The sequence below is a fragment of the Microbacterium sp. BWR-S6Y genome (assembly GCF_041379845.1).
Classification (GTDB): Bacteria; Actinomycetota; Actinomycetes; order Actinomycetales; family Microbacteriaceae; genus Microbacterium; species Microbacterium hydrothermale.
Genome location: NZ_JBFECV010000004.1, coordinates 393273 through 450097 on the forward strand (window position 1 = coordinate 393273; position 56825 = coordinate 450097).

The 56825-nt window shown below is 70.3% G+C and carries 51 protein-coding genes and 1 riboswitch (2 of these 52 cut by a window edge); of the genes, 33 read left to right on the forward strand and 18 right to left on the reverse strand.

What is annotated here, in order from left to right; translation table 11 throughout:
• Positions 1–106 carry the 3' portion of a GNAT family N-acetyltransferase gene (locus tag AB1K56_RS11400; protein WP_371205726.1) on the forward strand. 437 nt of this gene lie to the left of the window's left edge, so the window shows 106 of its 543 coding nt (coding positions 438–543); the start codon falls outside the window, past its left edge; it ends in the stop codon at positions 104–106.
• A 133-nt stretch (positions 107–239) separates the two neighbouring features.
• Here AB1K56_RS11400 and AB1K56_RS11405 read toward each other — a convergent pair whose 3' ends face one another.
• Complete coding sequence (locus tag AB1K56_RS11405; RefSeq protein ID WP_371205727.1) at positions 240–668, reverse strand: ImmA/IrrE family metallo-endopeptidase; 429 nt, start codon at positions 666–668, stop codon at positions 240–242.
• An 8-nt stretch (positions 669–676) separates the two neighbouring features.
• Entirely contained in the window at positions 677–1099 is a 423-nt protein-coding gene (locus AB1K56_RS11410) for a helix-turn-helix domain-containing protein (RefSeq protein ID WP_371205728.1), read from the reverse strand.
• 382 nt (positions 1100–1481) lie between these two features.
• Here AB1K56_RS11410 and AB1K56_RS11415 point away from each other — a divergent pair, with 382 nt between their 5' ends.
• The 9 genes from AB1K56_RS11415 to AB1K56_RS11455 all read left to right on the forward strand — a co-directional run bounded on the left by AB1K56_RS11415 (position 1482) and on the right by AB1K56_RS11455 (position 11135).
• Entirely contained in the window at positions 1482–2381 is a 900-nt protein-coding gene (locus tag AB1K56_RS11415; protein ID WP_371205729.1) for an ABC transporter ATP-binding protein, read from the forward strand.
• Positions 2378–3256 (forward strand): ABC transporter permease, encoded by an 879-nt coding sequence (locus AB1K56_RS11420; RefSeq protein ID WP_371205730.1) that lies wholly within the window; start codon positions 2378–2380, stop codon positions 3254–3256. The genes AB1K56_RS11415 and AB1K56_RS11420 overlap by 4 nt, the downstream gene beginning before the upstream one ends.
• Complete coding sequence (locus tag AB1K56_RS11425) at positions 3256–4164, forward strand: ACP S-malonyltransferase (protein ID WP_371205731.1); 909 nt, start codon at positions 3256–3258, stop codon at positions 4162–4164. Before AB1K56_RS11420 ends, AB1K56_RS11425 begins: the two co-directional genes overlap by 1 nt.
• A complete protein-coding gene (gene fabG / locus AB1K56_RS11430; RefSeq protein WP_371205732.1) occupies positions 4154–4891 on the forward strand; it encodes a 3-oxoacyl-ACP reductase FabG in 738 nt (245 codons plus the stop codon). The genes AB1K56_RS11425 and fabG overlap by 11 nt, the downstream gene beginning before the upstream one ends.
• A gap of 22 nt (positions 4892–4913) precedes the next feature.
• A complete protein-coding gene (locus AB1K56_RS11435) occupies positions 4914–5198 on the forward strand; it encodes an acyl carrier protein (RefSeq protein ID WP_371205733.1) in 285 nt (94 codons plus the stop codon).
• Positions 5195–5641, forward strand: a complete 447-nt coding sequence (gene fabZ / locus AB1K56_RS11440; protein ID WP_371205734.1) for a 3-hydroxyacyl-ACP dehydratase FabZ — start codon at positions 5195–5197, stop codon at positions 5639–5641. Before AB1K56_RS11435 ends, fabZ begins: the two co-directional genes overlap by 4 nt.
• Before the next feature lie 105 nt (positions 5642–5746).
• The gene (locus AB1K56_RS11445) at positions 5747–7696 is read left to right on the forward strand and encodes a GNAT family N-acetyltransferase (RefSeq protein ID WP_371205735.1); all 1950 of its coding nucleotides are present in this window, start codon (positions 5747–5749) and stop codon (positions 7694–7696) included.
• 59 nt (positions 7697–7755) lie between these two features.
• Entirely contained in the window at positions 7756–8736 is a 981-nt protein-coding gene (locus AB1K56_RS11450; RefSeq protein ID WP_371205736.1) for an aminomethyl transferase family protein, read from the forward strand.
• Positions 8733–11135, forward strand: coding sequence for a beta-ketoacyl-[acyl-carrier-protein] synthase family protein (locus tag AB1K56_RS11455; protein ID WP_371205737.1), 2403 nt, complete (start codon positions 8733–8735; stop codon positions 11133–11135). Before AB1K56_RS11450 ends, AB1K56_RS11455 begins: the two co-directional genes overlap by 4 nt.
• An 816-nt stretch (positions 11136–11951) precedes the next feature.
• On the opposite strand, the gene AB1K56_RS11460 is transcribed toward AB1K56_RS11455, so the two are convergent.
• Entirely contained in the window at positions 11952–12446 is a 495-nt protein-coding gene (locus AB1K56_RS11460; RefSeq protein ID WP_371205738.1) for a hypothetical protein, read from the reverse strand.
• A gap of 154 nt (positions 12447–12600) precedes the next feature.
• Positions 12601–13002: a hypothetical protein gene (locus AB1K56_RS11465; RefSeq protein WP_371205739.1), complete on the reverse strand. Its 402-nt coding sequence runs from the start codon at positions 13000–13002 to the stop codon at positions 12601–12603.
• 304 nt (positions 13003–13306) lie between these two features.
• Here AB1K56_RS11465 and sucC point away from each other — a divergent pair, with 304 nt between their 5' ends.
• Together sucC and sucD are read left to right on the forward strand one after the other, a co-directional pair.
• Complete coding sequence (sucC, locus tag AB1K56_RS11470) at positions 13307–14470, forward strand: ADP-forming succinate--CoA ligase subunit beta (RefSeq protein WP_076674037.1); 1164 nt, start codon at positions 13307–13309, stop codon at positions 14468–14470.
• A 19-nt stretch (positions 14471–14489) separates the two neighbouring features.
• Entirely contained in the window at positions 14490–15392 is a 903-nt protein-coding gene (sucD, locus tag AB1K56_RS11475) for a succinate--CoA ligase subunit alpha (RefSeq protein WP_136587116.1), read from the forward strand.
• Positions 15393–15674: 282 nt separating this feature from the next.
• On the opposite strand, the gene AB1K56_RS11480 is transcribed toward sucD, so the two are convergent.
• Positions 15675–17126 (reverse strand): NCS2 family permease, encoded by a 1452-nt coding sequence (locus tag AB1K56_RS11480; protein WP_371205740.1) that lies wholly within the window; start codon positions 17124–17126, stop codon positions 15675–15677.
• 67 nt (positions 17127–17193) lie between these two features.
• Between AB1K56_RS11480 and AB1K56_RS11485 the strand changes: the two genes are divergently transcribed.
• From AB1K56_RS11485 to purH, 4 genes are all read left to right on the forward strand, one after another.
• Positions 17194–17631, forward strand: coding sequence for a nitroreductase family deazaflavin-dependent oxidoreductase (locus AB1K56_RS11485; RefSeq protein ID WP_136587114.1), 438 nt, complete (start codon positions 17194–17196; stop codon positions 17629–17631).
• A gap of 214 nt (positions 17632–17845) precedes the next feature.
• Positions 17846–19378 (forward strand): DUF6350 family protein, encoded by a 1533-nt coding sequence (locus tag AB1K56_RS11490; RefSeq protein WP_371205741.1) that lies wholly within the window; start codon positions 17846–17848, stop codon positions 19376–19378.
• Between the two features lie 117 nt (positions 19379–19495).
• Positions 19496–20095 (forward strand): phosphoribosylglycinamide formyltransferase, encoded by a 600-nt coding sequence (gene purN / locus AB1K56_RS11495; RefSeq protein ID WP_371205742.1) that lies wholly within the window; start codon positions 19496–19498, stop codon positions 20093–20095.
• A 65-nt stretch (positions 20096–20160) separates the two neighbouring features.
• Complete coding sequence (gene purH / locus AB1K56_RS11500; protein WP_264630158.1) at positions 20161–21771, forward strand: bifunctional phosphoribosylaminoimidazolecarboxamide formyltransferase/IMP cyclohydrolase; 1611 nt, start codon at positions 20161–20163, stop codon at positions 21769–21771.
• Between the two features lie 243 nt (positions 21772–22014).
• On the opposite strand, the gene AB1K56_RS11505 is transcribed toward purH, so the two are convergent.
• Entirely contained in the window at positions 22015–22533 is a 519-nt protein-coding gene (locus AB1K56_RS11505) for a DUF1697 domain-containing protein (RefSeq protein WP_371205743.1), read from the reverse strand.
• A gap of 100 nt (positions 22534–22633) precedes the next feature.
• Positions 22634–24061 carry an NAD(P)/FAD-dependent oxidoreductase gene (locus AB1K56_RS11510; protein WP_371205744.1) on the reverse strand — a complete coding sequence of 476 codons (1428 nt, stop codon included), beginning with the start codon at positions 24059–24061 and terminating at the stop codon, positions 22634–22636.
• Positions 24062–24310: 249 nt separating this feature from the next.
• On the opposite strand from AB1K56_RS11510, the gene AB1K56_RS11515 reads away from it, so the two are divergent.
• The 11 genes from AB1K56_RS11515 (at position 24311) to AB1K56_RS11565 (ending at position 37951) form a co-directional block, all read left to right on the forward strand.
• On the forward strand, positions 24311–25336 hold the full coding sequence (locus AB1K56_RS11515) for a LacI family DNA-binding transcriptional regulator (protein ID WP_371205745.1): 1026 nt from the start codon (positions 24311–24313) through the stop codon (positions 25334–25336).
• Positions 25337–25374: 38 nt separating this feature from the next.
• On the forward strand, positions 25375–26658 hold the full coding sequence (locus AB1K56_RS11520; protein ID WP_371205746.1) for an extracellular solute-binding protein: 1284 nt from the start codon (positions 25375–25377) through the stop codon (positions 26656–26658).
• A gap of 1 nt (position 26659) precedes the next feature.
• On the forward strand, positions 26660–27634 hold the full coding sequence (locus AB1K56_RS11525) for a carbohydrate ABC transporter permease (RefSeq protein ID WP_371205747.1): 975 nt from the start codon (positions 26660–26662) through the stop codon (positions 27632–27634).
• Positions 27631–28458, forward strand: a complete 828-nt coding sequence (locus AB1K56_RS11530) for a carbohydrate ABC transporter permease (RefSeq protein WP_371205748.1) — start codon at positions 27631–27633, stop codon at positions 28456–28458. The genes AB1K56_RS11525 and AB1K56_RS11530 overlap by 4 nt, the downstream gene beginning before the upstream one ends.
• Positions 28459–28460: 2 nt before the next feature.
• Positions 28461–29528: a glycosidase gene (locus AB1K56_RS11535; protein ID WP_371205749.1), complete on the forward strand. Its 1068-nt coding sequence runs from the start codon at positions 28461–28463 to the stop codon at positions 29526–29528.
• A gap of 88 nt (positions 29529–29616) precedes the next feature.
• The gene (locus AB1K56_RS11540) at positions 29617–31422 is read left to right on the forward strand and encodes a hypothetical protein (RefSeq protein WP_371205750.1); all 1806 of its coding nucleotides are present in this window, start codon (positions 29617–29619) and stop codon (positions 31420–31422) included.
• Positions 31423–31434: 12 nt separating this feature from the next.
• On the forward strand, positions 31435–31632 hold the full coding sequence (locus AB1K56_RS11545; protein WP_371205751.1) for a hypothetical protein: 198 nt from the start codon (positions 31435–31437) through the stop codon (positions 31630–31632).
• A 151-nt stretch (positions 31633–31783) separates the two neighbouring features.
• Positions 31784–33421 carry an AlkA N-terminal domain-containing protein gene (locus AB1K56_RS11550; RefSeq protein ID WP_371205752.1) on the forward strand — a complete coding sequence of 546 codons (1638 nt, stop codon included), beginning with the start codon at positions 31784–31786 and terminating at the stop codon, positions 33419–33421.
• Positions 33418–33915 carry a methylated-DNA--[protein]-cysteine S-methyltransferase gene (locus AB1K56_RS11555; protein WP_371205753.1) on the forward strand — a complete coding sequence of 166 codons (498 nt, stop codon included), beginning with the start codon at positions 33418–33420 and terminating at the stop codon, positions 33913–33915. Before AB1K56_RS11550 ends, AB1K56_RS11555 begins: the two co-directional genes overlap by 4 nt.
• 287 nt (positions 33916–34202) lie before the next feature.
• Positions 34203–36137, forward strand: coding sequence for an ABC transporter ATP-binding protein (locus AB1K56_RS11560; protein WP_371205754.1), 1935 nt, complete (start codon positions 34203–34205; stop codon positions 36135–36137).
• Entirely contained in the window at positions 36134–37951 is a 1818-nt protein-coding gene (locus AB1K56_RS11565; RefSeq protein ID WP_371205755.1) for an ABC transporter ATP-binding protein, read from the forward strand. Before AB1K56_RS11560 ends, AB1K56_RS11565 begins: the two co-directional genes overlap by 4 nt.
• Before the next feature lie 50 nt (positions 37952–38001).
• Here the strand turns inward: AB1K56_RS11565 and AB1K56_RS11570 are convergent, their stop codons facing one another.
• A complete protein-coding gene (locus tag AB1K56_RS11570; protein WP_371205756.1) occupies positions 38002–38187 on the reverse strand; it encodes a hypothetical protein in 186 nt (61 codons plus the stop codon).
• 78 nt (positions 38188–38265) lie between these two features.
• Positions 38266–38718, reverse strand: a complete 453-nt coding sequence (locus tag AB1K56_RS11575) for a GNAT family N-acetyltransferase (RefSeq protein WP_371205757.1) — start codon at positions 38716–38718, stop codon at positions 38266–38268.
• A gap of 91 nt (positions 38719–38809) precedes the next feature.
• Here AB1K56_RS11575 and AB1K56_RS11580 point away from each other — a divergent pair, with 91 nt between their 5' ends.
• Positions 38810–39355, forward strand: coding sequence for a hypothetical protein (locus tag AB1K56_RS11580; RefSeq protein ID WP_371205758.1), 546 nt, complete (start codon positions 38810–38812; stop codon positions 39353–39355).
• Positions 39356–39469: 114 nt separating this feature from the next.
• Positions 39470–41689 carry an NADP-dependent isocitrate dehydrogenase gene (locus tag AB1K56_RS11585; protein WP_371205759.1) on the forward strand — a complete coding sequence of 740 codons (2220 nt, stop codon included), beginning with the start codon at positions 39470–39472 and terminating at the stop codon, positions 41687–41689.
• 275 nt (positions 41690–41964) lie between these two features.
• Here AB1K56_RS11585 and AB1K56_RS11590 read toward each other — a convergent pair whose 3' ends face one another.
• The 3 genes from AB1K56_RS11590 to AB1K56_RS11600 all read right to left on the reverse strand — a co-directional run bounded on the left by AB1K56_RS11590 (position 41965) and on the right by AB1K56_RS11600 (position 45235).
• Positions 41965–43365 (reverse strand): L,D-transpeptidase family protein, encoded by a 1401-nt coding sequence (locus tag AB1K56_RS11590; protein ID WP_371205760.1) that lies wholly within the window; start codon positions 43363–43365, stop codon positions 41965–41967.
• A 122-nt stretch (positions 43366–43487) separates the two neighbouring features.
• Positions 43488–44852, reverse strand: coding sequence for an FAD-binding oxidoreductase (locus tag AB1K56_RS11595; protein WP_371205761.1), 1365 nt, complete (start codon positions 44850–44852; stop codon positions 43488–43490).
• On the reverse strand, positions 44849–45235 hold the full coding sequence (locus tag AB1K56_RS11600) for a YrdB family protein (protein ID WP_371205762.1): 387 nt from the start codon (positions 45233–45235) through the stop codon (positions 44849–44851). The genes AB1K56_RS11595 and AB1K56_RS11600 overlap by 4 nt, the downstream gene beginning before the upstream one ends.
• Before the next feature lie 160 nt (positions 45236–45395).
• Positions 45396–45481, forward strand: a riboswitch (ZMP/ZTP riboswitch).
• Between the two features lie 57 nt (positions 45482–45538).
• Here AB1K56_RS11600 and glyA point away from each other — a divergent pair.
• The 3 genes from glyA to AB1K56_RS11615 all read left to right on the forward strand — a co-directional run bounded on the left by glyA (position 45539) and on the right by AB1K56_RS11615 (position 48699).
• On the forward strand, positions 45539–46813 hold the full coding sequence (gene glyA, locus AB1K56_RS11605; protein WP_371205763.1) for a serine hydroxymethyltransferase: 1275 nt from the start codon (positions 45539–45541) through the stop codon (positions 46811–46813).
• A 257-nt stretch (positions 46814–47070) separates the two neighbouring features.
• Entirely contained in the window at positions 47071–47952 is an 882-nt protein-coding gene (locus tag AB1K56_RS11610) for a bifunctional methylenetetrahydrofolate dehydrogenase/methenyltetrahydrofolate cyclohydrolase (protein WP_371205764.1), read from the forward strand.
• Between the two features lie 261 nt (positions 47953–48213).
• Positions 48214–48699, forward strand: a complete 486-nt coding sequence (locus AB1K56_RS11615) for a cytochrome C5 (RefSeq protein WP_136587095.1) — start codon at positions 48214–48216, stop codon at positions 48697–48699.
• Between the two features lie 99 nt (positions 48700–48798).
• On the opposite strand, the gene AB1K56_RS11620 is transcribed toward AB1K56_RS11615, so the two are convergent.
• From AB1K56_RS11620 to AB1K56_RS11645, 6 genes are all read right to left on the reverse strand, one after another.
• Positions 48799–49599, reverse strand: a complete 801-nt coding sequence (locus AB1K56_RS11620) for an HpcH/HpaI aldolase/citrate lyase family protein (protein ID WP_371205765.1) — start codon at positions 49597–49599, stop codon at positions 48799–48801.
• Positions 49584–50369: a fumarylacetoacetate hydrolase family protein gene (locus tag AB1K56_RS11625; RefSeq protein WP_136587093.1), complete on the reverse strand. Its 786-nt coding sequence runs from the start codon at positions 50367–50369 to the stop codon at positions 49584–49586. The genes AB1K56_RS11620 and AB1K56_RS11625 overlap by 16 nt, the downstream gene beginning before the upstream one ends.
• 259 nt (positions 50370–50628) lie before the next feature.
• Positions 50629–51807 carry a 3,4-dihydroxyphenylacetate 2,3-dioxygenase gene (hpaD, locus tag AB1K56_RS11630; protein WP_371205766.1) on the reverse strand — a complete coding sequence of 393 codons (1179 nt, stop codon included), beginning with the start codon at positions 51805–51807 and terminating at the stop codon, positions 50629–50631.
• 174 nt (positions 51808–51981) lie between these two features.
• A complete protein-coding gene (gene hpaE, locus AB1K56_RS11635; RefSeq protein WP_371205767.1) occupies positions 51982–53502 on the reverse strand; it encodes a 5-carboxymethyl-2-hydroxymuconate semialdehyde dehydrogenase in 1521 nt (506 codons plus the stop codon).
• 41 nt (positions 53503–53543) lie between these two features.
• Complete coding sequence (locus tag AB1K56_RS11640; protein ID WP_136587090.1) at positions 53544–54230, reverse strand: GntR family transcriptional regulator; 687 nt, start codon at positions 54228–54230, stop codon at positions 53544–53546.
• Positions 54227–55753: a fumarylacetoacetate hydrolase family protein gene (locus AB1K56_RS11645; protein ID WP_371205768.1), complete on the reverse strand. Its 1527-nt coding sequence runs from the start codon at positions 55751–55753 to the stop codon at positions 54227–54229. The genes AB1K56_RS11640 and AB1K56_RS11645 overlap by 4 nt, the downstream gene beginning before the upstream one ends.
• A gap of 117 nt (positions 55754–55870) precedes the next feature.
• Here AB1K56_RS11645 and AB1K56_RS11650 point away from each other — a divergent pair, with 117 nt between their 5' ends.
• Positions 55871–56825, forward strand: partial view of an MFS transporter gene (locus AB1K56_RS11650; RefSeq protein WP_371205769.1) — the 5' portion only. It continues 428 nt past the right edge of the window; 955 of the gene's 1383 nt are visible here — the first part of the coding sequence; it begins with the start codon at positions 55871–55873; its stop codon lies off the right edge, out of view.

Here is a 56825-nt window from a genome sequence, read left to right on the forward strand (position 1 = left end):
ATTGGTCGACGTCGAGCGTCGACTCGGGCTCGATGCTCATGGTCGGCGGGTGCAGATGGCGGTTGATCTGACGCGGCGGCCGCGGTTCCGCGCAGCAGTGAGCTGACTCGTGGTCACGCGCCCGGCGCATCGCCCCCTTCGGACCCCCCGCGTGATAGGTGGGCCGGACACGGCAGAGACGGCGAAACCCTTCTCGCGGCCGACCCCCGGACGGCCGACCGGCCCCGAGGCCGAGCCGCTCACCGGGCGGCGTGCAGGAACTGCTCCTGCCCCAGCCGCGGACGCGAGGAGGCGATGCCCCGCATACGCGTGACGTGACTCTCCGCGAAGACGCGGAGCAGCTTGACGCTGACGCCGAGCTCCTCGGCGAGTTCGGCTCCGCTCAGTCCGATGGCCTCGAGCTGAGCGAGACGCCCGGGGTCGATGAGGATCCGGGCGGCGAAGACGTCGGCGGCGGCCTCGGCTTCGAGGTCGTCGGCTCCGCGATGATCGTAGAAGGCGTGTCCGAGTTCGTGCGCGATCACGCATGAACGTTCGACGGGAGTGAGTCGGGCGTCGTAGACGACTCGGCGTCGTTCGTGGTCGTAGAAGCCCCGGTACGGCTCGGGCAGGTGGGCTTCGCAGACGCTCACGCCCAGCTGACGTGCGATGCGCAGGAGTTCCGTCACCGTTCCCCTCAATCCGTCGCGGCGATCCGATCGTCGGTGTTGGCGGCGTCGCGTCGACCGGGAGCGACGTGGCCGAGATAGATCACGGCGTCCGCTTCGTCGAGGGTACGAGGGGGTTCCGACACCGACGCGAGGAGCTTCTGCAGACCGTCCTGTGGACTGCTCGGACCCGTCCGTCCGTCCGCGCCGTAGTCCTGCAGGGCCATGTCGACGATGTCCCGCGCGGAGACCCGGAGGGCGGCGGCGATGCGCTCGAGCTCGGAGACCGTCGTCTCGTTCACCCCGTCTTCGCGTCGTTTCAGGTTGGACAGAGGGATGCCGGTGCGGGCGGCGAGCGTCTCCCTGTTGAGATCGCGTCGCGCCCGCGCACTCCGGATCGCCGCACCCAGATGCTTATCGAACGGGTGCGGCGTCTTTCTCGTGCGAGCCATGTGCTCAGCGTAGGGGAGTGGCTCGTGGCGATGAGCGGGTGAAATGGCTTGAGGAAGTCAAAAATGACTAGCTAGCATTCACACATGCGCACAAATGGGCAATCAGACGCCTCGTTCGAGCACGGTTACGCCGAGGCCGGGCGAGGGGCCGACGCCGAACTCCGAACGGCGGACATGCCCGTCCGGGAGTTCCTCGCGGAGGGGGCGCGGAGGGGGCTGACCACCGATCGGATGTTCCCCAGCCAGGGCACGTGCGCCACCGCCGTCCCCCGCCGGGATGCGTGCCCGACCTCGCGAGGCGACTGATGCCGGTGCCCTCGCGCGCGGCGCGACCGCCGGTCCTCGGTCTCTTGTCACACCTCATAGCGAGCGGGAGCTCTTCATGTCCATTCAGGTGAAACACCTCCGCAAGAGCTACGGCACGTTCGAGGCCGTTCGAGATCTGTCCTTCGATGTACCCACGGGATCGCTTTTCGCGTTCCTCGGAGCGAACGGTGCGGGCAAGAGCACCACGATCGGCTGCATCACGACGGTCCTGCGTCCGACCTCCGGCACGATCCAGGTGCGAGACCGTGACGCGGTGGAAGACCCGTACGGGGTCCGCGAGGTGATCGGCGCCGTCTTCCAGCAATCGCTCCTGGACCCGATGTTGTCCGTCCGAGAGAACCTGGCGATCAGAGCGGGCTTCTACGGGCTACGGCGGCGCGAGGCCTCGGCGAGGATCGGCGAGCTGGCGGAGCTCGTCGGCCTCGAAGACTTCCTGGATCGTCGATACGGCGTGCTCTCGGGCGGACAGAAGCGCCGAGCCGACATCGCGCGCGCAATCGTCCATCGCCCGAGCGTCGTCTTCCTCGACGAGCCCACCGCGGGCCTCGACCCCCAGTCGCGCGAGCAGATCTGGTCGGCGATCGGCCAGCTGCGCACAGACCACTCGACGACCGTCTTTCTGACGACCCACTACATGGAAGAGACCGAACGAGCCGATCAGGTGTGCATCATCTCCGAGGGACGGATCATGGCCGAGGGAACTCCGGCCCACCTCCGGTCCTCCTTCAGCCGCAGCGTGCTGACCGTACGTACGCCCGACGTCTCGTCCTTCCTCGCCGAGTGCGACGCGCGGGGCGTCGTCGGCGAGCACAGCGGCGACGTCGTGCGGGTGCCCGTCGACCGGGTGGAGCAGGCGAGGGATCTCGTCCAGGCGCCCCAGGTGACCGATTTCGAGTTCCGCCACGGAACGATGGACGACGTCTTCCTGAACGTGACCGGAGGGCGGGCGGCATGAGAACGGTCTCGATCCTCACGGGCCGGAATCTGCGCCTGTTCTTCCGCGATCGCGCCGGGGTGTTCTTCTCCCTCCTGTCCGCGCTGATCCTCATCGCGCTGTATGCGCTCTTCCTCGGGAATCTGCAGGTCGACAATCTGACGGAGCGCTTTCCGAACGCGGAGACCGGGGACATCCACTGGTTCGTGAACGCATGGGTGTTCGCCGGGATCACCATGATCACGACCCTGACGACGGCATTGGCGGCGCTGGCGGTCTTCGTCGACGACCGAGCCAGCGGACGCTTCGGCGACTTCCTCGTTTCGCCGATCCGACGAGTCGAGCTCATCCTGGGCTACCTTTTGTCGAGCTTTCTCATCTCGCTCTCCATGACCGTGATCATCGTGGTCGTCGGGCAGGTCTACCTCCTCACGCAGGGCGACCCGATGATGACCGCGAGCGAGGTGGGGGAGACGCTCGGATACGTCGCTCTGTCGAGCCTGGCCTTCGCGGCGTTGTCGAGCTTCGTCGTCACCTTCTTGCGCAGTTCCGGCGCTTTCGCGGCGCTGTCGACCGTGGTGGGAACCGTCATCGGGTTCCTCGCAGGGGCGTACATCCCCGTGGGCACGCTCCCGGACGCCATCGTGAACGGCATCAATGCGCTCCCGTTCGCGCAGTCGGCGATGCTGATCCGCGAGCCCATGACCGCGCAGGCGCTGACTGCACTCGCCGGCGACACCGGTCCGGCGGTCGACGCGGTCAAGACGTTCTACGGCATCTCGGCGAAGGTCGGCGACTTCGAAGTCACGGCGAGCCTCGCAGCCGGCGTCCTGGTCGCGGTCTTCGTCGTGTTCGCTGCCCTGGGGGCGCGTCAGCTTGCTCGGCGGATCCGCTGATGCGCGGGACCTTTCTCGCAGTCCCCGGCCAGGGGAGTCAGACCCTGGGAATGGGAAGACAGCTCGTCGCTCGGCACCCCGCCGCGCGAGCGACCTTCGACGAATCCGTGGACGCGCTCGGTTTCGACATGCGGGAGGTGATGTGGGGCACCTCCGCCGATGCCCTGACGGCGACCGAGTACGCCCAGCCCGCCATCGTTCTGCTCGCCGTCGCTGCGATGCGGGCGTGGCAGGCCGTGTCTCGCCCTCCCGCCGATGTGCGATGGGTCACGGGCCACAGCGTCGGGGCGCTCGCCGCGGCGATCGCCGTGGAATCCCTCACCTTCGTCGACGGCATCCGGCTCGCGCGCGCCCGGGGTCAACTGATGGGTTCGGCCCCGGGCGCGGGGGCCATGCTCGCCGTCGCGGTCACCTCCGACCGGGCTCGCGACGACGTCGCCCGCGCCGCTTCATCGTCGGGGCTGGACATCGCCTGCATCAACAGCGCGCGGCAGATCGTGCTCTCCGGAGCGCGAGAAGCGATATCCGAAGCGCGAGCGCGATTCGGCTCGCGCTGTCGTCTCCTCGACGTGAGCCACGGGTTCCACTCCTCGCTCATGGATCCGATCGTCGAGCGATGGGCCTCGGAAGTGGCGGCCCTGCCGTTCCGCGAGCCGCGCACGCCGATGCTCTCGGCCCTCTCCGGGCGGCTCCTCCATGCAGCCGACGAGATCGAAGAGGACGTGCGACATGGAGTTCGCGAAACCGTGCGATGGGATCTGGTCACAGCGGTCGCGAACGAGAGCGGATGCCGTGCCGTCATCCTCGGCAACGGCCACACTCTGACCCGTCTGTGGCGGGGGGAGGCCGTCGCGAAGGGCGCGACCGTCGTCGACGACGGCTTCCGGAACGCAGCCCATGCAGCCTGAGCGGAGCGTCGTCGTCACGGGTGGCTCCCGTGGGATCGGTCGAGCGTGCGTCGAGACGCTCGCCGACGCGGGATGGCACGTCGTCGTGGTCTTCCGACGTGCCGCCGACGAAGCCGCGCAGGTCGTGCAGGCGGTGGAAGACCGCGGGGGCTCGGCGTCGGCGATGCAGACTGATGTGTCCTCCGAGGCGGACGTCCGAGAGCTGTTCCGAAAGGTCCGCGTCGAACATCCTCCACTGGCGGGAGTCGTGTCGAACGCCGGGTTGACGCGCGATGGGCTCACGCCGATGATGTCGCTCGCAACCTGGAACACCGTCGTCGAGACGAATCTCACGAGTTCGTTCCTGGTCGCTCGAGAGTCGATGAAGGCCATGCGGCGGACCGGGGGCTCCCTGGTCTTCATGAGTTCCGTGTCCGGCTTGCGGGGCCAGGTAGGTCAGGCGAACTACGCCGCGAGCAAGGGTGCGGTCAACGCGATGACCCGGGCGCTCGCGCGGGAGGGTGCGCCTGCCGGACTACGGGTCAACGCGGTCGCGCCCGGCTTCACGGACACGGAGATGGTCCGTCGGATGCCGCGAGGGGATCTCGCGCGGCTCGTCGACGCGGTACCCCTCGGTCGGATGGCGCAACCGCGCGAAGTGGCATCCCTCGTGCAGTTCCTCCTCGGCGACGACGCCTCGTACATCACCGGACAGATCATCTCGGTCGACGGCGGACTGACCGCCTGAGACCTCCTCACGGAGAGTGGACATGGAACACCAAGAAGTGATGCAGCATGCAGCCGCCCGACGGGCAGTGAACGATCGGGTCAAGGGACTGATCGCGGAGGGGCTCGGCCTCCCCATCGACCCGATGCTCATCGACGACGACCAGCCCCTCTTCGGGCGTGGGCTCGAATTGGACTCGCTCGACACGCTGGAGATCGTGAGTCTGATCGATGAGAACTTCGGTGTCTACATCACCGACGATGACAAGTACGTGTTCGGTTCGATCAACACCATCGCCGACTTCATCGAACAGGCGCGTACTCCGTGAGGTCTCGACGTAAGGCCGCGATCGGGCCCGTCGACGTCTCACGGCGGCTCCCGCACCGGCATCCTCTCCTGCTCCTCGATCGTGTCGATGACCTCGAGGTCGGGGTCTCAGCGGTCGGAACCAAGAACGTCTCCATTTCCGACCCGGTCTTCGCCGGCCACTTCCCCGGCAACCCGATCTACCCGGGGGTCCACATGATCGAGGTCGCGGCGCAGCTGTGCGGGCTGATCGGCTCGTCCGACGAGCAGGGGTCGGTCCTGGGATATCTGGCGTCGATCAAGCGGTTCCGGTTCCGCGCGCTCGTCGTCCCGGGGGACCAGATGAAGATCACGGCGCGAGCGGGGGCATCGATCGGCGCGCTGACCGAGTTCGCCGTCGAGATCACCGTCGACGGTGTAGTCGTCGCGAGCGGCGTTCTGGCGATCGCCCGCGGTCAGGGCTGAGGGCACCTCGTGTCCGCAGAGATCCGCGAACCGACCGGGGAGGACGACCTCGACCGTGTCGCCGCGTTCTTCGTCCGGAACGGTTACGGCCCGCCAGGTGACGCCATGACGGGTGCCATCCTCGGACGCGTGTTCCACGAGCGCGGCGTGCGTCTCTTCTTGATCGCCGAGGAGCGAGGTGAGATCGTCGCGACCATCGGTTATGCGGCGATGTCGGGACGTCGGGTGGCCCCGGTGGGTCAGCTTTTCGCGGGGATGTTCGTGATCGCACCGAGCCATCGGACGGGCATGCTGGCGGGGCGCCTTTTCACCGATTCCTTCGAGCGATTGGTCGCCTCGGGAGTCCGGGGTCTGCGTGTCGAGGTCGACCCGGCGAACACGCGCGCGTTTCCTCTTTACGTCCGCGTGGGGTTCAGAGCCCTCGACGGGATGACCCCGGATGAGGACGGCTACGTCGAGCTCGTCAGTGTGCTCCCCGGGGTGACGGCTGATCTGATGAACAATGCGGCCACCTGGACAGGTCGATCGCTCGGTGGGGGTCAGCGCAACTGGCGCTCCATCCGGAGCTCCCGCGCACAATCCGTCGACAGTGGAATCGTCCGCCGTCCGAAGGGCGTCGACGCGATCCGCTACGAGTTCGAGCTTCCCGGCCTCCTCGTCAGTGCGACCGGCCGTGTGAACGACGCCGCGCTTGTGGCGCTCTCTGTGAACGATTTCCCGGCGCCGTGTTTCGTGCCGCCGGATGACAATGACGGCGCGCATCGCACCCGTGTCACGGGGTCGAGGGCGGTCGGGGACTTCACGGTGGCCGTCGACGACCGAGGTGCCCTCGTCGTCTCGCATCCGGCTCACCTCGGTCCCGTTGTCGCCGACCCGCATCCGGTCGCAGGGGCGTCGGCCGCGGGTCCGCGGCGACCGCTCTCGCGTCCCGTGCTGGTCGACATCGCTGTCGACAGCTGGCGCATCGACGACGGCGACGTGGAGCGCGTCGTGGAGTTCCTCCCGTCCGGGGTACGGGTGACAGCGACGAGCCGGGACGCGAGCGAGGTGGTGAGTTACCCCCGCCTGGGGTTGCGCGTCGCTCGCCTCTCTCTCCTGTGCGACGGCACGGAGGTGCACTCCGCCCACGCTGTGCGCGGGCGATGGCCTGTCGATCGCGTGGACTTCGAGGCGGCCGCTGACGCGACGAGCTCTTGGCCGGCCGATGGCGCTGAGGTCGTCTGGAGCGACGGATTTTCGGGGATCACCGTTGCGGCGACGCGTCTTCGGGGACGAAGGATACGGCTCGAGGGAGGGCACCTGGTTCGCCTTTCGGGCGAGGGGACGGCGGGGTACGACCTGGCGTTGACGGCGGCCGCGCGCTCCGCCGTCGATTGGACGGAAAGCGACGGTCGAGTGATCGACACGTGGCGGCGCTCGCGGCGCGCCCTGGCCGACGTCATCCGCACGACGACGGACGCAGGGACGCTCACGGTGGCGCCGGACGCCGGGCTCGTGGAGTGGACTCGCGACAACCTCACCGTGGTGTCGTCGCCGTTCCCCTCCCGGCGGTCGATCGGTCCACTCACGACAATCTCGACGGCGCTCTGGGTGTGCGCACAACCGGATCGCACGGACGGCGATCGAGGTGCGGTGTGGCCGACGGACGACGCCCGGGTCCCCTTTCGGGCGGGCGGAGAATGCGACCAGGCGGGATGGTCCCTGGTGACGTTCGAGGGAACCACCGATCTGGGCCTGCGGGTGAGCGCCCGCGCCGAGGAACGCAAGCAGGAGGCCGTCGTCTTCCTGATGCTCGCCAGGGTGAAGCGGGTCGCGATCGCAGACGCGGCGGGTGGGCGGGTCGACCTGGATGTGCCCCCGGGACCGTGGCGCACGTGGACGCGGGAAGCGGGTTTCCACATGGACCAGGGGTGGCTTCACCTCGCACCCGTGTGCGGAGCCTCTCCCGAGATTCTGATCCGCTCCACCCCGCAGGGCGTGCTGATCGCCGCCTACTCGCGACTCTCCTCGAAGCCCACGGCGACGGTGTGGCGCTTCCGGTGGGAGGCGTCATGACCGCGGTCGTCCCCTTCGCAGACGCAGACAACTCGACCGACGACCTTCCAAGGAGAATCATGTCCACGAGCTCGGAGTACTTCTCGCTTCGTCGAACCGCGGGCGCCTACGCGCGCGGCACGACCATCCATTCGATCGGAGGTGCGGGTCGCGGCGCCCTTCTGTCGCACGTCATCGCCCGGCCGACCGAGTTCGCCCCGCCAGGGTCGGTCGTCGACTCGCTCGTGCTCGATGACGATGGCCGGGTCGTGGACTCCGTGCTCGCCGTTCTCGATGAGGACCGCACCCTCCTCATCTCGGAGCATCGCACGGAGGTCGGCGAGGACCTGCGCGCGGTCGCGCTCGCGCTCGGAATCCGCGATGTGACAGTCGACGCCCTCACCGGCTGGGGAGTCCTCGCCGTCGAGGGCCCCCGCTCGTGGGAAGTCGTCGGTGGGCTCGCCGCGGACGACATCGCGACCCTGCTCCTGAACGAATGGCAGCCCATCGAGATCCCGGGGTCGTCGGTCGCGCTGCTCGCACGAACCGGCACGACGGCCGAGTACGGGTACGTCGTCGTCGCAGATGTGAGCCCGGGAGTGCTCATGGACGTCCTCCGGCCCCGACTGGCCCAGGTCGGGGGTGCATTCGTCGGCCCCGAGGCTCTCCTCCGGGCGCGGATCGAGGTGAACCATCCGGTGGTGCCCGACCAGTTCGACGGCGTCACCGTGCTCGAGGCGGGGGCCGGGTGGGCGGCGGGAGTCGGTCGCGAAGACCCGTACCGTGGAGCCGGTCACGCCGTCCCGCCTGAACGCCGACTCGTCGCCGTTCGAGCGACCCGTTCCCTCGAGCGTGGAAGCGCGGTCGAGGCGGGCGGGGTGACGGTGGGTCGCATCCATCTCTGCGCGGCCGATATCGACGGCGAGGGCGGCTATGCCCTCGCCCTGCTCGATGCCCCCTTCGACGTCCCCGGGCTGGAGCTGACCGCTGACGGCGGGACGATCCGGACAGTGTCGCGGCCGGCGGTCCAGCCCGTCTCCTGGACCGAGACCATCGGATGAACGCCTCCGACGTCGCCGTCACCGGGGTCGGGTTGCTCGCGGCTGTCGGCCTCGACGCGCAACGAAGCTGGGCCGCCATCACCGCAGGTTCTTCCGGCATCTCCCGTGTGACGTCGGTCGACGCCGACGGCTTCATCTCGCAACTCGCGGGGGAACTGCCCGGGGGTTCCGACTGGAAGGCCGCTGTGCCGCGCCGAGCCGGGCGGGGTGGGGTCGACCGATGCCATGCCATGGCGCTCGATGCGACCGAGGAGGCCGTCGCCGGCGCCCGTCTCGCGGCGGCCGACTATGCACCGGAGCGCGTGGGCATCTCGTTCGGAACATCGTTGGGTGGCGCACGCTCCGGTGAGGCCTTTCACCGCCAGTGGCTCGAAGAGGGGTTGCGACGTGCGGACGCGAGCCTCCTCCGCCAATATCCCCTCCATTCGGTCGCGGACTACATCGCGGAGCAGTTCGGCTACACCGGCCCTCGAACCGTGCAGTCGAATGCGTGCGCCGCGGGGGCGGTCGCGATCGCGTACGGCGTGGAACTCCTCGAAAGCGGGCACGCGGATGTCGTGATCGCGGGAGGGGTCGATCCTCTCGCCTACTTCTCCTTCGGCGGGTTCTCCTGCCTCGAGGCGCTGGACCCCCTGCACTGCGCCCCGTACACGCGCAGCAGCGGCCTCAACCTCGGCGAGGGGGCCGGTGTCGTCGTGCTCGAGAGGCGGTCCGCGGCGCACGCGCGCGGCATCCCCGTCCTCGCCGTTGTCCGGGGCTACGGCCTCAGCGCGGACGCGCACCACCCCACCGCTCCTGACCCCACCGGGCGGGGCGCGCTTCGCGCGATGAGAGCCGCGCTCGACATGGGCGGACTGTCGCCCCGCGACGTGGAGTACGTGAACGGGCACGGCACGGGAACACCCGCCAACGACAGCACCGAGACGCGAGCCGTCGCCCAGCTGCGTCCGTCCGACCCGCCTCCCCTCGGCTCCACGAAGTCGATGATCGGACACACGCTGGGGGCTGCCGGGGCGGTCGAAGCGGTGACGACCGTGCTCGCGCTTCGCGACGGCGTGTTCCCCCCGACGGTCGTTCCGCCCGATGCGACGGACGCACCCCATGGCCTCGATATCGTCCCCGCGGCTGGACGAACGGCTCCACTTTCCGTGGCGCTGTCCAACTCCTTCGCGTTCGGCGGCAACAACGCATCCCTCCTGCTCACTCGCGACGATCCCGCGGCTCGGCGGGAGTCGTCTGCGTCGACGGAACGCCCCGTCGTCATCACCGGAATCGCAGCCATCGCGGCGGATGCCAAAGACTCAGCCGAGGTGCGAGACCTCCTCCAGGAGTGGAGGCCGGCGTACGGAACACAACGGGTGGCGCTCGAGGGCTATGGGGACTTCCCGGTTGCCGAGATCCCGGAGAAGCACCTCACGCGCGGTGTGAACCCGCAGATGCTGCGCCGCATCGACAACCTCGGACGCCGCTCCGCGGTCGTGGTGGCGGATCTGTTGCGCGAACGCAAGCTGAGCCGCGACGAAGCCGCGCGCACGGGGTTGATCTTCGCCACCGGAACGGGCCCCCTGTCCACGGTGGAGGCCTTTCAAAGAGAACTCATCGTGACAGGGGCCGGCAACACGCGCCTTTTCCCGAACACCGTCATGAACGCGGCCGGTGGCCACGTCGCCCTGCTCAACAGACTTCAAGGACCCACGGCCACGATCTGCGCGGGCGGGACGTCGGGCATCTCCGCGCTCCACTTCGCCACCCGTCTGATCCAGCGCGGAGCGGCGGACCGGATGGTGGTGCTCTCGGCGGACGAGGCGCCCGTGGCGATGCTGGCGGCGCACGCGCGTATCGATGGATTCCTCTCGCGGGAACGCTGTCTCCCGTTCCGGGACTCGGGCAAGGTCTTCGGCGGAGCCGGCGTGGCCGTTCTTCTGGAGGCGGCCGCGACGGCTCCGCAGGAAAAGACGATGGGGTGGATCGAGGGATTCGGCATGACCGGGGACGCGAGTGGCCCGGGACGACTCGAGGCCTCGAGCGACGGCTGGTCGCGGTCGTTCCGAAGCGCTCTGGTCGACGCAGGAGTCGCCGCGTGCGACGTGGACGTCGTCGTCTCGGCGGCGTGCGGTCGCGCTGCGATCGACGACACCGAGACGACGGCGGTTCGGGATGCCGGTCTGAGTTCGGCCGTCCTCTCGGCGCCCAAGGAGATCTTCGGCGACGCGGGGGCCTCGTCGGCGTTGCTCGGTGTCGCTCACGCGCTCTGGATGAGCGAGGAGACGGACGACGGCGCCCTCGATCGGAGAGCGCGAGCGAGCCCGGGCCGTTCAGTACCGAGGCGGGCGATCGTCTCGTCGTACGAGGTGGGAGGCAGCTATCAGTCCGTCGTCGTTCGATCTCGCGACGCCTGAGGGTCTGAAAGCGGCGGTGTGGTCCGTCGAGGCCCGTCCCTCTCCAACCGACGCGCTCGGCCGACTGCTCGAACAGTCTGCTTCGCGCGTCCTGCGAGAGATCGTGAAGGTGACGTCTTGCGAGGGTGGAGGGCATTGCAGCCCCCGCGCCGCGGCGAGCGGACGGTGGGTGTGTCCGGGATGCGGCATGCACTGGAGCACAACGGCAACCCCGGGTCGTGCGATGGTCAGTCGATCCGTGTTCCCCTGCGGCATCGACGTCGAGCGGACCGACCGTCACCGGCCTGCCGCCTTCCGCGCCGCAAGTCGGTGGTGCGCATCGCCCATCCGCAGCGCTCGACAATGGACTCAAGCCGAGGCGATCTGGAAGGCCACCCGTCCCGTGCCCCTGCTCGGGGTCGACCTCATCCCGATTCCCTCCGCGAGGGGCTCGGGGTGGCAGCTCAGTGCCGACGCATCCTGGTGGGTTCACTCATCCGAGTCGAACGGAGGTTACGTCTGGTCGCTGGCGGTGTCGCGCCGATCTCGCGCGATGGGCGGCTCGGGAAATTGACCAGCGCCGATCGAAGCGACGTGGTGCGCCGCGCCGGACCCGGAGAAGCGAGCCGGCGCGGCCGAGGCGGAGCGAGCGGACGGATCAGGTCACGACGCGGGCGGGCACGTGAGCGCGAAGTCGATCGTCGCGTCGTACTGCTGCGCGTTCTCGATCGCGGCATCGACATCGGGCGGGGTCGCCGTCGACGCATCGGTGAGCTGCGTGACAGCGACGCGGCCCCCACCGCAGTGCCTCGGTACTCGACGCTGCCGTCATCGCGCTCATCGACGGCGCTTGGCCCAGCCGTCGTAGCCATCGAAGGCCCCGGGCCCCGCATCGAGGTAGAAGGCAATATTCGGCGCCATCGGCGAATAGGTCGGAGCATCGGGCTCGTCCCATCTCTCCGTCGGCGGGGCGAGGGCGTTACCCGGTCGGTAAGGCCGATCTGCCGGTGCCTGGAATCCGTTGAATTCCGACGGAGAAATTCGGTCGACGCGTGCTGCTCCGTAGAGATCGATCTCGCGGCCCTCGGCGGCATTAGCGCGTAGCTCCGCGCTGATGCCGGAAAAGACGTTCTGCAGATGCGCATTCCACTGCAGCAGGTCGGTGTGCATCGCCGACATCTGTCCGATTGCGTAGTTGTACAGGAGTGCTTCGGAGTCCGTCTGCAGCATGATCGGTACGAGTGCGGCATTGAGCTGGGCGACTTGCGTGGTCCACTGGTCGATCACGTCCGCCTGCTGTTCGAGACCTTCCGGCAACAACCAGAAATCCACGTCCGACATCTTGCCCCCACCCGGTAGATGCTTCATGCGCGGATCAGTTCGACACCCTACGCGGAAGAGCTCGGTCAGACCAAGGAGGGCAGGCAACCGGAACGCGTCTCACCGCCCACATCGCCGGAGTCGCAGGGCCGGGACCGGGCGACCCTCACGGCGCCGGGCATTCGACCGAGAAGGTTGCGGTCGCCTCGACGCGATCGCCGCCCGGCATGTCGAGGTCCTTGAGGCGGGGGGTCGTTCCCGCCGGGACCACGCGGACGGTGGCCGTTCCCGACACGTTCGAGCCGCTCACGGCCGAGTCTGCGTTGCTGCGCTCGATGTCTCCTTCGCCGAGGAACTGCACGGCGTAGTCGCCGACCGCCCACGCGGCGACGTTCGCGCGGGCGGAGTCTTCGGTCAGGCTCAGTTGAACGCCGGCGTCCGGGAACTCCTTCGTGGCGACGGTGACGAAACGGTCGTCGCAGGTGCGCAGACCACCGGCGACGGAACCGACGATTGTGTGCGTCTTTCCATCGAGTTCGAACGTGACTGCAACGGAGTCGACGCTCACAGCTGCGTCTTGCGCTGCAGTCAATGGGCCGTCTGAGGAGTCGGCCGAACCGCAGGCGGTAAATGCGAGTGTGCTCGTGGTCGCGAACAGGGCCAGCACGGACAAACGACCTCGTGAAAGCATGCCTCGAACCTCTCACAGATTGCTCTGCCGACCATGGCGGCTTCCGGGATCCCCTCCCTTTGAAGGGGCAAGGGTCGGGGCGGTTCCGCCCCGTCTAGTAGGGTTGACCCCTGGTGAAGATCTCTTGATGTCGAGAGATCTCGCCTCCTCCCACCACCGATCGCCCAGCGAAGGATTGTCCGTGGATCTCTACGAGTACCAGGCACGTGATCTGTTCGAAAAGTACGAGGTGCCGGTGCTCGCCGGCATCATCGCCGACACCCCTGAGGAGGCGAAGGCGGCCGCTGAGAAGCTCGGCGGTGTCGTCGTCGTCAAGGCTCAGGTCAAGACCGGAGGCCGCGGCAAGGCCGGCGGTGTGAAGGTCGCGAAGAACCCCGACGAGGCGTTCGAGGCGGCGCAGGCCATCCTCGGCCTCGACATCAAGGGTCACGTCGTCAAGCGCGTCATGGTCGCCGCCGGCGCCCGCATCGCCAAGGAGTTCTACTTCTCGGTGCTCCTCGACCGCGCCAACCGCTCCTACCTGTCGCTCTCGAGCGTCGAGGGCGGCATGGAGATCGAGGAGCTCGCCGTCGAGCGTCCCGAGGCGCTCGCCCGCGTCGAGGTCGACCCGCTCGAGGGCATCACCCCCGAGAAGGCCCTCGAGATCGCGAAGGCCGCGAAGTTCGACGACGAGCTGGCCCCGAAGGTGGCCGACGTCTTCGTCAAGCTCTTCAACGTCTACAAGGGCGAGGACGCCACGCTCGTCGAGGTGAACCCGCTCATCCAGAGCGAGGACGGCGACATCATCGCCCTCGACGGCAAGGTCTCGCTCGACGAGAACGCCGGCTTCCGCCACCCCGAGCACGAAGAGCTCGAAGACAAGGATGCCGCCGACCCCCTCGAGGCCAAGGCCAAGCAGCACGACCTCAACTACGTCAAGCTCGACGGCCAGGTCGGCATCATCGGCAACGGCGCGGGTCTGGTCATGTCGACCCTCGACGTCGTCGCCTACGCCGGCGAGAAGCACGGTGGCGTCAAGCCCGCCAACTTCCTCGACATCGGTGGCGGCGCCTCGGCGACCGTCATGGCCGCCGGTCTCGACGTCATCCTCGGCGACGAGCAGGTCAAGAGCGTCTTCGTCAACGTCTTCGGCGGCATCACCTCGTGCGTCGCCGTGGCCGAGGGCATCGTGAAGGCCCTCGAGATCCTCGGCGACACCGCGACCAAGCCGCTGGTCGTCCGCCTCGACGGCAACCAGGTCGAGGAGGGTCGCGAGATCCTCGCCGCCGCCAACCACCCGCTCGTCACCCTCGCCGCCGGTATGGACGAGGGCGCCGACAAGGCCGCCGAACTGGCCAACGCGTAAGGGATAGGGACAGAGAGAAATGTCGATCTACCTCAACAAGGACTCCAAGGTCATCGTCCAGGGCATCACCGGCGGCGAGGGCACCAAGCACACCGCCCTCATGCTCAAGGCCGGTACCCAGGTCGTCGGCGGCGTGAACGCCCGCAAGGCCGGCACCACCGTCTCGCACAAGGACGCGTCGGGCAACGACGTCGAGCTCCCCGTCTACGCGTCGGTCGAAGAGGCCATGCGCGAGACCGGCGCCGACGTGTCGATCGCGTTCGTGCCCCCGGCTTTCACGAAGGATGCGATGGTCGAGGCCATCGACGCCGAGATCCCCCTCCTCGTCGTGATCACCGAGGGCGTGCCCGTCGGCGACACCGCCGAGGCGTGGGCGTACGCGAAGTCGAAGGGCGAGAAGACCCGCATCATCGGCCCGAACTGTCCCGGCATCATCACGCCCGGCGAGGCGCTCGTGGGCATCACCCCCGCGAACATCACCGGCAAGGGACCCATCGGCCTCGTGTCGAAGTCGGGCACCCTGACCTACCAGATGATGTTCGAGCTGCGCGACCTCGGCTTCTCGACCGCCATCGGCATCGGCGGCGACCCGGTCATCGGCACGACGCACATCGACGCCCTCGCGGCGTTCGAGGCCGACCCCGAGACCAAGGCCATCGTCATGATCGGTGAGATCGGTGGAGACGCCGAAGAGCGCGCCGCCGACTTCATCAAGGCCAACGTCACCAAGCCCGTCGTGGGTTACGTCGCCGGCTTCACCGCTCCCGAGGGCAAGACCATGGGCCACGCCGGCGCCATCGTCTCCGGCTCGGCCGGTACCGCCCAGGCGAAGAAGGAGGCCCTCGAGGCCGCCGGCGTGAAGGTCGGCAAGACGCCGTCCGAGACCGCCGCCCTGATGCGCGAGATCATCGAGAGCCTGTAAGCAGCACTCTCCGCGGGGCCCGGATGCCATGGCATCCGGGCCCCTTTCGCGTTCCCGGGCGGCCGATTGGGTGCTACCGCGCGCGAGATCACACGATCGGCGCGAGGTCACACGCACCTGCGTCGTCGGAACGTGTGACATCGCGCCGAACGTATGATCTCGCGCGGCTCAGCGGACGCTGCCCGGGATCACGATCGGTGGGGGAGCACGCACGGCCGCCGTGGCGCCGACGGAAAAGAGGCCCGGATGCCGTGGCATCCGGGCCCCGAGAAGCGACCGCGCTCAGCCGAGCAGCGCCTCCACCGGACCGCGCGCGAAGAAGATCACGAAGCCGGCGGCGACGATCCACAGCAGCGGGCTCACGCGGCGGGCGCGGCCGGACAGTGCCTGGATGAGCACCCAGCTGACGAATCCCGCGCCGATGCCGTTGGCGATCGAGTACGTCAGGGGCATGACCGTGACCGTGAGGAACACGGGGATGAGCACCGACATGTCACTGAGGTCGACGTGGCGGATTTGGGCCATCATCAGCGCGCCGACGATGACGAGGGCGGCGGCGGCGATCTCGGTGGGCACGATGCTCGTCAGCGGGGTGAAGAACATCGCGAGCAGGAAGAGGCCGCCGGTGACGACGTTCGCGAGGCCCGTGCGTGCCCCCTCGCCGATGCCGGAGCCCGACTCGATGAAGACGGTGTTCGACGACGACGAGGTCGCGCCTCCCGCCACGGCGCCGATGCCCTCGATGACCAGAGCGGAGCGCAGGCGCGGGAAGGTGCCGTCGGGGGCGGCGAGGCCCGCTTCGCGCGAGAGCCCGGTCATCGTGCCCATGGCGTCGAAGAAGTTCGTGAAGACCAGGGTGAAGACGAGCATGAGGGCCGCGAGGGCGCCGATGCGGCCGAACGAGCCGGCGAGGTCGACCTGGCCCACGAGCGAGAGATCGGGGAGGCTCACCCACTGCGAGGGCAGCGTCGGAACGCTCAGGCCCCAGCCTCCGGGGTTGCCGTCCGCCTTGGCGCCGAGGCCCATGACGGCCTCGACGATGACGGCGATCACGGTGCCCGAGAGCAGACCGATGAGCAGCGCGGCCTTCACCTTGCGCACGAGCAGGACCGCGGTGATGACGAGGGTCAGCACGAACAGGGCGGTCGGGATGGTCGCGATCGAGCCGCCCACGCCGAGGCCGACCGGGGGCGAGCTGAGTCCGGTCGAGGTGACCAGGCCGCTGTCAACGAAGCCGATGAAGGCGATGAACAGGCCGATGCCGACGGTGATCGCGGTCTTGAGTGCGAGGGGCACCGCCTCGAAGATCATGCGGCGCAGGCCCGTGACGGCCAGCAGCACGATGATGAGGCCGTTGATGACGACCAGTCCCATCGCCTCGGGCCAGGTGACCTCGCCCACGATGCCGACGGCGAGGAACGAGTTGATGCCCAGTCCCGCGGCGAAGGCGAACGGCATCCGGGTCACCAGGCCGAACAGCATGGTCATCACGCCCGCGGTGAGGGCGGTGACCGCGGCGACCTGCGGGAACCCGAGGGCGTTCCCCGAGACGTCGGGCGTACCCGACAGGATGATCGGATTCAGGATGACGATGTACGCCATCGTCACGAACGTGACGACGCCACCGCGCACCTCGGCGCTGACGGTCGAGCCGCGCGCGGTGATCTCGAAAAACTTGTCGAGGCGGTTCTTCGGGGCGGGGACGGCGGTGGTCTCGGGAGCGGAAGCGCTCATGGAAGGCTCCAGGAAAGAGGGGGAGGGTCTGGACCGGAGGGGGAGACGCAGACGTATCGTGTGAGCTATGTCACTCTCAGGAGAGTATCTACCCAGCACCAGTGAATGGGCCCGCACGCAGGCGGAGACGTACGAAGCCACGGGGGGCAAGGAGTCCGCCGACATGCGGGGCGTACCCATCATCGTCCTCACCACCGTCGGCGCCAAAACGGGCGGCCTGCGCAAGACCGCGCTCATGCGCGTCGAGCACGACGGCAAGTATGCGGTCGTGGCATCCAAGGGCGGTGCTCCCGATCACCCGGCCTGGTACTTCAACCTCGTGAAGAACCCCCGCGTCGCGCTGCAAGACGGCGACGTGAAGAAGGAGTACGACGCGCACCAGGCCGAGGGGGCCGAGCGCGAGGAGTGGTGGGGCTACGCCACGGAGGTCTGGCCCGACTACGACGAGTACCAGAAGAAGACCGACCGCCGCATCGAGCTCTTCGTGCTGGAGCCGGTCGAGTAAGCCGGCCCCCGCGGCGGCGCAGCCGCGCGGGCGTCCACGAGATGCCGCCGCGCCCTGACGGGTGCCGCGTGCGCGGGGCGTCCGACGCGGAGCGCTTTTGCGCTCCCGGGACTCGAGCCTCGATGGTCGCGTGCCGGCGGCCCGTGTGGATCCGACCCCGCCCGCCGCGCCTGAGCGGCGGCCTGGGACCGCGCGGGTAGGGTTCCTCACGCCCATGCATCGCCTTCTTGTCGCCCTCCTCGCCGCTCTCGACGCCGTCCTGGCCGCCGCGGGCGGCATCGCGGTCGTCCTCGCGCCCCTCACGCTGCTGTGGGTCTTCGGCGTGGGCGATCCCGACTGGGCGGCGCTCTGGCCGGCCTCGGCCGCCGTGTGGCACCTCGGGCACCTCGTCCCCGTGACGCTGACCCTCCCCGACACCTACCTCGCGGCGACCGGCATCGATCCCGCGCTCGCGACGTTCACCCTGTCGCTCGCGCCGCTGGCGTTCGCCGCCTTCACCGCCCTGTTCGCCGCCCGATCGGGCGTGCGCGCCGGAGAGGCGGGAGCCGCGCTGACCGGCTGGCTGTCGGGCTCGCTGGTGTTCGCGGCGCTGTCGAGCATCGTCGCCCTCACCTCGAACGCCGCTCTCGTGGCATCCGAGACGTGGCTCGCCATCCTGCTTCCCTCGCTGTTGTTCCTCGTGCCGTCGTTCATCGGCGCCGTGCTCGGCGCGTGGCGGGTCGGCGACGACGGTCCCGTCGACGCCGTACGGGGGTGGATCGACCGGATGCCGCGGGCCTGGGCGCCCGTACCTAGCCTCGTGCTGCGCGGACTCGCGCTGACCACCCTGGGCCTCGTGGCCGTGGGCGCGATCGTCGTGGTCGCGGGTCTCGTCGCCCGTTCGACCCAGGTGATCGGGCTCTACCAGGCCAGCAACGCCGACGGGATCGGTGCGACCGTCATCGCCCTCGGCCAGCTGATGTACCTGCCGACCCTCGTGCTGTGGGCCCTCGCCTTCACCGCCGGCCCGGGCTTCGCGCTCGGGACCGACTCCGCCGTCACGCCCGCCGCGACGCAGGTCGGGGCGCTGCCCGGAATCCCGGTGCTCGGGGCGGTGCCCGACTCGACGTCGTCGTGGCTGCTGCTGCTCGTCCTGCTGCCGGTGGGAGTCGGGGCCCTCACGGGGTGGGTGCTGCGGTCGCGGATGCCGTCGACGGCCGACCCCGAACCGCTCGCGCCCCGCCTCGTCGTGGCGGCGTCGGTGGCGGTGCTCACCGGTGGCGTCGGAGCGCTCGCCGCCGTCGTCTCGACCGGTGCGATCGGCCCCGGTCGCCTCGCCGACACGGGCCCTCAGCCCGGTCCGCTCGCCCTCGCGCTCGGTCTCGAGGTGCTCGTCGGTCTGGCGATCCTGCTGCTGAGTCCCCGATTGGGCGACGCCGACCGGGAGGAGCGCACCGACCTGCGTGCCGACCACGGGGACGAGCTCCCCTCCTTCTCGTTCGCGCCGCGCGCGCACGTCCCGTTCGACCGCGACGACCACGCGACCGGCCCCGCGCCGAGCGTGTCGGCCCCGGGCACGGGGATCGCGCACGACGTGTGGCCGAGTGCCTACCGCGGCCCCGACGAGGTCGCCCTCCCGGGCGGTCGAGCCGGCACGGATGCCGTGGCGGCCGCGGACGGGGCGATCCTCGACGACGACGAGGTCCAGGCGCGCATCCGCGCGGCCTGGGCGGCGACCGACGAGCGCGACTCCGGCCCGCGGTCCTGAGCGCGCCGCGACCCGGGTCCGCCCCCATCGACGGCGGGGTGCTCACGAGAGGCCGCACGCTCGGCGCTGCGCCCGGCGGCTCGGCGGCGCTGGACGCACCTGCGTAGACTGACCTCCGTGCTCACGGTCGCCGTCCTCATCTCCGGCACCGGCTCCAACCTCCGCGCCCTGCTCGAGGCGGCTTCCGCCCCCGACTTCCCGGCGCGCGTGGTCGCGGTCGGTGCTGATCGCGAGGCCGAGGGCTTCGCGCACGCCGAGCACTTCGGCATCCCGACCTTCCTCGTTCCCTTCGGCGCGTTCGCGACGCGCGAGGAGTGGGGTGCCGAGCTCGGAGCGCAGCTGGCCGTGTGGAACCCCGACCTCGTCGTGCTCAGCGGGATGATGCGCCTGCTGCCCGCCGACCTCGTCGCCGCGTGGGAACCGCGCATCATCAACACGCACCCCGCGTACCTCCCCGAATTCCCCGGGGCGCACGGCGTGCGCGACGCACTCGCCGCGGGCGTCGCGCAGACCGGCGCGAGCGTGATCGTCGTCGATTCCGGCGTCGACACCGGCCCGATCCTCGCCCAGGAGCGCATCCCCGTGCTCCCCGGCGACGACGAGCACACCCTGCACGAGCGCATCAAGCCCGTCGAGCGTCGTCTGCTGATCGACGTGGTGCGCCGCATCGCGGAGGGCGAGCTCGACCTCGCCGCCGCGGCATCCCGAACCGTCTGACCCGCGCGGCGGGCGCCGGCCCGTCGTGTTCCCGAACCCGTCTCGAGACACAGGAGCCGAACGCCATGGCCGGACCCCGCCACGACCCCGCCGACTACCGTCCCCGCGACATCGTCCCGATCCGCCGCGCCCTGGTCTCGGTGAGCGACAAGACCGGGCTCCTCGAGCTCGGAGCTGCTCTCGCGGCCGCCGGCGTCGAGATCGTCTCGACCGGCGGCTCCGCGACGCTGCTGCGCGAGGCCGGCTACGACGTCACCGACGTCTCGGCCGTGACCGGCTTCCCGGAATCGCTCGACGGTCGCGTCAAGACGCTGCACCCGAACGTCCACGCGGGCCTGCTCGCCGACCTGCGCCTGGCCTCGCACGAAGCGCAGCTTGACGACCTCGGCATCCGTCCCTTCGAGCTCGTCGTGGTCAACCTCTACCCGTTCGTCGAGACCGTGGCATCCGGTGCCGAGGGCGACGACGTCGTGGAGCAGATCGACATCGGCGGGCCGGCCATGGTGCGCGCCTCGGCGAAGAACCACGCCAACGTCGCCATCGTCGTCTCGCCCGAGTCGTACCCCGCGATCATCGACGCGCTGCAGGAGCAGGGCGGCACCACCCTCGTGCAGCGTCGCGAGCTCGCCGCGCGCGCGTTCTCGCACACCGCCGCGTACGACACCGCCGTGTCGACGTGGTTCGCCGAGGGCACGCTCGGCGACGACATCGACCTGCCCGCGCACCTGACGATCCAGGCCGAGCGCCTGTCGACCCTGCGCTACGGCGAGAACTCGCACCAGCGCGCGGCGATCTACACGCGCGTCGGCGGGCACGGCATCGCCCAGGCCACGCAGCTGCAGGGCAAGGAGATGTCGTACAACAACTACGTCGACGCCGACGCGGCTCTTCGCGCGGCCTTCGACATGGTCAAGCCCGCGGTGGCGATCATCAAGCACGCGAACCCCTGCGGGATCGCCGTGGCCGCCCCGAACGCCCTCGACCCGATCGCGTCGGCGCACCTGCGCGCCCACGAGTGCGACCCCGTGTCGGCGTTCGGCGGGGTCATCGCCGCGAACCGCACGGTGACGCTGAAGATGGCCGAGAACCTGCGCGACATCTTCACCGAGGTCATCATCGCGCCCGACTTCGAGCCCGAGGCGCTCGAGGTGTTCAAGCTCAAGAAGAACCTGCGCGTGCTGCAGCTTCCCACCGACTGGCAGCAGGAGCGCATGGACGTGCGCCTGGTGTCGGGCGGGCTGCTGCTGCAGGACGCCGACCGCTTCCCCGACGACATCGAGTCGGTCGCGAAGAACTGGGAGCTCGTCTCGGGAGAGCGCCCCGCCGAGGCCGACATGGAGAGCCTCATCTTCGCGTGGAAGTCGTGCCGCGCGGTGAAGTCCAACGCGATCGTGCTCGCCCAGGCCTCGGCCACCGTCGGCATCGGCATGGGCCAGGTCAACCGCGTCGACTCGTGCCGCCTCGCCGTCGAGCGCGCGGGCGACCGCGCCCACGGCTCGATCGCGGCATCCGATGCGTTCTTCCCCTTCGCCGACGGTCCGCAGGTGCTGATCGACGCGGGCATCTCCGCGATCATCCAGCCCGGGGGGTCAGTGCGGGACGCCGAGGTCATCGACGCCGCGCGCGCCGCGGGCGTGACGATGTTCTTCACGGGGGAGCGTCACTTCTTCCACTGAGCCATCGCTCTTTCGACGCCGTCGCAGCTCCGGTTGCGGCGGCGTCGTCGCGTGCGCCGGGTGCGGCGTGCGCGGGATGCAGCGGTCGGGCTCTGACCGCCGACAAACGCTGTTCGTGTCGAGAAACGCGGTGGCTGCGCGTTTCTCGACACGGATGGCGTTTATCGGTGGGGTGGGGGAGGGGGATGCCGGTGGTGCGGCGCCCGGGGCGAGCGCGGCCGGCGGCGGCGCCGCTGCCGCGCGTCACGCGCTCATCGCGATGAGCTTCGCGACGGTGTTGGCGTTGCGTGCGGTGCCGACGACGCCGAGCCGCTTCTCGATGTAGCCCGCCTGCACCTTCGATCCGCCGATGCCCTCGGGGTACCGCACGAACACTTCCCGGCCGTCGACCACTGCTTCCTCCGGCGCACCGGAGGGGAGCTCGGGCACCGCCGTCTCGACGGGCTCGGCGAGGAAGACCGTCTGCACCCACCGCCCCTCGGCGGCATCGGCGAAGGGGTTCCGTGCGTGCGCATCGGCGAGTTCGGCGTGCGTGCGGACGATGACGGGCAGATCGAAGCCGAAACCCTCGCGCACCGCCGCGCGCACCGCTTTCGCCACGGCGGCCGAGCTGCGCCGCCCCGGGTCGAGAACGAGGTTGCCGGCCACCTGCAGCGTCTCGACCTCGCCCAGACCGGCGGATGCCAGGACCTCGCGCAGCGCGGGCATTCTCATGGCCGTGGGTCCACCGACTCCACGGATCAGGGCGACGGAGCGTGGCATGGTGCGACCCTACGCGGGGGACGGTCGAGACGGCAGGCCTGCGGCGGGGGCGACAAGGCTGCCGGGCATCCTCACGGCCCGCCGCGCCGCGCGCTGCCGCTCAGGCCGAGTCGCGGCCCAGGGTCTCGAGCAGGCGCAGCCACACCTCGCTGACCGTCGGGTACGACGGCACCGCGTGCCACAGGCGCTTCACGGGCACCTCGCCGACGATCGCGATCGTCGCGGAGTGCAGCAGCTCGGCGATATCGGGCCCCACGAAGGTCGCGCCGACGAGCACGCCGCGGTCGAGGTCGACGATCGCGCGGGCTTTGCCGACGTAGGCGTCGGACTGCTCGCTGGAACCCGCGATGCTCGCGAGGTCGTAATCGAGGACCTTGACGTTCAGGCCCTTCTCGTCGGCCTTCTTCGCGGTGAGACCCACGGATGCCACTTCGGGGTCGGTGAAGGTGACCTGGGGGACGGCATCGTGGTCGGCGGTGGCGACGTGGGCGCCCCAGGGGGCGTCATCCACTTCGTCGCCCTTCGCGCGGGCGGCGATGACGTCGCCGGCGGCGCGCGCCTGATACTTGCCCTGGTGGGTCAGCAGTGCGCGGTGGTTGACGTCTCCGACCGCGTAGAGCCACTCCGAGCCCCGCACGCGGAGGGTGTCGTCGACGTCGAGCCACTCGCCGGGGGTGAGGCCGACGGCATCCAGTCCGAGGTCGTCGGTGCGTGGCACGCGTCCGGTCGCGACGAGCACCTCGTCGGCGGTCACGGTGGTGCCGTCGGACAGCTCGAGCACCACACGGCCGTCGTCGTCGCGTCCCGCGGACGCGGCATCCGCCCCCGTCTTCAAGGTCGCCCCGCGGTCGCGGAGCGAGGATGCCACCAGCTCGCCGGCGAACGGTTCGTTGCCGCCGAGCAGGCCCGAGCGGGCGATGATCGTGACCTCGCTGCCGAGGCTCTGGAAAGCGGTCGCCATCTCGGCCCCGACGACGCCGCCGCCGATGATCGCGAGCGAGGCGGGGATCTGCTCCACCGCGGTGGCCTCGCGGCTCGTCCACGGCGAGACATCGGCCAGGCCCGGGATGTCGGGCAGGAGAGCGGCGGATCCCGTGCAGACCGCGACGGCGTGACGCGCGACGAGATCGGTGGTGCTGCCGTCGGCCGCGGTGACGCGCACCGTTTTCTCGCCGGTGAGCCGTCCGTGTCCGCGGACGAGGTCGATTCCAGCGCCCTCCAGCCACTGCACTTGGCCCGAATCGTCCCAGTTGCTCGTCATCGTGTCGCGGCGCCGCAGCACCGCGGCCACGTCGAGATCGCCTGTGATCGCCTGCTTCGCGCCGTCGACCTCGCGGGCCGCGCGCAGGGCGGCGCCGCTGCGCAGCAGCGCCTTCGACGGCATGCACGCCCAGTACGAACACTCGCCACCCACGAGCTCGGACTCCACGATGGCGGCGGTGAGACCGGCCTGCACGGCACGGTCGGCCACGTTCTCGCCCACCGGGCCCGCGCCGATGACGATCAGGTCGTATTCGCGTTCGCTCATGCCCTCACGCTAGCGACGGCCACCGACATCGGGGAGGGGTTGCGGCGTGCGCCCCCGGCGGTCGAACGGTTCGGGGCGCGAAAGGTGCACCGGGGCGCTCAACGCACGCCCCGGTGCGCGGTACGCGCCCCGAAGCGCAGAAGGCCGACCGGGTATCGCTCCCGGCGGGGTTGACGCGCGTCCTGAACCGGTTTAGGCTCGTCAGCACTGAACCGGTTTAGAACCATGGATGCCACGACGAGGTGCACGATGACGAATGACACGCGACCCACCATCGCAGACGTCGCGCGCCGCGCCGGGGTCAGCAAGGGCCTCGTATCGTTCGCCCTCAACGGTCGACCCGGCGTCGCGCCCGATACCCGCGACCGCATCCTCACGGTCGCCGCCGACATGGGGTGGAGCCCGAGTCTGCGGGCGCGCTCGCTGAGCGTCGGACGCGCCTTCGCGTGCGGGCTCGTCATCGGCCGCAGCCCCGACGTGATCGCCGCCGACCCCTTCTTCCCCTCGTTCATCGCCGGTGTCGAAGACGAGTTCTCGGTTTCGGGCCAGGTCCTCGTGCTGGCGGCGGCCACCCCCGGGCGCCACGAAGACGAGACCTACCGCGGCCTCGTCGCCGATCGGCGCGTCGACGGCGTGATCCTGTCCGACCTGCGCGCGGGCGACCCCCGCATCGCGCTGGTCGCCGAGCTCGGCATCGCGGCCGTCACGCTCGGGGTCCCCGACGTCGACAGCCCGTTCACGTCGGTCTCGGTCGACGACGGAGCGGGCATCCGGCTCGCGGTCGACCACCTCGCCGACCTCGGCCACACCGACATCGCGCACGTCGCGGGGCCGACCGCGATGCTTCACGGCCGCAGCCGGGCGGCGGCGTTCGAAGCGGCGGCTCGGGACCGCGGCATCCGGTCCCGAGTCGTGCCGACCGACTTCAGCGCCGCCGACGGGGCCCGCGCCACGGACTCGCTGCTCGATGCCGCCGTGCCGCCGACCGCGATCGTCTATTCGAACGACAACATGGCGATCGCCGGCCTCGGCCGTGCGCAACGCCGCGGGCTCGTCGTGCCGCGCGACCTCTCGATCACCGGGTTCGACGACGCCGAGATCGGTCGCCACCTCTTCCCCGCCCTCACCAGCGTCGCCACCGACGCGCGCGGGTGGGGCGCGGCGGCCGCCCGGGCGCTGCTCGCCGCCACCACCGGCGCCGCTGCCGAGGCCCTCGCTCTCCCCGATCCCCGACTCATCGTCCGCGCCTCGACCGGGGCGCCGCCGACCGTCTGACGCACCGCGGGGCATCCCGCACACACAAGGAGGAAGACATGCGACGACGCATTCTGACCACAGCCCTCGCCGCCACCGGCGTCTTGGCCCTGTCCGCCTGCAGCGGTGGGGGAGGAGCGAGCTCGGGCATGGACGCCCGCGGCCCGATCACCATCTGGTACTCCAACAACGACGCCGAGATCGCGTGGGGCGAGCAGATGGTGAAGGCGTGGAACGACGCCAACCCCGACCAGCAGGTCACCGCTCAGGAGATCCCCGCCGGGTCATCGAGCGAAGAGGTCATCTCCGCCGCGATCACGGCGGGCAACGCCCCGTGCCTCATCTTCAACACCTCGCCGGCGGCCGTCCCGGGCTTCCAGAAGCAGGGCGGTCTGGTCAACCTGTCGGACTTCTCCGACGGCGAGCAGTACATCACCGACCGCAGCGGCGACCTCGCCGACCAGTACCGCTCCGATGACGGCGGTTTCTACCAGCTGCCGTGGAAGAGCAACCCGGTCATGATCTTCTACAACAAGGACCTCTTCGCCAAGGCCGGGCTCGACCCCGAGAACCCGAAGCTGTCGACCTACGCCGACTTCCTCCAGACCGCGCAGACGTTGACGTCAGCCGGGGTCGCACCGTATGCCATCAACCCGGCGCCCACGAGCGAGTTCTTCCAGTCGTGGTTCGACTTCTACCCGCTCTACGCCGCGCAGACGGGCGGCACGCAGCTGGTCGAGGACGGCCAGGCGACGTTCGACGACGCCGCCGGCAGGGCCGTCGCCGACTTCTGGCGCACGATCTACGCCGACCAGCTCGCCGGAAACGAGCAGTACCAGGGCGACGCGTTCGCCGACGGTCAGGCCGCCATGGCGATCGTCGGGCCGTGGGCCATCTCGGTCTACAAGGACAAGGTGAACTGGGGCTCGGTGCCCGTGCCGACCGAGAACGGCACCGCCGCCGGCGACACGTGGACCTTCAGCGATGCCAAGAACGTCGGCCTGTTCACCGCGTGCGACAACAAGGCCACCGCGTGGGACGTGCTGAAGTTCGCCACCAGTGAGGAGCAGGACGGAACCTGGCTCGAAGAGACCGGCCAGATGCCGCTGCGCACGGATCTCACCACGACCTACGCCGACTACTTCTCGGACAACCCCGCGTACCAGCAGTTCGGCGACCAGGCTGCACGCACCGTCGAGGTGCCGAACGTGCAGAACTCCGTGGAGATCTGGCAGGCGTTCCGCGACGGCTACTCGAAGGCCGTCATCTTCGGCGAGGGCGACGTCACGACCTTCTTGACGGATGCCAAGACCCAGATCGACCAGCTCGCGGCGGGGAAGTGACATGACCACGTCCGTCGCCGGCACGGCCGGCCGTACCGGGGGCGACCCCGGGCGGTCGGGCCGTGCGGCGGGCGCGGAGAGCACGACCAGGACGCGGCGCCGCGCGTTCGGAGCGCAGCCGCTCGGCATCCTGTTCTCCGCCCCGTACCTGATCTTCATCGGGGTCGTGTTCGCCTATCCGATCATCTTCGCGGTGTGGATGTCGTTCCACGACTACTTCTTCACCGCCCCGGGCGCGCAGGTCGACCGGCCGTTCGTCGGGTTCGACAACTACGTAACCGCGCTGACCGATCCCGACGTGTGGCGGGCCTTCGGCAACGTCGGCGTCTTCCTGCTGATCAACGTGCCGCTCACCGTGGTGCTGTCGATCCTGCTCGCAACGGCGCTCGACCGCGCGGTGCGCGCCCGCACCTTCTTCCGCGTCGCCTTCTACGTGCCCTACGTCACGGCATCCGTCGCCGTGGTCGCCGTCTGGCTGTTCCTGTTCTCGAACACGGGCCTGGTCAACAACGTGCTCGGGCCGCTCGCGCCGAACCCCTCGTGGCTGGTCAACTCCGCGCTGGCGATGCCCACGATCGCGCTGTTCGTCACGTGGAAGGGCCTGGGTTTCTACATCCTGCTCTACCTCGCGGCCCTGCAGAACGTGCCGCGCGAGCTGCACGAATCGGTCTCGGTCGACGGGGGCGGGCGCATCCGTCAGTTCTTCGCGGTCACCGTGCCGGGCGTGCGCCCGGCGACGTTCCTCGTCGTGCTGCTGTCGACCATCACGGGCGCGAACCTCTTCACCGAGCCCTACCTGCTCACGAGCGGCGGCGGACCCAACGGCGCGTCCACGTCGCCCGTGCTCCTCATCTACCAGAAGGGCATCGAGCAGCAGAACCCCGACGTGGCCGCGGCCATCGGTGTGGTGCTCATCATCTTCGTGCTCGTCATCGCGCTGCTGCAGCGCCGGTTCGTGGGAAGGGAGGAATCATGAGAAGCAAGATCGTCACGTACTGCGTGCTGACCGTCGGTGCCCTCGCGTTTCTGTTCCCCTTCTATTACATGATCGCGGGGTCGCTGCAGACGAGCCCCGACACCTCGATCGCGGGGGCGTTCCCGCACCCTTCGAACCTGACGGTGGAGAACTACACCGCGATCGACGGTCGCATCAACCTGCTGCAAGGGCTGGCGAACTCGGGCATCTTCACCGGCGGCGTGATCCTCGGAACGCTCGTCTTCGGCGTGCTCGCCGGGTACGCACTCGCGGTGCTGAAATGGCGCGGACGATCCGCGACCTTCGCACTCGTGCTGCTGGTGCAGGTGATCCCGTTCCAGCTGCTGATGATCCCGCTCTACGTCATGATCGCCCGCGATTACGGCCTGAGCGACAGCTACCTGGGCATGATCCTGCCGTTCTTCATCAACTCAACGGCCGTGGTCATCTTCCGCCAGTACTTCCTGCAGCTGCCCAAGGAGCTCTTCGACGCCGCCCGCATCGACGGGGCGAACGAGTTCCGGTTGTTGTGGAGCGTCGCGTTGCCGCTCGTACGCCCGGCTCTGCTGACGGCAGTGCTGCTGACCTTCATCGGACCGTGGAACGAGTTCCTCTGGCCGTTCCTCATCACGAAGGACGCGACGATGCAGCCCCTGGCGGTGTCGCTCGCGAACTTCATCTCGAACATCGCGGCATCCACCACGAACCCCTTCGGCGCCATGATGGCCGGCGCGGTCGTGCTCGCCGCTCCCGCGGTGGCGCTGTTCCTGATCTTCCAGCGCTACTTCACCTCGAACGACCTCGGATCCGGAGTGAAAGGATGACAATGACCCCCGAATCCCCCGTCCCCTACCGCCTCACGCGCGTCGGGGTGGTGATGACCCCCGAGCCCGGCAACGCCAACGAGGCCGAGGGCGTGCTCAACCCGGCATCCGGTCGCGGACCCGACGGACGGCTCTACCTGCTGCCGCGCCTGGTCGCGGAGGGCAACGTCTCGCGCGTCGGGATCGCCCGCGTCGTGGTCGAGAACGGCGTGCCCGTCTCGGTCGAGCGCGAGGGCGTCGTGCTGCAGCCCGATCGCGGGTGGGAGCGCGGCGTCGGCAATGCCGGCACCGAGGATCCCCGCACCACGTGGATCGAGGCGCTCGGTCTGCACGTGATGACGTATGTCGCCTACGGCCCGCTCGGACCCCGCACGGCCGTCGCCGTGTCGAAGGACCTGCGCGAGTGGAAGCGGCTGGGCCCGGCGATCTTCCGCTACCAGGACGACCTCGACATGGACCTCAATCTCTTCCACAACAAGGACACGGTGTTCTTCCCCGAGCCCGTCTCGGCGCCCGACGGCACCGAGTCGCTCGCGGTGCTGCACAGGCCGATGTGGGATCTGGGCGAGACCAAGCCGGGTCAGGGCGTGCGCGTTCCCGCGGGTGTCGAGGATCAGCGGCAGTCCATCTGGATCAGCTACGTGCCCCTCGCCGCCGTCCGCGACGATCTCTCGGCGCTCGCGCTGTGGGAGCAGCATCGTTTCGTCGCGGGGCCCGAGTACCCCTTCGAGGAGGTCAAGATCGGCGGTGGCCCGCCGCCGCTGCGCATTCCGGAGGGGTGGCTCGTGCTGCATCACGGGGTGACCGGCGTGATCGACAGCGCGTTCTCGCAGCAGCAGAAGGTCAACTACGCCGCCGGTGCCTTGATCCTGGATGCCGCCGACCCCAGCCGCGTGATCGCGCGCACGCCCGAGCCGCTCCTGGCCCCCGAGACCGACGACGAGCGCAGCGGAATCGTGCCCAACGTCGTGTTCCCGACCGCGATCGAGGAGATCGACGGCCGTCACTTCGTTTTCTACGGCATGGCGGACTCGAAGATCGGTGTCGCCCTGCTCGAGCGCACCGACTGAGTACGGCGCGACTCCGGCCGTCCGCGCTCCCTCGGGAGACCGCGTCGGCGGGGGTCGCGCCCCCACCCATCGAAAGGATCCCCTCCCCATGAACGCACGATGGAGTGCGCGACTGACGGCCGTGCTGGGCACCGCCGCTCTCGCCGTCCCGCTCACCACGGCCGCCGCCGCGGCGCCCGCGCCCGAAGCGGTGCCCGCTTCCGCCGCATCCGGGGCCCTCGCCAACCTCGACCACCTCGACTTCCTGCTCGACGAGGCGACACCGCCCGCCGACGTCGCGGGGCACTCGACCTACCGGCAGGCCGAGGAACCGACCCTGCTGGCCCCCTGGACCTACGCCGATGCGCGCGACGGCGGCACGTTCCAGCGCGTGGGTGGCGGTCCGCTCGACCCCGCGACCGGCGATTGGGGCCAGGGCGCCTTCAATGCCGACGACAACACGCGTGCGGCCGTCGTCTACACCCGGCACTGGGAGCTCACCGGCGACTCGGACAGCCGCCGGAAGGCGTACGAGCTGCTGCGCACCGTCGCCTACCACCAGACGACGGAGGGGCCCTCGGCCGGCAACGTCGTGCTGTGGATGCAGCCTGACGGAGAGCTCAACCCCTCGGCCGAACCCGTCGAGCTGCCCGATCCCTCCGATTCCGGGCCGAGCTACTGGACCGCGCGGACCGTCTGGGCCCTCGGCGAGGGCTACGCGGCTTTCGCCGACGACGACCCGGCGTTCGCGTCGTTCCTCAAGGACCGTCTCGCGCTCTCGCGCGGCGCCATCGAGCGCGACGCCCTGTCGAAGTACGGCCAGTACGTCGAGTCCGACGGTAAGAAGGTGCCGGCGTGGCTGATCGTCGACGGGGCGGATGCCACGGCCGAAGCGGTCCTCGGGCTCACTGCGGCCGTGCGCGCCGGCGACGACTCCTCGGCCACCGCGGCGCGTCAGCTCGCGGAGGGCGTGGCCGCCATGGCATCCGGGAACACCCGCCAGTGGCCGTACGGCGCTGTGCTGCCGTGGGCCCAGTCGCCCGCGATGTGGCACGCCTGGGGCTCGCAGATGCCCGCGGCGCTCGCCGAGGCCGGCGACCTGTTCGACGACGACGCCCTGACCGAGCCGGCGATCGCGGATGCCACGAGCTTCACCACGACGCTGCTCACCGCCGGCGGCCCCGACAACGGCTGGTTCCCGAGCCCCACCGACCGCGTGCAGATCGCCTACGGCGCCGACTCGCGAGTGCAGTCGCTGCTCGCGCTGGCCGACACGACGGGGTCGGCCGCGTTCGCCGAGCTCGCCGGGATGCAGGCCGCCTGGTTCTTCGGGGCCAACCACGCCGGGGCGCAGATGTACGACCCCGCGACCGGTGTCACCTACGACGGCCTGCAGCCCGACGGCACGGTCAACGGCAACAGCGGCGCGGAGTCGACCATCCACGGCCTGCTCACCGCGCTCGCCCTCGACGCCCATCCCGCGGTGGCGGAGCGGGCCGCGGCCCTGACCTCGGTCGAGAGCCGCGTCGGACTGTCGTACGTCGAGGCCGAAGACGCGGTGCGCACCGACGGCACCGTGTTCACGCCCGAGTCGTCGTGGACGGGGGAGTCGAGCTGGTCGGGCGACGCTCTCACACTGGGCGCGCGTCAGAGCGCGACCTGGGACCTCGGCGCCGGAGACACCGGACGATGGATCGAGCCGGTCGTGTGGACCGAGCCGGGTGAGACCTCGAAGTCGACGTGGAAGGGCGGAGGTGCTCTGAAGATCACGGGACCCGAGCAGGGCATCTCTCCGACGCCGGGCGCCCTCCTGCCCTATGCGCTGACGGCTCCCGCCGCGGGCAAGGGCTCCCAGGTCGACGTCCGGGTGCAGAAGGGCGAGCTCACCCTCGACGGCCTGATCGTGCGCCCATAGGTCTCGCGCCTCGTGCTGGGCGGCGACGCCCGCAGCGAGCTCGTGCACTCGAGCGCCGTCGCGCCGCAGCGCACGAGCATCGGCGCCGCGGGAGTGGCCTCGACCGTGTCGATCTACGACGCCTCGGGTGCGCTGGTGCGCAGCACCGCGACGGGCGGGACCGTGACCGTCGTGGTGCCGCCGGGTGGATTCGCGATCGCCCAGGGGTGAGTGCGCCGGATCGGCCGGGTCCTTCGGGACTCGGTCGATCCGGCGGTCCCGGTTCTTCGCTCGGGCGCCTCCGTATTCGCGTGTCGGCCGGGTCACGCCCGTGTCCGATTTCCGCCAGCCGATGTCGGAGGTCGGTGGCAGGGTGGATGCCATGACCCCCACCACCGCCGACGTACCGGGCTTCGCCGAGCGCTATCGCGTGATCCAGTCGCGCGATCGCCGCTTCGACGGGCAGTTCGTCACCGCCGTGCGCTCGACCGGCATCTACTGCCGGCCGAGCTGCCCCGCGCGCACGCCGAAAGAGCAGAACGTCACGTTCTACGCCACGTCGGCGGCGGCGCACGAGGCCGGCTACCGCGCGTGCAAGCGGTGTCTGCCCGAGGCCGCTCCGGGGTCGCCCCTGTGGGACGTCCGCGGAGACGCCGTCGCCCGCGCGATGCGTCTCATCGCCGACGGAGTCGTCGACCGCGAGGGGGTCCCGGGACTGGCCCGACGCCTGGGCTACTCCTCACGGCACCTCACGCGACTGCTCGCCGCCGAGCTCGGTGCGGGGCCGCTCGCCCTGGCCCGCGCGCACCGCGCGCACACCGCTCGAGCTCTTCTGGTCGGCACCGACCTGTCGTCGGCCGACGTGGCGTTCTCCGCCGGGTTCTCCAGCATCCGTCAGTTCACCGAGACCATCGGCGAGGTGTTCGGGATGCCGCCGAGCGCGCTGCGAGCCCGTCGACCTCACGCGTCGGGGGTCGAGGCGGCCGCGGGTGAGATCGACCTCGCGCTGCCGGTGCGCGGGCCGATCGACACCGTCGGGCTGTTCGGCTGGATGCGCGCCCACGCCATCCCCGGGGTCGAGGTGGGCGGCGACACCTCGTTCGCCCGCGTGGTGCGCCTGCCCGGGGGACCGGCGTGGTTCGAGGTGCGCCAGGCTGACGACGGACGCCTCCGCTTGCGGGCGCGCCTCGGCGCCCTCGCCGACCTCGGCACGCTCATCTCCCGCGTGCGTCGCCTGTTCGACCTCGACGCCGATCCGCTCGCGATCGACGAGTCGCTCGCGCGCCACCCCGAACTCGCGCCCGCCGTCGCGGCGATCCCCGGGGTGCGCGTACCCGGGGCGCTGGATGCCGACGAGATGCTGCTGCGCGCCATGATCGGCCAGCAGATCAGCGTCGCGTCGGCCCGCACGATGCAGGGCCGTCTCGCCGAAGCGCTGGGGGAGCGAGTGGGCGTCGGCCCCGAACCGATGACGCTGTTCCCGAGTCCCGCCGAGATCGCCGAGCGCGGACTCGAAGTGCTGCGCGGACCGGCCGCGCGCATGCGCGCGATCGTCGACGCGGCCGCGGCGCTGGCCGACGGCAGCCTGACCCTCGGTTTCGGCGACGATGCCGCGGATCAGCGGGAGCGTCTGCTCGCGCGGCGGGGGATCGGACCATGGACCGCAGATTACGTTCGCATGCGCGTGCTCGGCGATCCCGATGTCCTGCTGCCGGGTGACGTCGCGGCGCGCGCCGGAGCCGCAGCGCTGGGGCTGCCGTCCGACCCCGTCGGCTTCACCGACTGGTCGGCGCGCCTCGCGCCCTGGCGCAGCTACGCGATGGCGCACTACTGGTACGCCGCGCCCGTGACCCAGGCGTGGCGCGCACCCGCCGAAACGGCGGCTGCCTCCACGGTGCCGGCGACACGTCGCGCATCCGGGCGCGGTCGGGTCGACGTCGTGTCGTCCGACCTCACCGTCGAGGTGTCAGCCGGGCACCCGGCATCCCTCCCCGAAACAGAGAGCGAGACCCCCGCATGACCACGGCCACCCTCCAGTTCGTCGACACCCCCGACGGAGCTTTCGCGATCCTCGCCGACGACGCCGATCGCGTCATCGTGTCGGGCTGGACGGCCGACCCCGACGCCGTCCTCGCCCGGCTGCGTCCCGACCGTCGACCCGACCGGGTGGTGGAGGGCGACACCGGGGCCGCGAAAGCCGTCCGGGCGTACTACGACGGCGACCTCGCGGCGATCGACGACGTCGAGGTCGCGCAGCAGGGCACGGCCCTGCAGCTCGCCGGGTGGCGCGGCCTGCGCGACATCGCCCCCGGCGCCCCCCTTACCTACAGCGGCTTCGCGGCGGCACTCGGGTCTCCCGCCGCGGTGCGGGCTGCGGCATCGATCTGCGCCCGCAACGCGGTCGCCCTCTTCGTCCCGTGCCATCGCGTGCTCCGCGGAGACGGGACGATGGGCGGGTTCGCGTGGGGCACCGACGTCAAGCGCCGTCTGCTGACGCGCGAAGCGGCCGCCTGAGCGGCGAGGACACTCTTGCCCTCAGCGTTCTCTCAGGGATAGTCTGGAGGGCTGTCGTTCCCCCGGCGATGGCTTCACACCGATCAAGGAGGATGCCATGGACCAGATCGACGCCCCCGTCGCCCCGGCCGCCGCGTCCTTCCTCGCCGCGCGCCCCGGCCGACGCTCCTAGGGCCCCGCGTCCGCGCTCCGGCGCTCCCGCTCCGCCCCGATCGACGACTCTCGTCTCGCCTTCGGCCTCCCTGTCCGCGCCCGATCCCGGCGCCCGCTTCGACCCCACGAGGATCATGACCACCTCAACGACTCCGAAACGCCTCTCCACACCGCGCGCCCTCGCGCGGCTCCTGCCGATCGCGCGGCCGGTGCTGCCCCGCCTCATCGCGGGCGCCGTCACCGCACTGATCGCGAGCCTGCTCGCCCTCGCCATCCCGCTCGTGCTCGAGCAGATCGTCGCCGGCCCCATCGCCTCTCTCGACCCGACCGCCCTGGTGTGGGGCTCCTTCGCCGTGCTCGGGCTGGGCCTCGCCGAAGCGGCGATGGTGTGGTTGCGGCGCTGGTTCGTGCTCGCGCCGGCCACCAAGGTCGAGTACGACCTGCGCCAATCGTTCTACTCGCGCCTGCAGCGATTGCCCGTCGCGTTCCACGATCGCTGGCAGTCGGGTCAGCTGCTCTCGCGCATGATGCAGGACATCAGCATGCTGCGCCGCTGGCTCGCCTTCGGGGTCATCCTGCTCGTGGTCAACATGCTGACGATCGTCATCGGCGCGGTCCTGTTGTTCCGGTGGCACTGGCTGCTCGGTGCGCTGTTCCTGGTCACCTCCGCCCCGGTCATCTACGTCGGCTTCCGCTTCGAGAAGCGCTACGGCGCCCTCACCCGCCAGAGTCAGGATCAGGCGGGCGACCTCGCCACCTCCGTCGAAGAGAGCGTGCACGGCATCCGTGTGCTCAAAGCCTTCGGCCGCGGCAAGCACGCGCTCCAGAAGTTCACGCGTCAGGCCGAGTCGCTCCGCGAGACCGAGATCGACAAAGCGCGCGCGGTCGGATGGATCTGGTTCTGGCTCGTGCTGCTGCCCGACATCGCCTTCGCGGTGTGCCTGGGCGCGGGCATCGTGCTCACGCAGCTCGGTCAGCTGCAGGTCGCCGAACTCGTCGCGTTCTTCGCCATGGCCACGGTGCTCCGCTGGCCCCTGGAGTCGATCGGCTTCCTCTTCTCGTTCCTCCTCGACGCGCGCACCGCGACCGATCGCATCTTCGAGGTGTTCGACGAGCAGAACACGATCGTCGACCCCGAGACCCCTCGTTCGATCGCGGCCCCGCGCGGAGAGCTCACGTTCGACAACGCCCATTTCCGCTATCAGGATGCCGCCGACACCGAGCCCGACCTGCTCGACGGCGTCGACCTCACGCTCCGCCCCGGCGAGACGATGGCCCTCGTCGGGCTGACCGGCTCGGGCAAGACCACCCTCACCACCCTGCCGGGGCGGCTCTACGACGTCACGGGCGGACGAGTGCTCCTCGACGGCGTCGACGTGCGCGAGCTCACGCTCGCCGAACTGCGTCGCCACGTCGGAATGGCGTTCGAAGACGCGACCCTGTTCTCGCAGTCGGTGCGCGACAACGTCCTCCTCGGGCGCGAGGACCTCACGCCGGGCTCGCCCGAGGCGGACGAGATCCTGCGCGAGGCCCTGCAGGTCGCCCAGGCGCAGTTCGTGTACGACCTGCCCGACGGACTCGACACCGTGATCGGCGAAGAGGGACTCAGCCTCTCGGGAGGCCAGCGCCAGCGCCTCGCCCTCGCGCGCGCGGTGGCGGCCCGCCCGGCCGTGCTCGTCCTCGACGACCCGCTGTCGGCGCTCGACGTCGACACCGAGGCCCTCGTCGAAGACGCCCTGCGCGAGGTGCTCAGCGAGACCACGGCGCTCGTCGTGGCCCACCGGCCGTCGACGGTCACCCTCGCCGACCGCGTCGCCCTCCTGCAGGACGGCCGGGTCACCGCCGTCGGCACCCACTCCGATCTGCTGCGCGAGAGCGAGCACTACCGCTACGTCATCTCGAGCCTCGAAGAGGCCGAACGCGAAGCGCGCACGGGGGCCATCCCGGTCGTCATGCCCGAACGCGCCCCGAAGGATGCCGCGGCGCGCTCGACAGCGGCATCCGCTCCGGCACCCGACGGCGACATCTCCGCCGACGACGCCCTCACCGAGAAGGAGGCGACCCGATGACCACCGCGACCGTCTCCGGAACCAGCGGCGAAGACCGCTCCGACTACACCCGCGCCGAGAGCAAGGCCATCCGTCAGCGCTCCCTGCGCCTGCTCGGCTCCCTCGTCTCGCCGCTGCGGTGGCAGCTCGTGCTGGCCGCGGCCGTGCTCGTCGTCTCGACGGCGCTGCGCGTGGCGGGCCCCGCGCTGATCGCCTACGGCATCGACAACGCGCTGCCCGCCGTGATCGAACGCAGCGACTGGCTCCCGACCTACGGCGTGGTCGGTGTGTACCTCCTCGCCGGCATCGGCGGTGCCGTGCTGATCGGCTGGTACGTGGTCGTCGCGGCGCGGCTGACGCAGGCGATCATGCTCGACCTACGCAAGCGCATCTTCCTGCACACGCAGAAGCTCAGTCTGGAGTTCCACGAGTCGTACACGTCGGGCCGCATCATCTCGCGCCAGACGAGCGACCTCGACACGATCCGCGAACTGCTCGACGGTGGACTCAACGAGCTGGTCTCGGGCGTGCTCTACGGACTGTTCACACTCGGTGCGCTCTTCCTCATCGACTGGCAGTCGGGCTTGATCCTCACGCTCATGGGCATCCCGATGTACCTGCTCATGCGGTGGTTCTACACGCGCTCGCAGGTGATCTACCGCGAGTCGCGGGTCATCAGCGCCCAGGTCATCGTCAAGTTCGTCGAGACGATGACGGGCATCCGCGCGGTCAAGGCGTTCCGAAAGGAGCCCCGCAACGACGCCGAGTTCGGCAAGCTCGCCGCCGACTACCGCGACGTCAACATGCGCTCCATCCGCCTCTTCGGGACTTTCGAGCCGGGGATCATGGCGGTCGCCGCCGTCTCCGTCGCCGTCGTGCTGCTGTGGGGTGGCGGTCGCGTCATCGCGGGACCGCTCGAGATCGGTGTGCTCACCGCCGCGGTGCTGTACGTGCGCAACTTCTTCTCGCCGCTGCAGGAGGTCGCGTTCTTCCTGAACTCGTACCAGTCCGCCACGGCCGCCCTCGAGAAGGTGTCGGGCGTGCTCGAGGAGGAGCCGACGGTTCCCGACCCCACCGACCCCGTCGACCTGTGGAGCGCCCGCGGGCACGTCCGCTTCGACGAGGTCACCTTCGGATACACCGAGGGCCGTGTCATCCTGCCGAACTTCACGCTCGACATCCCGGCCGGGCAGACGATCGCGCTCGTCGGGACGACGGGTGCGGGCAAGACCACGCTCGCGAAGCTCATCTCGCGCTTCTACGACCCGACGCAGGGCGCCGTCACCCTCGACGACGTCGACCTCCGCCGCCTTCACCCGAAGGATCTTCGGCGTGCCATCGTCATGGTCACGCAGGAGGCGTACCTGTTCAGCGGGACCGTCGCCGACAACATCGCGCTCGGCAAGCCCGACGCCACGATGGACGAGATCCGCGCCGCCGCCCGCGCGGTGGGAGCCGACGGCTTCATCTCGAAGCTGCCCGACGGTTACGACACCGACGTGAACAAGCGCGGAGGTCGGGTCTCGGCGGGTCAGCGGCAGCTGATCTCGTTCGCCCGCGCGTTCCTCGCCGACCCCGCGGTGCTGATCCTCGACGAGGCCACGGCCTCGCTCGACATTCCGAGCGAGCGTCTGATCCAAGATGCGCTGCAGACACTGCTGGCCGATCGCACGGCCATCATCATCGCGCATCGCCTGTCGACGGTCGCGATCGCCGACCGCGTGCTCGTGATGGAGCACGGCCGCATCATCGAGGACGACAGTCCCGCCGCCCTCATCGCCGGCACGGGCAAATTCGCGCAGCTGCACGCGGCGTGGCGCGAGTCGCTGGTCTGACCCGCGTACGCACCGGATGCCACGTCCCCGCCGGGGCGTGGCATCCGTCGTCAGTCACGCGACGTGCGTCGGCGAGCTCGCAGGTCGAGGACGCCGCGCAGGATGGATGTCGCGGCCGCGAAAAGCAGGATGGTCGTGGTGGCGATGTCCCACCACTGCGGGGCTGAGCCCAGCTGAACCAAACTGTAGGCCGCGAGTGCGACTCCGAAGGGGAGGGAGAACCACGGTCCGGTCATGGCGACACAATAGGAAACGGCGCGCGCCAGAACCGCTCGAGAGCTCGGGGCTCACCCGAAAAGCAGCTTTCTTTCCCCTCACACGCGAACGCGCGCGACGACCTCGCCGTACTCCGTCTCGTCGACAGGCTCGAAGCCCACGCGCTGGAAGAAGGCCTCGGGGCCGCCGACGCCGGGTTCGTAGATGACGTCGACGTGGTCCATTCCGCGGCGGCGCGCCTCGTCGAGGAGCTGCGCGAGCGCGAAGCTTCCGACGCCGCGGCCCTGGTCATCGGCGTCGACGTTGATGCGCCACAGCACAGAGCGGAAGTGCTCCTCGGTCGCCTCGCCGTCGAAGTTGGCGCTGACGAAGCCGACGACCTCGTCGCCGTCGAGCACCACGCGCTGCCACGACGTCGACGGGTTCATCACGGTCGCGGCGATGCCGTAGCTGACCGGGGCCAGGAACTGCTCCTGTCCGGGCTTGAGCGAGAGGTTGTTCACGGCCACGATCGTGGCGGCGGACAGTTCGACGAGACGCAGGTCAGCCATGCGCCCAGGCTAGCGGCACCGTCGTCCCGCCCCAAAGAGCGCATGTCGGCGCATGAGTCGACTCGGTACCGCCCACCCGTACGCTGGATCGATGGAATCCGCCTCCGTGCCGCCCGAGCGCCCTGCGCGCGTCGAAGAAGGACCGGCGGGTCGATGGAAGATCGCCCGGGCGTGCATCATCCACGTGTCGCGCGACGCGCAGGATGCCGCGGTCAACGCGGTGTCGCTCGCCTTGACCCGCGCGCACCTGCGTCCGGCGCCGGAGCGCACGAGCTCCGCCGTTTCCGAGGCGACGGGCGAGAGCCTCTGGGTGTGGGAGCGCGGTGACATCCTCAGCGAGGCTCTCCTCGACAACACCGGGTTGTCGTTGTTCACGACCCGCATCGGACCGTTCTCGCTCAAAGCCGTGATCGTCGTGACGGCCCGTGTCGTGGGGGAGCGGTGCCGCGTCATCGTGTCGATGGTGGTCGGCAGTCAGCTCGCCGACGAGATCTCGCGCGAGGTGGATGCCGCGATCGACGACCTCGTCGCGAACGGCACCCGGGTCGAGGGCCCGGGGTGGATGCGGGTCGCCGACCTCCCGCGCGACACGCTGGCGCATCCCAGGACGGCCAGGGAGCATGGCATCCGGGCCTGAAGCGGGCACCCGCGGGTCGGTGAGTCCGTGCGCAACTATCTCGACATCAAGAGACTTTGCCCGGGTGCGATAGGCTGAATCGCAACCCTGGCCGCCTCTACGGAGAGATCTGACGTGCCCGATTCCACCATCATCTACACGTACACCGACGAGGCGCCGGCTCTCGCCACCGCGTCGTTCCTGCCGATCGTGCAGGCCGTCACGAAGCAGGCGGGCGTCGACGTCGAGACCCGCGACATCTCGCTCGCCGGCCGCATCCTCGCGGCCTTCCCGCAGCGTCTGACCCCCGAGCAGCAGGTGGGCGATGCCCTCGCGGAGCTCGGCGGACTGGCCACGCTGCCCGAGGCGAACATCATCAAGCTGCCCAACATCTCGGCATCCATCCCGCAGCTCAAGGCCGCGATCGCCGAGCTGCAGTCGCAGGGCTACGACATCCCCGACTACCCCGACGAGGCGGCGAGCGTCGAAGACAAGGACGTGCGCGCCCGCTACGACCGCATCAAGGGTTCCGCGGTGAACCCGGTGCTGCGCGAGGGCAACAGCGACCGCCGCGCGCCCCTGGCCGTGAAGAACTACGCGAAGAAGCACCCCCACCGCAACAAGGCGTTCGGCGAGGGTTCGAAGACCCGCGTCGCGACCCTCGGTCACGACGACTTCCGCTCGAACGAGAAGTCGGTCGTCATCGCCGACGACGACGTGCTCTCCATCCAGCACGTCGCCGCCGACGGCACCGTGAAGACCCTCAAGGAGGGCCTGAAGGTCCTCCAGGGCGAGATCGTGGATGCCACCTTCCTCTCGGCCGCAGCCCTCGACGCGTTCCTGGCCGACACGCTCGCCCAGGCGAAGGCCGACGACGTGCTCTACTCGGTGCACCTCAAGGCCACGATGATGAAGGTCAGCGACCCGATCATCTTCGGCCACGTCGTGAAGGCGTTCTTCGCCGACGTGTTCGACCGTCACGGCGACGCCCTCGCCGCCGCGGGGCTGACCCCCAACGACGGCCTCGGATCGATCCTCGCGGGTCTGTCGAACGTCGAGGGCGGCGACGCGATCGCCGCCGAGATCCGCGACGCGCTCGCCTCGGGTCCCCGCCTGTCGTACGTCAACAGCGACAAGGGCATCACCAACCTGCACGTGCCGTCCGACGTCATCGTCGACGCGTCGATGCCCGCGCTCATCCGCAACGGCGGCAAGCTGTGGGGCGCCGACGGGGGAGAGGACGACACTCTCGCCGTCATCCCCGACTCCTCGTACGCCGGGGTCTACCAGGCCACGATCGACGACGTCATCGCGAACGGCCCGCTCGACCCGGCCACGATCGGCTCCGTTCCGAACGTCGGCCTCATGGCCCAGGCCGCCGAGGAGTACGGAAGCCACGACAAGACCTTCGAGATCCCGGCTCCGGGCCGCGTGCAGGTCGTCGCCTCGAACGGCGACGTGCTGCTCGAGCACGACGTGAACACCGGCGACATCTGGCGCGCGACGCAGACCAAGGACGTCGCGGTGCGCGACTGGGTGAAGCTCGCTGTCACCCGCGCCCGTGCGACCGGCGTTCCGGCCGTGTTCTGGCTCGACGAGACCCGCGCGCACGACCGCAACCTCATCGCCAAGGTGCACGAGTACCTCGCCGATCACGACACCGAGGGCCTCACGATCGAGATCCTCGCCCCTGCCGAGGCCACGACGTACTCGCTCGAGCGCATTCGCCGCGGCGAGGACACGATCTCGGTGACCGGCAACGTGCTGCGCGACTACCTCACCGACCTGTTCCCGATCCTCGAGGTGGGCACGAGCGCCAAGATGCTCTCGATCGTCCCGCTGCTCGCGGGCGGCGGGCTGTTCGAGACCGGCGCCGGCGGCTCCGCGCCCAAGCACGTGCAGCAGCTCGTCGAGGAGGACTACCTCCGCTGGGACTCGCTCGGTGAGTTCTTCGCCCTCGCGGCCTCGCTCGAGCACCTCGCCGACACCACGGGCAACGACCGCGCCCGCGTGCTCGCGCAGACGCTCGACGCCGCGACCGGTACGTTCCTCGAGAACGACAAGTCGCCGGGACGCGCGCTCGGCACGATCGACAACCGCGGCAGCCACTTCTACCTCGCCCTCTACTGGGCGCAGGAGCTGGCGCAGCAGACGTCGGACGCCGAGCTCGCCGCCGTCTTCGCCCCTGTCGCCGAGAAGCTGGCGGCCGAGGAGCAGACGATCGTCGCCGAGCTCAACGCCGTGCAGGGCCACCACGCCGAGATCGGCGGCTACTACCGCCCTAACACGGAACTGGTCGAGAAGGTCATGCGCCCGTCCGCGACGCTGAACGCCGTGGTCGACGCCCTGCGTTGATCGCCTGATCCCGAGAGGGGCGGATGCCATGCGGCATCCGCCCCTCTTTCGTCGTCGCCCCGCCCCGTTGGTGCTCGGCTCGGCCCCGCGGTCGGCCCTGACCGGCGCGCACAACTCCTGCAGATGCGGGGTGTTCGGGGCCGGTGGGTGCCGGGTGGGGCCGGGTTGCAGGAGTTGTGCCGGGCGGCGGGCAGGCGCACGACACGCGAGCACGGGCGGAAACGGAAGGAGGGGCGGATGCCGATGGCATCCGCCCCTCCTCGAAGGGTCCGGGCTCAGTAGTGGACCGACACCTCGGTACCGCGGTAGGCCCAGTCGTAGAGCTCCTTCGCGGCGGAGATCGTCATGTTGATGCAGCCGTGGCTCATCGGCGTACCGAAGTTGTTGTGCCAGTACGTGCCGTGGAAGCCCTCGTCGCCGTTGAAGTACGCGACCCAGGGGACGTCCTTCGTGCAGTAGTCGTAGCCGGGGACGCAGCCCATGTCCTGCATCTGCGTCTTCCAGCCGATGCGGAACTCGCCCGTGTGGGTGGCGTGGTCGCCCGCTCCCGACGAGATCGACCAGGAGCGGTAGACCTGACCGTTCTGCCAGAGCGTCGTGGTCTGCGTGCTGAGGTTGACGTCGATGCGGCGCTCGGTCTTCGTCGTCTCGAACGGCGTCTCGGTGACGGCCAGCTCGTAGCGTCCGTTGCCCTCGGCCAGCTGCGACGCGAAGGCCGCGGCGACGCCGGCGGTGTCTCCGAGCGTGCGTCCGGTCTGCCCCTCGGTGTTGGTGTGGATGACCTCTCCGCCGGTGTCGACGATCACGTCGGCGTTGACCGCGCCGCGGTCGACGGCGGCCGGAAGCCCCGCGACGGCGTTCTGGATCGCGGCCTGGTCGGCCGAGATGGCGAAGTCGCCCTTGCCGTCGGGGGTGACGGTGAGCCACGCCGCGGCGGTGGCGCGATCGACGGTCACCGTGCGCTCATCGCCGACGTAGAAGCCGGCGGAGTCGAGGATGCCGTTGAGCGTGCCGACGGCCGCGGCCGCCTCGTCGGTGGAGACGGGCGCCTCGACCGGGACGAGGCTCGCCTCGACCGTGGTCGACGCGGTGCCGGAGTCGAAGGCCGACTGCAGTGCCGCGGTCACCGTGGCGACGTCGATGCCCTCTCCGGCCTCGGCCGGCGTGGTCACGTAGGCCTGGGAGCCGGCGTCGTACGCCACCGTCGCGTCGACGGGAGCGCGGTACGCACCCGGGGCCTTGTCGCGCAGCGCGGCCGCCGCCTCGGCCGCGTCGACCGAGATCGACACGCCGGTCCCCTCGGGGAACCACGACGACGGCTTCCACATGGGGTTGTCGGCGAAGGCCTTGTCGGCGAGCGCGGCCGCGTCGACCGTCGCGCCGAGGTCGGCGCCCGTGACGACGACCTCGCCCGCGGGGCTCTCGACCGTGACGGAGGTCTCGGCGAGGCGGTTCGAGATGGCCTGGGCCGCGGCTCCGGGCGTGAGACCGCCGATCTGCACCCCGGCGACCGAGGCACCGGGGGCGATGAGCACGAGCGACGCGGCGATGAGGGCCACGGCCGTGGCGCCGGCGGGAATGCCGATCCACAGGCCGGAGCGGTTCTTGCGCGGTGCGGGCTCGGCGGGAGCCCAGGCGTACGTCGCGCCGTCGGTGCCAGGTGCGCCGTCGGTCATAGTCAAACCCCCCGGAAGTCAGTCTTCCCATGCTAAAGGCGCATGCTGCGCATCACCCCCGAGCAATATCACGGTCTGATCACGCCGAGGTTCGACGCGGCCGCGACGCGGGAGAACCGGCCTCAGTCGACGAAGACCTTGCCCGGATTCAGGATGCCGAGCGGGTCGAACACGCGAGCGATGTCGCGCTGCAGCCGCCACTGGTCGTCGCCGAGCTCGTCGGCCAGCCAGCGACGCTTGAGCACCCCGATGCCGTGTTCGCCCGTGAGCGTTCCTCCCAGGGCCAGGGCGGCGCGGAACAGCTCCTCGGCCGCTTCCCACACGACGGGCGGGACCTCGGGCCCCTCGAAGACGAAGTTCGGGTGCAGGTTGCCGTCGCCCGCGTGGGCGACCGCCGGGATGACGAGGCCGAAGGTGCGCTCGATGCGGGCGATCTCGTCGAACATGTCGGGCAGGGCGCTGCGCGGCACCGACACGTCCTCGATCAGCGTCGTGCCGAGCGTCTCCATCGCGGGATGCATGGCCCGGCGCACGGCGAGGAGCTCCTCGCCCTCGGTGGCGTCGGCCGCGACCGACACGCGCCCGCCCGCGGCCTCCAGCACCGCGGCGATCGACCGCGCCTCCGCGGCCGCGACGGGCCCGTCGGTCTGGATGGTCACCTGCGCCGCGCCCGCGGGCGGAGCCGGCATCGAGAGCAGGCGGTGCACGGCGGCGAGGCTCGTGGCATCCATCAGTTCCATGATCGCGGGCTGCACCCCGGAGGCGGTGACGGCGGCGCACGCCACCGCGGCGGCACGGACGCCGTCGAACAGGGCGGTGAGGGTCACCCGCTCGCCCTCGATGAGTCGGCGGAGCTTGAGGGTGGCGCCGACCACCACGCCGAGCGTCCCCTCGGAGCCGATCACGAGCGAGGTGAGGTCGAGGCCGGTCACGCCCTTCACGCTGCGGTGTCCGAGGTGGAGCAGGCGTCCGTCTGCGAGCACGAGGACGACCCCCAGCACCGCGTCGCGCACGACGCCGTACTTCGCGCACAGCAGGCCGCCCGCGCCCGTGGCGATGTTGCCGCCGACGGTCGAGATGGCACGGCTTGCGGGGTCGGGCGCCCACCACACCCCGTGCGGTTCGAGCTGCGCGTTGAGGTCGGCGTTCAGGATGCCGGGTTCGACCACCGCGAGCAGGTCGTCGGGGCGCACCTCGACGAGGCGGTCCATGGCGCGCACGGACAGGCTGATCTCGCCGCCGCCCGTGTTCGCCCCTCCCGCGAGGCCCGTTCCCGCTCCGCGCGGCACGACGGGCGTGCGGGTGGCGGTGGCGATGCGCATGACCGCCTGGACGTCGGCGACGGATGCCGCGTGCACGACCGCGAGCGGGAGGCCGTCCGCGGCATGGCCGGACTTGTCCGCCCGCGCGGCCTCGAGTGCGGTCGGGGAGGTGTCGACGCGCGCGCCGAGCTCGGCCCGGAGCAGCGCGACGACGTCGGAGGTCACGCCAGGCGCCGACGGCCGTTCAGCGCACCGAAGGTGACGGCGATGATCGCGAAGACCAGGCCGATGAGCGCCTGCCCCATGCTCCACCACGCCACCGTGGCGGCTGCGTAGACGAACAGCTCGACGATCGCGCGCACGAACGGGTGCACCGCGAGCACGGCGCGGGGCGAGACGAACAGCGCCCAGACGATGATGGCGAGGGCGGGGGCGCCGATGCCGGCGACGATGTTCCACGGCAACGGCCACGCTGTGAAGCCCCACAGGGCGAGGGTCAGGAACGCGAAGACGCCGCACAGGACGCTGCCGATCTCGACCGCCGTCGGCCGCGGACGCATGCCGGGGGCGAGGGGCGCCTGCGCGCGGACGTGGGGGGAGTCGGTCACGAGGTCATTTTACGCGGGCGTCGGGCGCCGGCGTCCGGGATCGCTCGCCGTCGAGTCGAGTGGGCGCGCGGGGCCGACGTCGGCGAGGAGCGCCGCCGTTCCTGTGGAGGACCAGTGGATGCCGGAAGCCGCCCGGCGGCGACGGCTTTTGCCGCTAAAGTGGCACCGTCGCGACTGGCGTTGAGGTGGGGAACCACCGGGGAGCGACCGCTTGACGGTATTCGACCGCACGCCTGGGTCGATGCGGTATCTTCGCGGGCTCGCCGAGTCCGCGGCATCCGGAACCATCGTCAAGGAGATCGCATGACCGATCCGTACTTCAACGCCCCCCTCTCCGAGGTCGACCCCGAGATCGCCGAGGTGCTCGAGCGCGAGCTGAACCGCCAGCGCGGGTTCCTCGAGATGATCGCGTCGGAGAACTTCGTGCCCGTCTCGGTGCTGCAGTCGCAGGGCTCGGTGCTGACCAACAAGTACGCCGAGGGGTACCCCGGACGCCGCTACTACGGCGGATGCGAAGAGGTCGACGTCGCCGAGTCGCTCGCGATCGAGCGCGCGAAGCAGCTGTTCGGTGCGGAGTTCGCCAACGTCCAGCCGCACTCCGGCGCCTCGGCCAACGCCGCCGTGCTGCACGCGATCGCGCGCCCCGGCGACACGCTGCTCGGTCTCGCCCTCGACCAGGGCGGTCACCTCACGCACGGGATGAAGATCAACTTCTCGGGCCGTCTCTACGACATCGTCGCCTACGGCGTCGACCCCGAGACCAGCGTCATCGACATGGACGAGGTGCGTCGCCTCGCCGTCGAGCACAAGCCGAAGGTCATCATCGCCGGCTGGTCGGCCTACCCCCGTCAGCTCGACTTCGCCGCCTTCCGCGCGATCGCCGACGAGGTCGGCGCGCTGCTCTGGGTCGACATGGCGCACTTCGCCGGTCTCGTCGCCGCGGGCGTGCACCCCTCGCCCATCCCGCACGCGCACGTCGTCTCGACCACGGTGCACAAGACGATCGGCGGCCCCCGTTCGGGCCTCATCCTCACCAACGACGCCGACATCGCCAAGAAGATCAACACCGCGGTCTTCCCGGGCCAGCAGGGCGGTCCGCTCATGCACGTGATCGCCGCGAAGGCGACCGCGTTCAAGCTCGCGATGACGCCCGAGTTCAAGGAACGTCAGGAGCGCACGCTCCGCGGAGCGGCGATCCTCGCCGACCGTCTCACCCAGGACGACGTCAAGAACGCCGGCATCGCCGTGCGCTCGGGCGGCACCGACGTGCACCTCGTGCTCGTCGACCTGCGCGAGGCCGAGATCGACGGCAAGCAGGCCGAAGACCTCCTGCACGACATCCACATCACGGTCAACCGCAACGCCGTCCCCAATGACCCGCGTCCGCCGATGGTCACCTCGGGCCTGCGCATCGGCACCCCGGCGCTCGCGACCCGAGGCTTCGGCGATGCCGAGTTCACCGAGGTGGCCGACATCATCGCGCTCGCGCTGATCCCCGGCGCCGACGTCGAGGCCCTGCGCGCGCGCGTCGCAACGCTGGCCGACGCCTTCCCGCTGTACCCCGACCTGCAGCAGTGAGCCCCGGCCGGGGTGGGGCGCTTCGCGGCGGCCCCGCCCCGGCATCCGGTCCCTGGCACGTCGGGCTCCCGGCACCGCCTTCGCGCGGTCCTGAGCCGCGATGAACGGTGATCCTGTCGAGACACGGTGCCACGCCGCGTGTCTCGACAGGATCGGCGTTCATCGGCCGTGTGACGCCGGCGCTCACCGCATCAGCGACGGCCCGGACCGTTGTCGCCCGACACCACGAGAACCACAGACACAGAACGAGGGATGCCATGACGGCGACGATTCTGGACGGAAAGGCCGCCTCGGCGGCGATCAAGGCCGAGCTCACCGAGCGCGTCGCGGCCCTGCGCGAGCGCGGTGTCGTGCCCGGCATCGCGACGGTGCTGGTGGGAGCGGACCCCGCCTCTCAGCTGTACGTCGGCATGAAGCACAAGCAGTCCGAGGCGATCGGGATGAACTCGATCCAGGTCGAACTGCCCGCGGAGGCCACGCAGGAGGAGGTCGAGGCCGTCATCGACCGCCTCAACGCCGACCCCGAGTGCCACGGCTACATCGTGCAGCTGCCGCTGCCGAAGCACATCGACACCGACCGCGTGCTCGAGCGCATCGACCCCGCCAAGGATGCCGACGGCCTGCACCCCACGAACCTCGGCCGTCTCGTGCTCAACGTCATTGCGCCGATCCACACGCCCCTGCCGTGCACGCCGCGCGGGGTCATCGAGCTGCTGCTGCGCAACGGATACGACCTGAAGGGCAAGGAGGTCGTCGTCGTCGGTCGCGGCGTGACCATCGGCCGCTCGATCGGCCTGCTGCTGACCCGCCGCGAGATCAACGCCACCGTCACCCTCACTCACACCGGCACCGCCGACCTGGCGAAGCACCTGCGCGAGGCCGACGTGATCGTCGCCGCCGCGGGGGTCAAGCACATCGTGCGCGCGGAGGACGTCAAGCCGGGCGCCGCGGTGCTCGACGTGGGCGTGACCCGGGAGACCGACCCCGAGACCGGGAAGTCCCGCGTGTACGGAGACGTGCACCCCGACGTGGCCGAGGTCGCCGGGTTCGTCTCGCCGAACCCCGGCGGGGTCGGACCGATGACCGTCGCCCTGCTGATGACGAACGTCGTCGAGGCGGCGGAGCGCGCGTCGGCCTGACTCGGTCGCCCAGGGGGCGGGTCCGCGGCGGGAATCGGCGCGGCGGGCCCTGCTTCAGGAGCGCGATCGCGGTCGGACGGGCGCGGCGGATGCAGGTCCTCCGTCATGCCCGCACAGTCCGCTGGCGACCGTGCGGGCGGCATCCGTTCCGCTCCGTCGCCACCGCCGCTCGGTGAACCACGGTCTGCCGTCGGCTGAACACACGGAGCGTCGCGCGCAATGGGGGAGGCGCGAGCCCTCCGGACGTGTCAGAGTTTGTACATGACTGAGTCCGTGCTGAACGACCTCCTCCGCCGCGTCACCGAAAGCGGCCTTCTCGACGACGCCCAGATCGACGAAGACAGCGTCATCGGGTCGGGTCACCTGGACGCCGCCGGTGTCGAGGTCGAGGTGGACCTCGACCCCGAGATCGACGAAGAGGACGAGCCCGACCTCGACGCGATCATGGCGGGACTGAAGGACATCCTCTCGGTCAGTGAGGAGCGCTGGCGCGCCATCGTCGAAGAGGTCGCGAGCGACATCGAAGACGCCCTCGACGACGACGAGCTCGACGCCGAGGTCGACCTGCGCACCGACCTCGAGGCGATCGGCGTGGGCGTCTTCGCCGACGCGATCATCGTGGTCTTCGCGGGCCAGACGTCGTTCCCCGACGCGCTCGTGCACGTGCAGCTCACGCCGGAGCTCGAGGTCGAAGACATCGAGATCGTCGGCGACGATGAGGACGACGAGGACGACGACGAGGACTGACTCGTGACGAAGGGGGCCGGACGCACGCGTCCGGCCCCCTTCGCGTACCCCCGGCGGGGCGGGCGGAGTCTCAGCCGTTCGGCCCGCGCCTCCCCGCGCTCAGTAGCTGTCCCGGTCGCTCGCGCGACCGGTGACGAACCGCGCCGCCAACGCCTCCGAGGCCCGGGCGAGCAGCGCCACGTCTGCCCCCACCGCGACGAAGTCCGCCCCGGCGTCGAGGTAGGCCTCGGCCACCGCGGGATCGAAGGCGTTCACGCCGACCGGGGTGCCGGAATCCTTCGCGGCGGAGAAGACTCGGTGCACCGCGGCGACGACGTCGGGGTGCGCCTGTCGGCCCAGCAGGCCCATGGAGGCCGACAAATCGGAGGGGCCGACGAAGACGGCATCCACCCCCTCGACGGCCGCGATCTCGGCGGCGGCCGCGACTCCGGCGGTCGTCTCGATCTGCACCGTGAGCGACACGTGCGCGGACGCGTCGGCGAGGTAGTCGTCGACGCGGTTCCAGCGCGCACTGCGCGCGAGGGCGCTGCCCACTCCGCGAACGCCCGCGGGCGGGTAGCGCGTGGCGGCGACCGCGGCGCGGGCCTCGTCCGCCGACGAGATCATCGGCACGATGAGGTTCTGGGCGCCGACGTCGAGCACGCGCTTGATCGTCACGGGGTCGTTCCACGGCACGCGCACGACCGGGGTGACGGGGTAGGCGGCGGCGACCTGCAGCTGCGCGAGCACGGATTCCAGCGACGTCGCGGAGTGCTCCATGTCGAGCAGCAGCCAATCCAAGCCCGACCCCGCGGCGATCTCGGCGATCGTGGCGTTACCCGAGCAGACCCACATGCCGGCCAGTGCGCGATCGGATGCGGCGAGGGCGTCGCGGAACGTGGGGGTCAGACGAAGCGGCACGTGATCGTTCCCATCGGTCCGTAGTCGCAGAGCACCTCGTCGCCCTGCGACACCCACATCGGGCGCGTGAACGATCCTGCCAGGATGATCTCGCCCGCCTCCAGGCGCGCGCCGTGCTGGTGGAACTTGTTGGCAAGCCACGCGACACCGGTGGCGGGATGACCGAGGACGCCGGCGGCGACGCCGGTCTCCTCGATCTCGCCGTTGCGGCTCAGCACGCCGGGCACCCACCGCAGGTCGATCTCGTCGGGGCGCTTGCGCACCTCGCCGAGCACCATCGCGCCGTACGCGGCGTTGTCGCTGATGGTGTCGACGATCGTGCGGCCCTCGAGCTCGATGTGCGAGTTCAGCACCTCGAGCGCCGGCACGGCGTAGTCGATCGCGGCGAGGGCGTCGTCGAGCGTGCAGTCGGGACCCTCGAGCGGGGTCTTGAGCACGAACGCGAGCTCGACCTCGATCCGCACGTTCGAGAACAGTGCGACCGGGATCTCGTCGCCCGAGCGGTAGACGGTGTCGTCGAACATCACGCCGTAGTCGGGCTCGGTGATCCCCGTCGCCTGCTGCATGGCCTTGGAGGTCAGTCCGATCTTGCGGCCGACGAGCGTGCGACCCGCGGCGATCTGCGTATCGCGCCACCGGCCCTGGATCGCGTAGGAGTCCTCCACCGCGGCATCCGGGAATCTGGCCGTGATGCGCGGGATGACCGCGTGGGTGCGGTCGGCCTCGGCGAGCTCGGCCGCGATGGCGTCGATCTGTGCGTCGGTGAGCATGGGTTCCTCTCGGTGCGGCGGACACAACGCAGGAGATCGGCCGTGCCGCGAGCGGAATCGGCCGTTCCCGGCCCTTTCGCCGAATGGATCTCCTGCGTTGTGTCTCGGTGCGGTCGGTGCCGGCGGGCGCTCGCCGCCGGAGTCGGTGCGGGGGCCGGGCCGGACACGACGCAGGAGATCCCGCGTACGACGAGCGCGCCGAGGCGGCCACCCGCGGTGACGCGCTGAGAACTCCTGCGTTGTGTCACGGTGGGGAGGGTCAGAGCTGGTTGCCGAGCTTGAACTCGCCGGCGGAAGACGGGCCGGATGCCGCGGCCCCGGCGCCGACCTCCTCGGGGGCGCGCGTGTAGCTGAAGCCGTCGGCGCCGATCGTCACCGCCATCTCGCTGGAGTCCTCGCGGACTCGGACCGGCTGCGGGTTCCCGTCCAGGTCGAGCACGAGCGAGCCCTCGGTGTACCAGGAGGGGACGACGGGGTTGCCCCACCAGTCACGGCGCTGGTTGTCGTGCACGTCCCACGTGATGACGGGGTTGTCGGGGTCGCCGGTGTAGTAGTCCTGCGTGTAGATCTCGACGCGGTGGCCGTCGGGGTCGCGGAGGTACAGGTAGAACGCGTTCGAGACGCCGTGGCGTCCGGGGCCGCGCTCGATGGCATCCGATCGGCGGAGGGCGCCGAGCTTGTCGCAGATGGCGAGGATGTTGTGCTTCTCGTGCGTCGCGAAGCACACGTGGTGCATGCGGGGGCCGTCGCCGCCGGTCATGGCGGTGTCGTGCACGGTGGGCTTGCGGCGCATCCACGCGGCGTAGACGGTGCCCTCTTCGTCCTGGATGTCCTCGGTCACGCGGAAGCCGAGCGACTGCATGAAGTTCACCGCGCGCGGCACGTCGGGGGTGATCTGGTTGAAGTGGTCCAGGCGCACCAGCTCGCCGGGGATCTGCAGGTCGTAGCGCCACGACAGGCGCTCCTGGTGCTCGGTGTCGAAGAAGAACTCGTACGGGAAGCCGAGGGGGTCGACCACGCGGACGGAGTCACCGATGCCCTTCGTGAAGCCGTTCGGGGCGCGACGCACGTCGCAGCCGAGCTCCTCGTAGAACGCGACGGCCTTGTCGAGGTCGTCCGACGAGCGCACGCGGTACGAGAACGCCGCGACCGCGGCCACCGGGCCCTTGCGCAGCACGAGGTTGTGGTGGATGAACTCCTCGGTCGAACGGAGGTAGATGGCCTCGTCGTCCTCTTCGGTCACGTGCAGTCCCAGCACGTCGACGTAGAAGACCCGGGATGCCGCGAGGTCGGTGACCACGAGCTCCATGTAGGCGCAGCGGAGGATGTCGGGGGCCGGCGAGGTGGGGGTGGGGATCGGGTCGTCGGAGACGATCGGGGCCTCCTGGGTGACCCAGAACCCGGAGGAGGTCTTCTGTTCTTCGGTGTGCTTTGCCATTTCGCGTCCTTGCGTGGGGAGTCGGTGGGGGAGGGGCGGTGCGAGATCACACGATCGTCTCGAGAGCACCTGTTCTGCGGGGCGCGGGACGTGTGCGCTCGAGCCGAACGTGTGATCTCGCGGGGCGGCGGTGCCGCGGCGGGGCGCCGACGCGGCACCGCCGCCCCGCGCGGATCAGTGCGCCTGCGCCTTGCCGAACGTGGGGTTGTGGGCGGGGCCGAGCGTGATGTGAACGGCCTGCTGGTCGGTGTAGAAGTCGATCGAGCGGTAGCCGCCCTCGTGACCCAGGCCCGAGGCCTTCACCCCGCCGAACGGGGTGCGGAGGTCCCGGACGTTGTTGGAGTTCAGCCACACCATCCCCGCCTCGACGTTCTGCGCGAAGAGGTGCGCGCGCTTGAGGTCGTTCGTCCAGACGTAGGCGGCGAGGCCGTACTTCGTGTCGTTCGCCAGGGCGAGCGCCTCCTCGTCGGTGTCGAAGGGCGTGATGGCGACGACGGGGCCGAAGATCTCCTCCTGGAAGATGCGCGCGTCGGGGGCGACGTCGGCGAACACCGTGGGCCGCACGAAGTTGCCCTCGGGGAACTCCTCGGGCCGGCCGCCACCGGCGACCAGACGCCCCTCGGTCTTGCCGAGCTCGACGTACGACATCACCTTCGCGTAGTGCTCGGGGTGCACGAGCGCGCCGACCTCGGTCGCGGGGTCGTCGGGGAAGCCGACCTTCACGCGATCGGCCTGGGCGGCGTAGCGGGCGACGAAGTCGTCGTACACGGAGCGCTCGACGAGGATGCGGCTGCCCGCGGTGCAGCGCTCGCCGTTGAGCGAGAACACCCCGAAGATCGTCGCGTCGATCGCGGCATCCAGATCCGCGTCGGCGAAGACGATCGCGGGGCTCTTGCCGCCCAGCTCCATCGACAGCCCCTTCAGGAACGGCGCGGCGTTCGCGAAGATCAGCGACCCGGTGCTGCTCTCGCCGGTGAACGAGATGAGCGGCACATCGGGGTGCTTCACGAGCGCGTCGCCCGCGTCTTCGCCGAGGCCGTTGACGAGGTTGAACACGCCCTCGGGAAGACCCGCCTCCTCGAAGATGCCGGCCCACAGGGATGCCGACAGCGGCGTGAACTCCGCGGGCTTGAGCACGACGGTGTTCCCGGTCGCGAGCGCGGGGCCGAGCTTCCACGACTCGAGCATGAACGGGGTGTTCCACGGCGTGATGAGGCCGGCGACCCCGATCGGCTTGCGGTTGACGTAGTTGAGCTGGCGACCCGGCACCTTGAAGGCGTCGTCGGTCTGGGCGACGATCAGGTCGGCGAAGAAGCGGAAGTTCTCGGCCGCCCGGCGGGCCTGGCCCAGCGCCTGCGTGATCGGCAGCCCCGAGTCGAAGGACTCCAGCTCCGCGAGACGCTCGTCGCGCGACTCGACGAGGTCGGCGATGCGGTGCAGCACGCGCGAGCGCTCGCGGGGGAGCATGCGCGGCCACGGTCCCTCGGTGAAGGCCGTGCGCGCGGCGGCGACGGCGAGGTCGACGTCGGCTTTCTTGCCGGCCGCGGCCGCGACGTACGTCTCGTTGGTGACCGGGTCGAGCACGTCGAAGGTGTCGCCGTCGACCGAGTCGACGAACCGGCCGCCGATGTAGTGCTGGATGCGGGTGGGCAGGTCGGCCGGAATGCGCCGGGAGGAGGTGATCGGGGTGGTCATGGGAACTCCTTCGTTCGAGGACGGTGATGCCGGGGCCGGGATCAGGATGCGGGCAGGCCGAGCACCTCGTGCGGGTGCTCGTGGATGAGGTAGGCGTCGAGGGTCGCCGAGCGGTGACGCCGCGAGGCCTGCTCGATGTCGGAGAGCGGGGCGCCGCTCTCGATGAGGACGAGGATGCCCTCGTGCTCGCGCACCGACTCGGCGGCGCGGCCCGGGACGAAGCTGAACGTCGAGTCGCGCAGGTGCCCGAGGCGAGCCCACTCCGCCTGCACGAGCTCGAGCAGGCGGGGGTTGGCGCACCGGGCGAACAGGATCGCGTGGAACTCCTGGTTCAGCGCGGTGAACGCGCGCGGGTCGAAGTGCTCGAGGGTCTCGACCATGAGCGCGTTCACCTCGCGCGCGCGGCGCACGTCGTCGGCGGTCAGGGCGCGCGCCGACAGGGCGGTCGCCGCGCCCTCGAGCAGGCTGAGGGCCTGCATGCTGAAGCGGTAGGCGGTGTCGTCGACCATCGAGACGCGCGCGCCGACGTTGCGTTCGAACGTCACGAGGCCCTCGGCTTCGAGCTGACGGATCGCCTCGCGCACGGGCACGACGCTCATGTCGAGCTCCCGCGCGATCGAGCCGAGCACGAGCCGGTAGCCGGGGGTGAACTCCTGCGCGGCGATGCGCTGCTTGATCCAGTGGTACGCCTGCTGCGACTTGCTGGGGCTCTGCGCCGGAGTGGTCATCGCGTCCCCGTCTCGCTCTCGAACCGGGCGCGCCATTCCGCGTTCATCGGGAACAGTCCCTCGATCGGATGACCGGATGCCACCTGCGCGGCGATCCAAGCATCCTCTTCCTCCTGCGCGAGAGCGGCGTCGACCACCTCTTCGGCGATCGCGGGAGGGACGACGATCACGCCGTCGCCGTCGCCGACGAGGATGTCGCCGGGCTCGACCGTGGTGCCGCCGCAGCCGACGGCGACGTCGGTCTCCCAGGGCACGTGGCGTCGCCCGAGCACGGCCGGGTGCGGGCCGGCGGTGAAGACGGGGATGCCGACGGCGGCGACGGCCTCGGCGTCGCGCACCCCGCCGTCGGTGACGATGGCCGCCGCTCCCCGGGCGTGCGCGCGGATGGCGAGGATGTCGCCGAGCGTGCCGGAGCCGGTCTCGCCGCGCGCCTCGATGACGATGACCTCTCCCGCGCCGACCGCGTCGAAGGCGCGTTTCTGCGCGTTCTGCCCGCCGCCGCGCGCGGCGAAGAGGTCTTCGCGGTGGGGGACGAAGCGCAGGGTGCGCGCGGTGCCGACGAAGCGGCTGCCGGGGGTGAGGGCGTGCACGCCGTCGATCGTCACGTCGTTCAGGCCGCGCTTGCGCAGCTGCCCGCTGAGGGCGGCGACGGGGACGCGCTCGAGCTTCGCGCGCAGGGCGGGGGAGAGCGACGGGGCACCCGACACCGGATCCGCGGATGCCGCGGTGCCGCCGGCCGTCGCCGTTGCGGTCGACATCGCCGTCACGGCGGCCGCCGCCTCGGCGGAGCCCCACGCCTCGGTGCGCTGGGTGTCGTCCGCCGCGGGGAGGGAGCCGATCGTGGCGTCGAACGACCGATCGCCCTCGACCACCGTGGTGCGCAGGCGTCCGGTCGAGAGGGCGCCGGCATCCACCTGCACCTCGACGACCTGACCGGGCACGACGACCGAGGAGCCCGCGGGCGTCCCCGTGAGGATGACGTCTCCGGTCTCGAGGGTGAAGTGCTGTGACAGATCGGCGACGATCTGGGCGAGCGAGAAGATGAGCCCGGCCGTGGTGTCGTCCTGCACGAGCGCGCCGTCGACCCATGTGCGCAGGCGCAGCGCGGTCGGATCGGCCTCGCGGGCGTCGATCAGCGCGGGGCCGAGGGGGGTGTAGCCGTCGCCGCCCTTCGAGCGCACGTTGGAGCCCTTGTCGTTCGCGCGCAGATCGTAGAGACCGAAGTCGTTCGCGGCGGTGACGGATGCCACGTGCGACCACGCGGCATCCGGGGTCACCCATCGCGCGGGCTCGCCGATGACGAGGGCGATCTCGCCCTCGAACGCGAGGAGTTCGGTTCCGGCGGGACGCACGATCTCGGCGCCGGAGGGGGCGAGGGAGCTCGACGGCTTGAAGAAGTACGAGGGGGCGTCGGGACGACGGCCGCGCTGGTCGGCGCGCGAGGCGTAGGCGAGATGGACGGCCACGATCTTGCCCGGGCGGTCGCCGAGGGCGGCGAACCGGGGGTCGCTGGTGTCGGTCATGGATGCTCCCTTGCGTCGTATCTCAAATCGTATACGATGACGAACGCCCCAGCAATACATGCTTCGTCACCGACGACGACGTCCGGGGCGCGACGATGACGTCTCGAAGGAGCCCCCATGTCCCGTTCCCATCCGTCGGGTTTCACGCCCACCGGCACCATCTCGACCTCCGGCGACCGGCGCCGCGTGGTCTTCGCCACCGTCGTCGGCACCACCGTGGAGTGGTACGACTTCTTCCTCTACGCCTCGGCCGCCGGCCTCGTGTTCGGACAGCTCTTCTTCGGTCCGGCCGGACCCGGGATCGCGCAGATCCTGGCGTTCCTCACGGTCGGACTGAGCTTCCTGTTCCGCCCCCTCGGCGCCTTCCTCGCCGGGCACCTCGGCGACAAGTACGGCCGCCGCGTCGTGCTGATGATCACCCTGATCCTCATGGGCGCCTCCACCACCCTCATCGGCGTCCTGCCGACGTACGAGGCCATCGGGGTCGCGGCCCCCGTGCTGCTCATCCTGCTGCGCGTGCTGCAGGGCATCTCGGCCGGCGGGGAGTGGGGTGGCGCGGTGCTCATGGCCGTCGAGCACGCCCCCAAGGCCAAGCGCAGCCTCTTCGGCGCGTCGCCGCAGCTGGGCGTTCCCCTCGGCCTGCTGCTGGCGAGCGGCATGCTCGCGCTCATGGCGCTGATCGCCCCCGGCGACGCCTTCCTCGCGTGGGGCTGGCGCGTGCCGTTCCTGCTGTCGTTCGTGCTGATCCTGATCGGCTTCTACGTGCGCCGCAAGGTCGAGGAGAGCCCGGTCTTCGTCGAGCTCGCCGAGCGCAAGGAGAGGACCCGGATGCCGATCGTGCAGCTGTTCCGCACGCACGCTCTGCTCGTGCTGATCGCGGCCCTCGTCTTCGCCGGCAACAACGCCGTCGGATACATGACCACGGGCGGGTACATCCAGCGCTACGCGACCAATCCCGACGGTCCGGTGGGGCTCGCGACCGCCGACGTGCTCGGCGCGGTGACGATCTCGGCGGTGTCGTGGCTCGTCTTCACGTGGGTGGGCGGATGGATCGGCGACGTCATCGGCCGCC

What these genes read in the sequence shown, in the direction of transcription:
- AB1K56_RS11580 (WP_371205758.1), top strand. Translation starts at nt 38,810, where the DNA reads ATGGAATCCGCCTCCGTGCCGCCCGAGCGCCCTGCGCGCGTCGAAGAA.
- AB1K56_RS11485 (WP_136587114.1), top strand. Translation starts at nt 17,194, where the DNA reads ATGTCACTCTCAGGAGAGTATCTACCCAGCACCAGTGAATGGGCCCGC.
- AB1K56_RS11590 (WP_371205760.1), bottom strand. Translation starts at nt 43,365, where the DNA reads ATGACCGACGGCGCACCTGGCACCGACGGCGCGACGTACGCCTGGGCT.
- AB1K56_RS11425 (WP_371205731.1), top strand. Translation starts at nt 3,256, where the DNA reads ATGCGCGGGACCTTTCTCGCAGTCCCCGGCCAGGGGAGTCAGACCCTG.
- AB1K56_RS11435 (WP_371205733.1), top strand. Translation starts at nt 4,914, where the DNA reads ATGGAACACCAAGAAGTGATGCAGCATGCAGCCGCCCGACGGGCAGTG.
- sucD (WP_136587116.1), top strand. Translation starts at nt 14,490, where the DNA reads ATGTCGATCTACCTCAACAAGGACTCCAAGGTCATCGTCCAGGGCATC.
- AB1K56_RS11645 (WP_371205768.1), bottom strand. Translation starts at nt 55,753, where the DNA reads ATGACCGACACCAGCGACCCCCGGTTCGCCGCCCTCGGCGACCGCCCG.
- AB1K56_RS11490 (WP_371205741.1), top strand. Translation starts at nt 17,846, where the DNA reads ATGCATCGCCTTCTTGTCGCCCTCCTCGCCGCTCTCGACGCCGTCCTG.
- hpaE (WP_371205767.1), bottom strand. Translation starts at nt 53,502, where the DNA reads ATGACCACCCCGATCACCTCCTCCCGGCGCATTCCGGCCGACCTGCCC.
- AB1K56_RS11450 (WP_371205736.1), top strand. Translation starts at nt 7,756, where the DNA reads ATGTCCACGAGCTCGGAGTACTTCTCGCTTCGTCGAACCGCGGGCGCC.
- AB1K56_RS11510 (WP_371205744.1), bottom strand. Translation starts at nt 24,061, where the DNA reads ATGAGCGAACGCGAATACGACCTGATCGTCATCGGCGCGGGCCCGGTG.
- AB1K56_RS11615 (WP_136587095.1), top strand. Translation starts at nt 48,214, where the DNA reads ATGACTGAGTCCGTGCTGAACGACCTCCTCCGCCGCGTCACCGAAAGC.
- AB1K56_RS11640 (WP_136587090.1), bottom strand. Translation starts at nt 54,230, where the DNA reads ATGACCACTCCGGCGCAGAGCCCCAGCAAGTCGCAGCAGGCGTACCAC.
- AB1K56_RS11410 (WP_371205728.1), bottom strand. Translation starts at nt 1,099, where the DNA reads ATGGCTCGCACGAGAAAGACGCCGCACCCGTTCGATAAGCATCTGGGT.
- AB1K56_RS11530 (WP_371205748.1), top strand. Translation starts at nt 27,631, where the DNA reads ATGAGAAGCAAGATCGTCACGTACTGCGTGCTGACCGTCGGTGCCCTC.
- AB1K56_RS11540 (WP_371205750.1), top strand. Translation starts at nt 29,617, where the DNA reads ATGAACGCACGATGGAGTGCGCGACTGACGGCCGTGCTGGGCACCGCC.
- AB1K56_RS11625 (WP_136587093.1), bottom strand. Translation starts at nt 50,369, where the DNA reads ATGCTCACCGACGCACAGATCGACGCCATCGCGGCCGAGCTCGCCGAG.
- fabG (WP_371205732.1), top strand. Translation starts at nt 4,154, where the DNA reads ATGCAGCCTGAGCGGAGCGTCGTCGTCACGGGTGGCTCCCGTGGGATC.
- purH (WP_264630158.1), top strand. Translation starts at nt 20,161, where the DNA reads ATGGCCGGACCCCGCCACGACCCCGCCGACTACCGTCCCCGCGACATC.
- glyA (WP_371205763.1), top strand. Translation starts at nt 45,539, where the DNA reads ATGACCGATCCGTACTTCAACGCCCCCCTCTCCGAGGTCGACCCCGAG.
- AB1K56_RS11570 (WP_371205756.1), bottom strand. Translation starts at nt 38,187, where the DNA reads ATGACCGGACCGTGGTTCTCCCTCCCCTTCGGAGTCGCACTCGCGGCC.
- AB1K56_RS11565 (WP_371205755.1), top strand. Translation starts at nt 36,134, where the DNA reads ATGACCACCGCGACCGTCTCCGGAACCAGCGGCGAAGACCGCTCCGAC.
- AB1K56_RS11420 (WP_371205730.1), top strand. Translation starts at nt 2,378, where the DNA reads ATGAGAACGGTCTCGATCCTCACGGGCCGGAATCTGCGCCTGTTCTTC.
- AB1K56_RS11560 (WP_371205754.1), top strand. Translation starts at nt 34,203, where the DNA reads ATGACCACCTCAACGACTCCGAAACGCCTCTCCACACCGCGCGCCCTC.
- AB1K56_RS11525 (WP_371205747.1), top strand. Translation starts at nt 26,660, where the DNA reads ATGACCACGTCCGTCGCCGGCACGGCCGGCCGTACCGGGGGCGACCCC.
- AB1K56_RS11555 (WP_371205753.1), top strand. Translation starts at nt 33,418, where the DNA reads ATGACCACGGCCACCCTCCAGTTCGTCGACACCCCCGACGGAGCTTTC.
- AB1K56_RS11550 (WP_371205752.1), top strand. Translation starts at nt 31,784, where the DNA reads ATGACCCCCACCACCGCCGACGTACCGGGCTTCGCCGAGCGCTATCGC.
- AB1K56_RS11455 (WP_371205737.1), top strand. Translation starts at nt 8,733, where the DNA reads ATGAACGCCTCCGACGTCGCCGTCACCGGGGTCGGGTTGCTCGCGGCT.
- hpaD (WP_371205766.1), bottom strand. Translation starts at nt 51,807, where the DNA reads ATGGCAAAGCACACCGAAGAACAGAAGACCTCCTCCGGGTTCTGGGTC.
- AB1K56_RS11520 (WP_371205746.1), top strand. Translation starts at nt 25,375, where the DNA reads ATGCGACGACGCATTCTGACCACAGCCCTCGCCGCCACCGGCGTCTTG.
- AB1K56_RS11575 (WP_371205757.1), bottom strand. Translation starts at nt 38,718, where the DNA reads ATGGCTGACCTGCGTCTCGTCGAACTGTCCGCCGCCACGATCGTGGCC.
- AB1K56_RS11445 (WP_371205735.1), top strand. Translation starts at nt 5,747, where the DNA reads ATGACGGGTGCCATCCTCGGACGCGTGTTCCACGAGCGCGGCGTGCGT.
- AB1K56_RS11415 (WP_371205729.1), top strand. Translation starts at nt 1,482, where the DNA reads ATGTCCATTCAGGTGAAACACCTCCGCAAGAGCTACGGCACGTTCGAG.
- AB1K56_RS11515 (WP_371205745.1), top strand. Translation starts at nt 24,311, where the DNA reads ATGACGAATGACACGCGACCCACCATCGCAGACGTCGCGCGCCGCGCC.
- AB1K56_RS11480 (WP_371205740.1), bottom strand. Translation starts at nt 17,126, where the DNA reads ATGAGCGCTTCCGCTCCCGAGACCACCGCCGTCCCCGCCCCGAAGAAC.
- AB1K56_RS11610 (WP_371205764.1), top strand. Translation starts at nt 47,071, where the DNA reads ATGACGGCGACGATTCTGGACGGAAAGGCCGCCTCGGCGGCGATCAAG.
- AB1K56_RS11505 (WP_371205743.1), bottom strand. Translation starts at nt 22,533, where the DNA reads ATGCCACGCTCCGTCGCCCTGATCCGTGGAGTCGGTGGACCCACGGCC.
- AB1K56_RS11535 (WP_371205749.1), top strand. Translation starts at nt 28,461, where the DNA reads ATGACCCCCGAATCCCCCGTCCCCTACCGCCTCACGCGCGTCGGGGTG.